Source organism: Streptomyces sp. NPDC002463 (assembly GCF_042889835.1).
Taxonomy (GTDB): Bacteria; Actinomycetota; Actinomycetes; order Streptomycetales; family Streptomycetaceae; genus Streptomyces; species Streptomyces nymphaeiformis.
In genome coordinates, this window is sequence record NZ_JBIARL010000024.1 from 1 (window position 1) to 57,671 (window position 57,671).

At 72.3% G+C, this 57,671-nt stretch carries 42 protein-coding genes and 2 pseudogenes (1 of these 44 running past the window's edge); 23 read left to right on the top strand and 21 right to left on the bottom strand.

The window, feature by feature from the left end; all coding sequences use genetic code 11:
- From ACFYX3_RS34860 to ACFYX3_RS34870, 3 genes are all read left to right on the top strand, one after another.
- Window positions 1–5,425: amino acid adenylation domain-containing protein (locus tag ACFYX3_RS34860; RefSeq protein ID WP_389022349.1), on the top strand; the 5,425-nt coding region annotated here is incomplete at its 5' end.
- A gap of 170 nt (window positions 5,426–5,595) precedes the next feature.
- The gene (locus tag ACFYX3_RS34865) at window positions 5,596–6,711 is read left to right on the top strand and encodes an NAD(P)/FAD-dependent oxidoreductase (RefSeq protein WP_359513932.1); all 1,116 of its coding nucleotides are present in this window, start codon (window positions 5,596–5,598) and stop codon (window positions 6,709–6,711) included.
- Window positions 6,708–7,142 (top strand): hypothetical protein, encoded by a 435-nt coding sequence (locus ACFYX3_RS34870; protein WP_389022354.1) that lies wholly within the window; start codon window positions 6,708–6,710, stop codon window positions 7,140–7,142. The genes ACFYX3_RS34865 and ACFYX3_RS34870 overlap by 4 nt, the downstream gene beginning before the upstream one ends.
- A gap of 96 nt (window positions 7,143–7,238) precedes the next feature.
- Here ACFYX3_RS34870 and ACFYX3_RS34875 read toward each other — a convergent pair whose 3' ends face one another.
- The 4 genes from ACFYX3_RS34875 to ACFYX3_RS34890 form a co-directional block, all read right to left on the bottom strand.
- Window positions 7,239–8,882 (bottom strand): long-chain fatty acid--CoA ligase, encoded by a 1,644-nt coding sequence (locus tag ACFYX3_RS34875; protein ID WP_389022357.1) that lies wholly within the window; start codon window positions 8,880–8,882, stop codon window positions 7,239–7,241.
- Between the two features lie 38 nt (window positions 8,883–8,920).
- A complete protein-coding gene (locus tag ACFYX3_RS34880) occupies window positions 8,921–9,469 on the bottom strand; it encodes a hypothetical protein (protein WP_389022360.1) in 549 nt (182 codons plus the stop codon).
- Window positions 9,470–9,680: 211 nt separating this feature from the next.
- On the bottom strand, window positions 9,681–10,226 hold the full coding sequence (locus tag ACFYX3_RS34885) for a hypothetical protein (RefSeq protein ID WP_389022363.1): 546 nt from the start codon (window positions 10,224–10,226) through the stop codon (window positions 9,681–9,683).
- 144 nt (window positions 10,227–10,370) lie between these two features.
- The gene (locus ACFYX3_RS34890) at window positions 10,371–11,150 is read right to left on the bottom strand and encodes a class I SAM-dependent methyltransferase (RefSeq protein WP_389022366.1); all 780 of its coding nucleotides are present in this window, start codon (window positions 11,148–11,150) and stop codon (window positions 10,371–10,373) included.
- A 160-nt stretch (window positions 11,151–11,310) separates the two neighbouring features.
- On the opposite strand from ACFYX3_RS34890, the gene ACFYX3_RS34895 reads away from it, so the two are divergent.
- From ACFYX3_RS34895 to ACFYX3_RS34905, 3 genes are read left to right on the top strand one after another with little or no spacing between them, the layout of a single operon-like run.
- The gene (locus ACFYX3_RS34895) at window positions 11,311–11,940 is read left to right on the top strand and encodes a TetR/AcrR family transcriptional regulator (protein ID WP_389022368.1); all 630 of its coding nucleotides are present in this window, start codon (window positions 11,311–11,313) and stop codon (window positions 11,938–11,940) included.
- Window positions 11,937–12,500, top strand: a complete 564-nt coding sequence (locus ACFYX3_RS34900) for a DUF1707 domain-containing protein (RefSeq protein WP_116162608.1) — start codon at window positions 11,937–11,939, stop codon at window positions 12,498–12,500. The genes ACFYX3_RS34895 and ACFYX3_RS34900 overlap by 4 nt, the downstream gene beginning before the upstream one ends.
- A 54-nt stretch (window positions 12,501–12,554) precedes the next feature.
- Window positions 12,555–13,421 (top strand): GNAT family N-acetyltransferase, encoded by an 867-nt coding sequence (locus ACFYX3_RS34905; RefSeq protein WP_389022371.1) that lies wholly within the window; start codon window positions 12,555–12,557, stop codon window positions 13,419–13,421.
- A 13-nt stretch (window positions 13,422–13,434) separates the two neighbouring features.
- Here ACFYX3_RS34905 and ACFYX3_RS34910 read toward each other — a convergent pair whose 3' ends face one another.
- Entirely contained in the window at window positions 13,435–14,769 is a 1,335-nt protein-coding gene (locus ACFYX3_RS34910; RefSeq protein ID WP_389022374.1) for a PLP-dependent aminotransferase family protein, read from the bottom strand.
- A 116-nt stretch (window positions 14,770–14,885) separates the two neighbouring features.
- Between ACFYX3_RS34910 and ACFYX3_RS34915 the strand changes: the two genes are divergently transcribed.
- Window positions 14,886–15,647, top strand: a complete 762-nt coding sequence (locus ACFYX3_RS34915; RefSeq protein WP_389022377.1) for an enoyl-CoA hydratase-related protein — start codon at window positions 14,886–14,888, stop codon at window positions 15,645–15,647.
- 6 nt (window positions 15,648–15,653) lie between these two features.
- Here ACFYX3_RS34915 and ACFYX3_RS34920 read toward each other — a convergent pair whose 3' ends face one another.
- The 4 genes from ACFYX3_RS34920 to ACFYX3_RS34935 all read right to left on the bottom strand — a co-directional run bounded on the left by ACFYX3_RS34920 (window position 15,654) and on the right by ACFYX3_RS34935 (window position 20,508).
- Window positions 15,654–17,105, bottom strand: coding sequence for a carboxylesterase/lipase family protein (locus tag ACFYX3_RS34920; RefSeq protein ID WP_389022380.1), 1,452 nt, complete (start codon window positions 17,103–17,105; stop codon window positions 15,654–15,656).
- Complete coding sequence (locus tag ACFYX3_RS34925) at window positions 17,102–18,127, bottom strand: alpha/beta fold hydrolase (RefSeq protein WP_389022383.1); 1,026 nt, start codon at window positions 18,125–18,127, stop codon at window positions 17,102–17,104. Before ACFYX3_RS34925 ends, ACFYX3_RS34920 begins: the two co-directional genes overlap by 4 nt.
- A gap of 26 nt (window positions 18,128–18,153) precedes the next feature.
- Entirely contained in the window at window positions 18,154–19,452 is a 1,299-nt protein-coding gene (locus tag ACFYX3_RS34930; RefSeq protein WP_389022386.1) for an esterase/lipase family protein, read from the bottom strand.
- Between the two features lie 144 nt (window positions 19,453–19,596).
- Window positions 19,597–20,508 (bottom strand): TetR/AcrR family transcriptional regulator, encoded by a 912-nt coding sequence (locus ACFYX3_RS34935; protein WP_389022389.1) that lies wholly within the window; start codon window positions 20,506–20,508, stop codon window positions 19,597–19,599.
- Between the two features lie 189 nt (window positions 20,509–20,697).
- Between ACFYX3_RS34935 and ACFYX3_RS34940 the strand changes: the two genes are divergently transcribed.
- The 5 genes from ACFYX3_RS34940 to ACFYX3_RS34960 are packed head-to-tail and all read left to right on the top strand — an operon-like array spanning window position 20,698 to window position 28,709.
- Complete coding sequence (locus ACFYX3_RS34940) at window positions 20,698–23,340, top strand: glycosyltransferase (RefSeq protein ID WP_389022392.1); 2,643 nt, start codon at window positions 20,698–20,700, stop codon at window positions 23,338–23,340.
- Window positions 23,337–25,010 carry an ArnT family glycosyltransferase gene (locus ACFYX3_RS34945; protein ID WP_389022397.1) on the top strand — a complete coding sequence of 558 codons (1,674 nt, stop codon included), beginning with the start codon at window positions 23,337–23,339 and terminating at the stop codon, window positions 25,008–25,010. Before ACFYX3_RS34940 ends, ACFYX3_RS34945 begins: the two co-directional genes overlap by 4 nt.
- Window positions 25,007–26,410, top strand: a complete 1,404-nt coding sequence (locus tag ACFYX3_RS34950; RefSeq protein WP_389022400.1) for an alkaline phosphatase family protein — start codon at window positions 25,007–25,009, stop codon at window positions 26,408–26,410. Before ACFYX3_RS34945 ends, ACFYX3_RS34950 begins: the two co-directional genes overlap by 4 nt.
- Complete coding sequence (locus ACFYX3_RS34955) at window positions 26,407–27,561, top strand: hypothetical protein (protein ID WP_389022403.1); 1,155 nt, start codon at window positions 26,407–26,409, stop codon at window positions 27,559–27,561. Before ACFYX3_RS34950 ends, ACFYX3_RS34955 begins: the two co-directional genes overlap by 4 nt.
- Window positions 27,558–28,709, top strand: coding sequence for an endo-1,3-alpha-glucanase family glycosylhydrolase (locus ACFYX3_RS34960; RefSeq protein ID WP_389022406.1), 1,152 nt, complete (start codon window positions 27,558–27,560; stop codon window positions 28,707–28,709). Before ACFYX3_RS34955 ends, ACFYX3_RS34960 begins: the two co-directional genes overlap by 4 nt.
- A 7-nt stretch (window positions 28,710–28,716) precedes the next feature.
- Here ACFYX3_RS34960 and ACFYX3_RS34965 read toward each other — a convergent pair whose 3' ends face one another.
- Window positions 28,717–30,501 (bottom strand): fibronectin type III domain-containing protein, encoded by a 1,785-nt coding sequence (locus ACFYX3_RS34965; protein WP_389022409.1) that lies wholly within the window; start codon window positions 30,499–30,501, stop codon window positions 28,717–28,719.
- A 300-nt stretch (window positions 30,502–30,801) separates the two neighbouring features.
- Here ACFYX3_RS34965 and ACFYX3_RS34970 point away from each other — a divergent pair, with 300 nt between their 5' ends.
- From ACFYX3_RS34970 to ACFYX3_RS34990, 5 genes and pseudogenes are all read left to right on the top strand, one after another.
- Window positions 30,802–31,956 carry a cytochrome D1 domain-containing protein gene (locus tag ACFYX3_RS34970; protein WP_389022412.1) on the top strand — a complete coding sequence of 385 codons (1,155 nt, stop codon included), beginning with the start codon at window positions 30,802–30,804 and terminating at the stop codon, window positions 31,954–31,956.
- A gap of 341 nt (window positions 31,957–32,297) precedes the next feature.
- Window positions 32,298–33,029, top strand: a pseudogene (locus tag ACFYX3_RS34975) (alkaline phosphatase family protein); the annotation flags it as partial.
- A gap of 35 nt (window positions 33,030–33,064) precedes the next feature.
- Window positions 33,065–33,304, top strand: a pseudogene (locus tag ACFYX3_RS34980) (thymidine kinase); the annotation flags it as partial.
- Between the two features lie 192 nt (window positions 33,305–33,496).
- On the top strand, window positions 33,497–33,724 hold the full coding sequence (locus ACFYX3_RS34985; RefSeq protein WP_389022415.1) for a hypothetical protein: 228 nt from the start codon (window positions 33,497–33,499) through the stop codon (window positions 33,722–33,724).
- Window positions 33,725–33,847: 123 nt separating this feature from the next.
- Window positions 33,848–34,636, top strand: a complete 789-nt coding sequence (locus ACFYX3_RS34990; RefSeq protein WP_389022418.1) for a helix-turn-helix transcriptional regulator — start codon at window positions 33,848–33,850, stop codon at window positions 34,634–34,636.
- Window positions 34,637–34,674: 38 nt separating this feature from the next.
- Here ACFYX3_RS34990 and ACFYX3_RS34995 read toward each other — a convergent pair whose 3' ends face one another.
- On the bottom strand, window positions 34,675–35,661 hold the full coding sequence (locus ACFYX3_RS34995) for a helix-turn-helix transcriptional regulator (RefSeq protein WP_389022421.1): 987 nt from the start codon (window positions 35,659–35,661) through the stop codon (window positions 34,675–34,677).
- Window positions 35,662–36,018: 357 nt separating this feature from the next.
- Between ACFYX3_RS34995 and ACFYX3_RS35000 the strand changes: the two genes are divergently transcribed.
- Entirely contained in the window at window positions 36,019–36,804 is a 786-nt protein-coding gene (locus ACFYX3_RS35000; protein WP_389022425.1) for a BTAD domain-containing putative transcriptional regulator, read from the top strand.
- Between the two features lie 80 nt (window positions 36,805–36,884).
- Window positions 36,885–37,346 carry a hypothetical protein gene (locus ACFYX3_RS35005; RefSeq protein WP_389022428.1) on the top strand — a complete coding sequence of 154 codons (462 nt, stop codon included), beginning with the start codon at window positions 36,885–36,887 and terminating at the stop codon, window positions 37,344–37,346.
- A 28-nt stretch (window positions 37,347–37,374) separates the two neighbouring features.
- Here ACFYX3_RS35005 and ACFYX3_RS35010 read toward each other — a convergent pair whose 3' ends face one another.
- From ACFYX3_RS35010 to ACFYX3_RS35055, 10 genes are all read right to left on the bottom strand, one after another.
- Window positions 37,375–38,331, bottom strand: a complete 957-nt coding sequence (locus ACFYX3_RS35010) for an LLM class flavin-dependent oxidoreductase (RefSeq protein WP_389022431.1) — start codon at window positions 38,329–38,331, stop codon at window positions 37,375–37,377.
- A gap of 47 nt (window positions 38,332–38,378) precedes the next feature.
- Window positions 38,379–41,207, bottom strand: coding sequence for a type 2 lanthipeptide synthetase LanM (lanM, locus tag ACFYX3_RS35015; protein ID WP_389022434.1), 2,829 nt, complete (start codon window positions 41,205–41,207; stop codon window positions 38,379–38,381).
- Window positions 41,204–43,369 (bottom strand): peptidase domain-containing ABC transporter, encoded by a 2,166-nt coding sequence (locus ACFYX3_RS35020; protein ID WP_389022437.1) that lies wholly within the window; start codon window positions 43,367–43,369, stop codon window positions 41,204–41,206. The genes lanM and ACFYX3_RS35020 overlap by 4 nt, the downstream gene beginning before the upstream one ends.
- Before the next feature lie 234 nt (window positions 43,370–43,603).
- Window positions 43,604–43,765 (bottom strand): class II lanthipeptide, LchA2/BrtA2 family, encoded by a 162-nt coding sequence (locus ACFYX3_RS35025; protein WP_369142740.1) that lies wholly within the window; start codon window positions 43,763–43,765, stop codon window positions 43,604–43,606.
- Window positions 43,766–43,992: 227 nt separating this feature from the next.
- Window positions 43,993–44,730, bottom strand: coding sequence for an ABC transporter permease subunit (locus tag ACFYX3_RS35030; protein WP_389022441.1), 738 nt, complete (start codon window positions 44,728–44,730; stop codon window positions 43,993–43,995).
- A complete protein-coding gene (locus ACFYX3_RS35035; protein ID WP_389022443.1) occupies window positions 44,730–45,644 on the bottom strand; it encodes an ABC transporter ATP-binding protein in 915 nt (304 codons plus the stop codon). Before ACFYX3_RS35035 ends, ACFYX3_RS35030 begins: the two co-directional genes overlap by 1 nt.
- A gap of 55 nt (window positions 45,645–45,699) precedes the next feature.
- On the bottom strand, window positions 45,700–47,841 hold the full coding sequence (locus ACFYX3_RS35040; RefSeq protein ID WP_389022447.1) for a peptidase domain-containing ABC transporter: 2,142 nt from the start codon (window positions 47,839–47,841) through the stop codon (window positions 45,700–45,702).
- Complete coding sequence (locus ACFYX3_RS35045; protein WP_389022450.1) at window positions 47,841–50,780, bottom strand: type 2 lanthipeptide synthetase LanM family protein; 2,940 nt, start codon at window positions 50,778–50,780, stop codon at window positions 47,841–47,843. Before ACFYX3_RS35045 ends, ACFYX3_RS35040 begins: the two co-directional genes overlap by 1 nt.
- A gap of 102 nt (window positions 50,781–50,882) precedes the next feature.
- Window positions 50,883–51,053, bottom strand: coding sequence for a plantaricin C family lantibiotic (locus ACFYX3_RS35050; RefSeq protein WP_382657864.1), 171 nt, complete (start codon window positions 51,051–51,053; stop codon window positions 50,883–50,885).
- 1,033 nt (window positions 51,054–52,086) lie between these two features.
- Window positions 52,087–55,926, bottom strand: coding sequence for a Pls/PosA family non-ribosomal peptide synthetase (locus ACFYX3_RS35055; protein ID WP_389022454.1), 3,840 nt, complete (start codon window positions 55,924–55,926; stop codon window positions 52,087–52,089).
- A gap of 955 nt (window positions 55,927–56,881) precedes the next feature.
- Here ACFYX3_RS35055 and ACFYX3_RS35060 point away from each other — a divergent pair.
- The 4 genes from ACFYX3_RS35060 to ACFYX3_RS35075 all read left to right on the top strand — a co-directional run.
- Window positions 56,882–57,145 carry a helix-turn-helix domain-containing protein gene (locus tag ACFYX3_RS35060; RefSeq protein WP_389022457.1) on the top strand — a complete coding sequence of 88 codons (264 nt, stop codon included), beginning with the start codon at window positions 56,882–56,884 and terminating at the stop codon, window positions 57,143–57,145.
- A 6-nt stretch (window positions 57,146–57,151) separates the two neighbouring features.
- Window positions 57,152–57,316, top strand: coding sequence for a winged helix-turn-helix domain-containing protein (locus ACFYX3_RS35065; protein WP_389022618.1), 165 nt, complete (start codon window positions 57,152–57,154; stop codon window positions 57,314–57,316).
- Between the two features lie 83 nt (window positions 57,317–57,399).
- Window positions 57,400–57,621 (top strand): hypothetical protein, encoded by a 222-nt coding sequence (locus ACFYX3_RS35070; protein ID WP_389022460.1) that lies wholly within the window; start codon window positions 57,400–57,402, stop codon window positions 57,619–57,621.
- 23 nt (window positions 57,622–57,644) lie between these two features.
- On the top strand, window positions 57,645–57,671 hold the start of the coding sequence (locus tag ACFYX3_RS35075) for a hypothetical protein (protein WP_389022463.1). Its footprint extends 159 nt past the window's final position; the window shows 27 of its 186 coding nt (coding positions 1–27); the start codon lies at window positions 57,645–57,647; its stop codon lies off the right edge, out of view.

Consider the following 57,671-nt stretch of genomic DNA (forward strand, 5'->3'; position numbering starts at 1 on the left):
GGCCTGGTCCCACGGCGTCTCCGTCGACTGGACCGCGCTCCTCTCCGCGTACGACGCCCACGGCGTCGAGCTGCCCTCGTACCCCTTCCAGCGCCGGCACTACTGGCTCCTCAACGAGCCCGCCGCCGTCGCCCCGCGCAGCGAGCCGCGGCCGTCGGAGCAGGCCGCCGCGCAGGGAGACCTGCTGGGCGTGCGGCTGCCGTCGTCGCCGCTCGCCCAGGCGCAGTTCGCCCCGCGTCTCGACGCGGTGGCGCACCCCTGCCTCGGTGACTTCGTGGTCGGCGGGCGGCCGGTGGTCAGTGCCGGTGTGCTCGTGGAATCGCTGGTCGAGGCGGTCACCGAACTCGCCGGGCCGGGGCCCGTGTCCGTCGAGGACCTGGACCTCCCCGTCGACCTGGTCCTCGAACCGGTCGGCATCGACCCGACGTCGGCCGGTGCCGAGCGCGCCGCGCAGCTCGTCGTGGACGGGGACCTGTTCCGCTACTACGCCCAGGACCCGTCCGGCGGCTGGCAGCTGCACGCGCAGGGCCGGGCCGCGTCCGGTGCGCAGGCCGCTCCCACGGTGGCGTTCGCGTCGGTGGGTTCGGGCCGCGAGCTGACGGGCGACGAGCTGTACCGGCTGCTGTGGCAGCGCGCGCTGTACCTGGGTTCCGCGGCCCGCTGGGTGGAGCGGATCCGGCTCGGCCGGGGCGAGGCCACCGCGGAGATCCGTTCCGCCCAGCCCGGCGAGGCGGAGCGCTACGTGATCCACCCGGGTCTCGTCGACGCCATGTTCCAGACGGCGCTCGCCTGCTTCCCGCTGGACGGTCCGGCCCTCGTGCCGGCCGGTCTCGACCGCTTCGTGCACTACGACCGCGGCGGAGTCCAGGACGGGCTCCGATGCCACGCCGAACTGTTCGACGACGGCACCCGGGCGCGGATCCGGCTCGTCACCGCGCAGGGCCGGCTGGTCGCCGAGGCCTGCGGCGTGCGGTTCGTCCCGGCCCTGAACCGGCCCGCGGCGGAGCCCTCGGCCGTCCGGGCGCCGGTGGCCGAGCGGGTGTCCCCGGCGGTGTCCGAGCCGCAGCGGCGGGCGACGGCCCCGGCTCCGGCCGTGGCGGAAGCCGCGGTGGAAACCGTGGTCGACGCTCCGGAGGTGGCGCCCGACGCGGTGCGCGCCCTCGTGACGCGGACCGTCGCCCAGGCGCTCGGCACCGTGGCGGCCCGGCTCGACGCCGGGCAGTCGCTGCAGGCGCTCGGGCTCGACTCGCTGATCGCGATGAAGATCCGGACGTCGCTGAACAAGGAGTTCGACGTCCTGCTGCCGATGACGGCGTTCCTGAACGGTCGCAGCACCGAGGACCTCGCCGGGGACGTGCTCGACGCCCTCGGCGCCGGAGAGGACGTCCCCGGCCCGGGAACCGAGGCGGAGGCGCCGCGGTCCGACGCCGAGGCCGCTGCCGTCGCCGCGTCCGGCGACGACGACGCCGAGCGCTACGAGCCGTTCGGCCTGACCGACCTCCAGCAGGCGTACCTCGTCGGCCGCGGTGAGGCCTTCGAACTCGGCAACACCTCCACCTACTTCCAGATCGAGATCGACCTGGAGAAGGTGGACCTGGACCGGCTCGGCGCGTCCTTCCGGGCGATGATCGAGCGTCACGACCAGTTGCGGGCCGTCTTCACCCCCGAGGGCGAGCAGCGGGTCCAGCGCGAGGTCCCGGCCTATGTGATCCGCGAGACGGACGTCTCCGGCCTGGCCCCGGAGGAGCGCGAGGCCGCGCTGACCGCCGTCCACGAGGAGATGCGGCACCAGGTCTTCGACACCGCCCGCTGGCCGCTGTTCGACGTGCGGGTGACCCGGATCGACGACACGGTGATCCGGCTGCACGCAGGCTTCGACGCCCTGATCATCGACGGCTTCAGCACCTCGATCCTGTTCAAGGAGTGGGCCGCGCACTACCGCGGTGAGACGCTGCCCGAGCTGGAGTTGCGCTACCGGGACTACGTGCGGCAGGCCCGTGAGCTGGAGGGCGGTCCCGAGTACGACCGGGCGCTCGCCTACTGGCGGGACCGGCTCGACACGCTGCCGCCGGCGCCTCAGCTGCCGCTGGCCGTGGCTCCGTCGAGCCTGGACCGGCCGGTGTTCAACCACCGTGGCGCGACGATCCCGAAGGACGAGTGGGCCCGCTTCAAGGAGCACGCTGCGGCGGCCGGGGTCAGTCCCTCCGCGGCGCTGTGCACCGCGTACGCGCAGGTGATCGCGGAGTGGAGCGCCACGCCCGACTTCTCGCTGAACCTGCTGTACTTCAACCGGCTGCCGCTGCACCCGCAGGTCGGTGACGTCATCGGCAACTTCTCCACGACCCTGATGCTGGAGATCCGCGACTCGGCCGAGGACACGTTCACCACCCGGGCGAACGAGGTGCAGGCCCGGCTGTGGAGCGACATGGAGCACAGCCAGGTCAGCGGTGTGCAGGTGCTCCGGGAGCTGAACCGGGCGCGTGGCGCCTCGGTGCGGGCCGCCGCGCCGGTCGTCTTCACGAGCCTGGTGAACTTCGCGGGCCAGCAGGACACGGAGCAGCGCGGGGTCGTGCAGTACCTCGCCGGGATCGGTGAGAACGGCCGGCAGGTGAGCAGCTCGGTCCGCACGCCGCAGGTGTGGCTGGACCACCAGGCGGTCGAGGAGGCCGGTGAGCTCGTCCTGAACTGGGACGTGATCGAGGAGCTGTTCCCGGCGGGCTGCGTGGACGCCATGTTCGCCGCGTACCAGCGGATGCTGCACGAGCTGTGCCGCGACCCGGAGGCCTGGCAGCGGCCGAGGCCGGCGCTCGTGCCGGCGGCCGACCTGGCCGTACGGGCCGGGGCCAACGACACCGACGGGCCCGTGCCCGACGGGCTGCTGCACGAGGCGGTGCTCGAGCAGGCCGAGGCCACGCCCGACGCGCCCGCCGTCATCTCGCAGGCGCTGACCCTGACGTACGCGGACCTCGACCGCAGGTCGAACCAGGTGGGGCACGCGCTGCGCGCCCAGGGGGCCGGTCCCGGCGACCTGGTGGCGATCGTGATGGACAAGGGCTGGGAGCAGGTCGTCGCGGCGCTCGGCATCCTGCGGGCCGGGGCGGCGTACGTCCCGATCGACGCCCGGGTGCCCGTCGAGCGGCTGCACGTACTCCTCGAGAGCGCGGGCATCGGCCACGTCGTCACCCAGCCGTGGGTGGAGGACACGGCGGACTGGCCGGAGGGTGTGGCCAGGACCGTGGTGCGGGCCGGTGACGAGGGCGACGACCGTCCGCTCGGCGAGTCCGGCGCCAAGCCGGGTGACCTCGCGTACGTGATCTTCACCTCGGGCTCCACGGGGCTTCCCAAGGGCGTGATGATCGAGCACGGCGCGGCCCTGAACACGGTGGTCGACGTCAACGAGCGCTACGGCGTCACGGCGGCGGACCGGGCCCTCGGGCTCTCCGCGATGCACTTCGACCTGTCGGTCTACGACGTGTTCGGACTGCTGTCGGTGGGCGGCGCCCTGGTGCTGCCCGAGCCTGCGGCGCACCGCGAGCCCGCCCGCTGGGCGGAGCTCGTCACCGAGCACGGCGTGACCGTCTGGAACAGCGTTCCCGCGCTGATGGAGATGTTCACCGAGCACGCCCTCTCCAACGGGCTCACCGGGCTGCCGGTGCGGCTCGTCATGATGAGCGGCGACTGGATCCCGGTGTCCCTGCCGGGACGGATCCGGCTGCTGCTGCCGGAGGCGGAGCAGTGGAGCCTGGGCGGCGCCACGGAGGCGTCGATCTGGTCGATCCTGCACCCCATCGGTGACGTCCCGGACGACTGCGTGAGCATCCCGTACGGCAAGGCGATGCGTAACCAGCGCTTCCATGTGCTCGACGGCTCGATGCGGCCCTGCCCCGTGTGGGTGCCGGGCGACCTGTACATCGCCGGGGTCGGTCTGGCCCGCGGCTACCTGAACGACGAGGCCAAGACCCGCGCCGCGTTCCTGCACCACCCGGTCACCGGCGAGCGTCTCTACCGCACCGGCGACATGGGGCGCTTCCTGCCGGACGGCACCATCGAGTTCCTCGGCCGGCTCGACTCCCAGGTCAAGATCCAGGGCTACCGGATCGAGCTCGGCGAGGTCGAGGCCGCGCTCACCCAGTGCGAGGGCGTGCGGTCCGCCGCGGTCGTCGCGGCGGGCGAGCAGCACGGCCCGAAGCGGCTGATCGCGTACGTCGTCCTCGACGAGGGCCGCGACGACACCGAGCAGCAGATCACCGAGGCCCTGCGCCAGGTGGTCCCTTCGCACCTGGTGCCGCAGCGGGTCCTCGTCCTGGACGAACTGCCGCTGAGCGACAACGGCAAGGTCAACCGGGCGGCCCTGCCCGCGCCCGACGAGATCGCGGCGGAAGGCGCCGGATTCGTCGCTCCCCGCGACGAGGTGGAGCGCCGGCTCGCCGAGATCTGGGCGGAGTTCTTCGGCGTCGGCGAGATCGGGGTGACCGCGAGCTTCTTCGACCTCGGCGGCGACTCGCTCCTCGCGGTGCGCCTCATGGCCAGGATCGCCCGCGGTCTGGGCCGCAGCCTGCCGCTGTCCACGCTCTTCGCCCGGCCGACCATCGAGCTGCTCGCGCAGGCGGTCCGGGAGGCCGGCAGCGGCGAGGAGGGCCGCAAGGCGCTGGTGCCGGTGCGCACGGGCGGTTCGCGGACTCCCCTGGTGTTCGTGCATCCGGTCGGCGGTGACGTGCTCTGCTACGCGGAGCTCGCCGAACTCCTCGGCGACGACCAGCCGTTCTACGCGCTCCAGCTGCCGGACACGGAGCTGACCAGCGTCGAGGCCATGGCCGCCCACTACACGGCGGCGGTCCGCGAGGCGCTGCCGGAGGGTCCGTACCGGCTCGGCGGCTGGTCGATGGGCGGCATCATCGCCCTGGAGATGGCGGCCCAGCTCACCGCTGCGGGTGCCGAGGTGGAGCTGCTCACGGTGATCGACCTGATGGTCGAGCCCGGCCCTGCCGAGGGGGCTCCCGTCTCGGACGAGACGCTGCTGTCCTGGTTCGCCCGGGATCTGGCGGGTCTCGCCGGTGTGGAGTGGGCACTGCCGCCGGAGGCCTTCGACGGCCGCCCGCCGGTGGAGGTGCTGCACGCCGAGGCGCGGGCCGCGGGGGCGCTGTCCGAGGACATCGACCTCGACACGCTGAGCGGCATCGCCGGCCGGTTCCGGAACAACTACCGGGCCCTGCTGCGCCACACGCCCAGCGGCTTCGCCGGCCGGGTGGTGTCGCTGCGGGCCGCGGACGGCGGTGCGACGGTCGAGACGGCGAACCGCTGGATGCGGTACTTCCCCGGTGACGCGACCCTCGTCGACGTACCCGGCGACCACTACACCGTGATGCGCGGCGAGCGGCTGCGCGTCCTGGCCGGTGAGCTGCGCCGGGCCCTCGGCGCCCGCTGATCCGGTCCGGCCGGGCCGCCGCGCAGGCGGCCCGGCCGGTCCACCCCGGACCGGCCCCGCCCGGTCCGGTCGATCCACCCCGGTCCGGTCCCGCCCCGGTCCGGTCGTTCACCCCGGACCCGGTCCCGCGGTTCCGCGGGCTCCAGGTCCAAGAAGTGAGGACATTCGGTATGCGAATAGATCAGGCCGACCCGGCGAGGCGGCCGGCGAGCACGCTGCCGGCCGAGGTGCCGGTCGCCGTCATCGGGGCGGGCCAGTCCGGGCTCGCCGCCGCGTACTACCTGCGGCAGGCCGGGATCGGCTGTGTGCTGCTCGACGCGGGCAGCGAGGTCGGCGAGACCTGGCAGCGCCGCTGGGAGTCGCTGAAGCTGTTCACGTCGGCGCAGTTCTCCGGGCTGCCCGGGCTGCCCTTCCCCGCCGCCGGCGCGCACTACCCCGGCAAGGACGAGGTCGTGGCGTATCTGCGGGAGTACGCCGAGCGGTTCGAGCTCCCCGTGCTCACCGACCACCGGGTGCTGTCGCTGCGCCGGGACGGCGACGGCTATCTGCTGAGCACCGCGCACGGCGACTGCCGGGCCGGGCAGGTCGTGATCGCGACCGGAGCGTTCGGCAGGGCGCGGGTCCCGGACTTCGCCGCCGCGCTGAGCCCGGACGTGCCCACCCTGCACACCAGCGAGTACCAGGGCGCCGGCCAGGTGCCGCCTGGCACCGTGGTCGTCGTCGGCGACGGCAACTCCGGACGGCAGATCGCCGCGGAGCTGTCGGAGACCCACAGCGTGGTGCTCAGCTGCAGCGAGGCCGTCTCGCCTCCGCTGCCGCAGACCGTCGTCGGCCGGGACATGTTCTGGTGGATGAGCGTCCTCGGCGTGATGAGCCTGCCGGTGAACATGCAGGCGCCCGACCCGATCGTCGGCGACCGGGTGCCCGAGCTCGTCGCGGCGGGCCGGATGCGCACCGTGGGCCGGATCACCGGGGCCGACGGCGCCGAGCTGCTGGTCGCGGACGGCGAGCGGGTCAAGCCGTCCGCGGTGATCTGGGCGACCGGCTACCGCACCGACTGGAGCTGGCTCGACCCGGAGATGCTCGACGAGGACGGGCAGCCCCGGCACACCGAGGGCACGGGGGTGCTGCCCGGCAGCCACTACCTGGGCCTCTACCGGATGCGTACCCGCGGCTCGGCGCTGATCGGCTTCGTCGGCCGGGACGCCGAGCGCGCCGCGGCCGCGATCACCGCCGCCGCGCACACCACGACCGCTGCTCCCACGGCAGAAGGCGAGCCGTCATGACCACCGTCACCACGACCGAACTCGACGTGCTCGGCGCGCTGTTGGCGTTCGACTTCATCGGGTTCGCACAGAAGTCCGCCGCTCTCGACCCGGCCGGCCCGGAGTACGGGCGGGGGGTCGGCGCGGCCTTCGGGATCGCGGCCCGCCGCCGCTTCCCGCAGGGCGCGACGGAGGGGGAGATCGGCGCGTACGTCGCGGAGTTCCTCGGGTCCCTGGAGGCGGGCGCGGAGGACTTCGACGCGGCGGCCCTGGAGTGTCTGATCGCCGACGGCCTGGCCGGGGAGTCGGCGCCGGGCGGTGCGGTGCCGGATCCCGAGCGGACGATGCAGGCCCGGCTCGTCCTGGCACTGCGGTTCGTACGGGAGCTGGGCCTCGGCCCCGACCAGCAGCGGGAGCTGCTTGCCGAGGCGGAGGGCCGGCCGGCGGCCTGAGACGCACGAGGCACGCGGGGGCGGCCCACGCACGGGCCGCCCCCGACCGGCGGAAGAGGCGGCGCCCCGGATCGTCCGGGGCGCCGCCCTTTTCACTCACGCACGGTCGGCCTCGGGCACCCAGACGTCGAGCGCCCCGTCCCCGTACTGCGCCCGCACCGCCCGCTTGTCGTACTTGCCGACGCTGGTCTTGGGCACCGCGTCGACGAAGGACCACCGTTCGGGTATCCACCAGCGCGCCACGCGCCCGGTCAGGAACTCCCTGAGCTCGTCCCCGCCGACCCCGGCGCCCGGCACCAACGACACGCAGGCCAGGGGGCGTTCCTCCCAGCGGGGGTCGGGCACGCCGACGACGACGGCTTCGAGCACGGCCGGGTGCTCGATGATCGCGTTCTCGAGCTCGATGGTGGAGATCCACTCCCCGCCGCTCTTGATGCCGTCCTTGAGCCGGTCGCTGACGACCACCCAGCCGCCCGGTTCGATGACGCCCAGGTCGCCGGTGCGCAGCCAGCCGTCGTGGAACTTCTCGGCGGAGTCCTCGGTGTTGAAGTACGAGCCGGTGACCCAGGGGCCGCGCAGCTCCAGTTCGCCCACCGACCGGCCGTCCCAGGGCTGTTCGGTGCCGTCCTCGGCGATCAGCCGGACCTGGACGAAGGGCATCACGCGGCCGCTCTTCGCGAGCCAGTCGAGCTCCTCCTCGTCGGGGGTGCCGTGCGGGGGGACGGCGAAGGTGGCGAGGGGGCTGGTCTCGGTCAGTCCCCAGCCCTGCTTGAGCCGGACCCCGTAGCGTTCGTGGAGCTGCTTGAGCAGGGCGCGCGGCGGGGTCGCGCCGCCGCAGCCGGCGAGGCGTACGGCGCCGAGGTCCAGCGGGTGCTGCTCGCCGTGGTGGACCAGGGCGTTCCAGATGGTGCAGATCGCCGCGACGGCGGTGGGCCGCTCCTCGTTGATGATCCGGGCGAGGTCCGGGGTGTGCAGCTGCCGGCCGTTCATGATCAGGTCGGAGCCGGCCAGCCAGGCGGCGTACGGCCAGCCCCAGGCGTTGGCGTGGAACATGGGCACGATCGGCAGGACGCGGTCGCCGTCGTGCATCGCGAAGCCGGCGCCGGCCGAGACGCCGAGCGTGTGGAGGGTGATGGAGCGGTGGCTGTAGGCCACGCCCTTGGGGTTGCCGGTGGTGCCGGTGGTGTAGCAGAGCGCCGCCGCTTCCCGTTCGTCCAGGTCGGGCCAGTCGTAGCCGGGAGTCTCGGCGGCGAGCAGCTCGTCCCAGCGGTGTACGGCGATGTGCGCGGGCAGTTCCACCTGCGGCGCGTCCCCGATGACGACGACGTGACGTACGCCGCCCAGCCGGTCCTGCAGGGGTGTCAGCATGTCCAGGAGGGTCGCGTCGACGAGGATGACGGCGTCCTCGGCGTGCTCGACGATGTAGCCCAACTGGTCCTGGTGCAGGCGCAGGTTGAGGGTGTGGAGCACCGCGCCCATGCTCGGGACGGCGAGGTACGCCACCAGGTGTTCGGGGGTGTTCCAGGCCAGCGTGGCCACCCGCTCGCCGAGTCGGACGCCGAGCCGGGCGAGCGCGGAGGCGAGCTGCTCGGCCTGGCGGGCGATGTCGGCGAAGGTCTGTAAGGACCGTGCGGTCGGCCCGTCGGCACATCGGACCACCCGGCTGTCCCCGTACACGCGTTGTCCGTGCGCGAGGATGTCGCGAACCAGCAGCTCGCGGTCCTGCATCGTGCTCTTCATGGTGCGGCCCCTTGCGAGTGCGCGATCGGATGGCGGGATCAGCCGAGGTACTGGATCTCTCCCAGCAGGGAGCTGCTGACGTGATCGTGGTCGAGCAGGTTGACGCGGGCGTTCATCTTGCCGCTGCCGGCCGCGAACTCGTAGTTGCCCGTGCCGCCGATGATCTTGAAGGTGCCGGTGGGGTAGACCATGGTGTCCGAGGTCAGCGGCGCGGTGAGCGCGTAGCTGATGTTGAGGCGGTCGCCGTTGGGCTGGGTCATCGTCGCCGTCCCCTTGATGTCGTACTTGCCGGGGATCGTCGCGGTGCACACCACCTCCGTCTGCGCCCAGGTGGCGGTGGTGACGGGTCTGCCGGTGGAGGTCCCCGTCCCGGTCACGTTGTACCCGTTGCAGCCCACGGTGTCGGGGTGCGGGGTCGCGACCACCGCGAAGTTGCTGGTGATCTCGACGCTGGGCAGGTAGGCCACGATGGCCGAAGGGCTGGTTTCGGCCGCGAAGGTGACGCCGGCCGTGCCACCGGTGATCAGTAGGGTTCCGGCCACCACGCCCGCTATGCGCGCAGACCAGTGACGCGTGATTCTTGCCATGTTCTCTCCCCCGAACTTGTGGGCTCTTGCCCAACTGCGCCCTTTTGAAGGGCTGTTGGGGACAGCTTCCCCGATCGAGGAGTCTTCCGTCGAGACGTTCGACACGTGCGTCGCGCACGGAAAAGCGGAGCCGGCCACGTCGATGACGAAGCCGGCTCCGCGACGGCGGCCGACGGCGGCGAGCCGCCTTCCGCCACTGGGTGACCCCAGGTCAGATCTGCCAGCGGAAGCCCATGGAGCCGGACAGGTTGGCGGTGACGTGAGCCTTGTCGAGCAGGTTGACGGTGGCGTTCATGTTGCCGCTGCCGACCGCCTCGTCGAAGGCGCCGTCCCCGCCGGTGATCGTGAACTTCCCGGTCGGGTAGACCATGGTGTCCGAGGTCAGCGGCGCGTTGAGGTGGTAGGTGAAGTAGAGGTGGGAGCCGTCGGTCTGGGTGATCGTCACCTTGCCGTTGATGTCCCACTGCCCGGCGACGGTCGCGGTGCAGGCGTCCTCCGTCTGCGACCAGGTGGCGGTGCCGTTGATCCGGTTGCCGGTGATGGTCCCCGACCCGACCACCTTGTAGCCGTTACAGCCCACGGTGTCCGGGTGCGTCGTCGTGGTGACGCCGTACTTGCCGACGGCGTCGAACGGGCTCGGGCCGGGAGGCGGCGTCACGGCGGCGTTCGAGACGCCGGTCGTGCCACCGACGACCAGGGCCGCTCCGGCCACCACGCCCGCTATGCGCGCCGACCAACGACGAGTCAGTGTTGCCATGTCTTCCCCCGCACTTGTCAGTTTGTGATGAACTCAGGCCACTTTTAAGCCTGTTGCCGATCAGTTTCCATGATCGAAGGCCGTTCCGTCGAGCCATTCAGGCCATCGGTTTTCACCGATCGCCACCCGGCCCCCACGGATGCTTCACAGTCGGACGACGCGCAGCACACCGGTCTGCATCGGGAGGGTGAACTCCCCGTCGGCGGTCTCCGGCCGACCCGCGAGGAACGCCCCGATACGGCCGAGCAGGGCCTCCCGCTCGGACTCCGGCATGACGAGCACCCCGGCCCGCGTCGCGAGCGTGGCCGCGAGCGATGCGGCGGTACGGCGCTGCCCGTGCGGGAACGCCCGCTGCTCCGGCGAGCCGAAGCACGCGGCCCCGCCGCCCTCGGGAAGGTGCATGTCCGTCGTCGCGGCGCGCCAGGCGGCGGGGGTGTCACGCGGACCGATGGCCGCGCTCCCGCTGATCCGCGCGAGCCCGGCGACCCAGTCGACCGCGTCGTCCATGACGTTCCACAGGCCGGCCAGAACACCCTGGGGCGCGAGGACCCTGGCGATCTCGGGGCCCGCGACGGCCATGTCGAACCAGTGCATGGCGTTGCCGGCCACCACGGCGTCCACCGACCCGTCCGGCAGCGGGATCGCCTCCGCGCTGCCCTGCAGGGCCTGCACGTCCGGCAGCGCGCGGCGCAGCTCGGCCAGCATCGCCGGGTCGGGCTCGACCGCGACGACCTCGGCGCCCCTCGCGGCGAGCGCGGCGGTGAGCTTGCCGGTTCCGGCGCCGAGGTCGAGGACCCGCGTGCCGGGCGCGGACGCGAGCGCCCAGTCCACCGCGGCCCCCGCGTAGTCCGGACGGTGCTCGGCGTAGGCGACGGCAGCCGCACCGAACGAGGAGGCGTGACGTAAACGTTCGTTCTGATCCATGGCGGCGACGTTAACGGCCCGCTCGGCGATTCGACCACCCTTTCGCCCCGGCGCTTCGCCGCAGGTCATGTGGGCGCGACTCGGGGCGAGTTGACCGAGGCCGGGCTTGTTGTCAGAGTGGACGACAAGATATTGTCCACTCTGACAACAGTGGAGGGCCATGCCTGCCGCACGACGCCGGCGCACCCCGGACGAGGCACGCACCGAGATCCTCGACGCCGCCACCGAGCTCATCGCCCGGCACGGCCCGGACGGTGTGGGACTGCGCCGGGTCGCCGAGGCGGTCGGGGTGACCCATGGGCTCGTCACCCACTACTTCGGGACCTACCGTGCCCTGGTTCGGGCGGTCCTGGAGCGCGAGAACGAACGCAAGCGGGAGCTCGTACGCGCGCGGATGCGGGCCGACGGCAGCGTGCCGTACGCGACCGGCATGACCGAGGTGCTCTTCGAGATCCTCGCCGACGAGCGGTACGTCCGGCTGTGGACCTGGTCCCAGCTCCACGGCTTGGCCGACGGAGCCGCCCCCGACTCCCCCACGAACCTCTCCCGCCTCGTCGACGTGATCGAGGAGGGCGTCCGCTCGGTGCTCCCCCCGCCCGAGGGCCCCGACCGGTCGCGGATCGAGCAGCTCGTCCTGCTGGCCATGTCCGGCGCGTACGGCTATGCCCTCGGCCGCCGCTACTGGCTCGCCGACCTCGGCCACGACCCCGACCGGCCCGAGCACGACACCGCCTATCGCACCGCCCTGTCCTCTGTCCTCGCCGCCTACATCGGAGGAGCGACCCCATGACCGCGCACGACCTGGACATCCTCGCCTCGGACCGCGAGCGTTCCGACGCCGAGGAGCGGCTGCGGGCCGCCGTCGAGACCGGCCGGCTGCCGCTGGCCGAGCTGGCGACGCGGCTCGACGAGGTGCACGCCTCCCGGACCCGGGGCGACCTGGAGGAGGCCTGCCGGGGCCTGCCGAGGCCCGGCCCGCGCGACGCGCTCGTGGTGGACCGGCGCCCGACCTCGGGCGGCTTCGTCGCGGGCGTCTTCGGCGGCTTCGAGCGGAAGGGCGCGTGGGTCGTGCCGCCCCGCATGACGGTCTGGTCGATGTGGGGCGGCGGCAAGATCGACCTCACCGAGGCCCGCTTCAGCGAGCAGGACACCGAGATCCGCGCCGTCGCCCTGTGGGGCGGCACCAGGATCGTCGTCCCGGAGGACATCGAGGTCGAGGTGAAGGGCTTCGGGCTCTTCGGCGTCTTCGACAAGCGCGCCGCGAAACGGATCGGGAAGCCGGGCACGCCCCGCGTCGTGATCAAGGGCCTCGCGCTGTTCGGAGCAGTCGTCACCCGCACCAGGAAGTGACACCGCCCCGGAAACCGGGTGCGGACCGCCGCTGCCGTGGTGTGTCATCGGCGTATGACGATCGCGCTCGGCACACCGGGAACCGACGGCCTCGACAGCGCCGTGGTCGCGCTGCGGGAGTGGCAGTACGAGGGGGCGCCGGCGCAGCTGCACCCCGGCGACCTCGGCTGGTACTGGCGGGCGGGCGCGGAAGCGACCGCACAGGCGGTCAGGACGTGGAGCCGGGACGGGCGGATCCTCGCCGTCGGGCTGCTCGACGGCCCCGGGCTGCTGCGGGTGACGCTCGCGCCGGACGCCCGGCGCGACGAGGAACTGGCCCGGCGCCTGGTCGAGGACGCGACCGAGCCGGAACGCGGGGTACTGCCCCCGGGAAGGGCGAACGTCGAGGCGCCGGCGGACGCGCTCGTCCAGGACCTCCTTGCCGAGGCCGGCTGGGACCTCGACGAGCCCTGGACACCGCTCCGGCGCGACCTCACCGCACCCGTGGAGGACCCCGGCGTACGGATCGAGGTGGTCGGCCCGGAGCGGGCGCACGTGCTCGCCGCCGTGCACCGGTCGGCGTTCGACGGGTCGCGGTTCACGGACGAGCGCTGGCACGCGATGGCGGCCGGAGCGCCGTACGCCGACGCCCGCGGTCTGCTCGCGTACGACGAGCGGGGCGAGGCGGTGGCGGCCGTGACGGTGTGGTCGGCCGGCCCGGGCAGGCCCGGCCTGCTCGAACCGATGGGCGTCCACCGGGACCACCGCCGCCGGGGCCACGGAAGGGCGATCAGCGTCGCCGCCGCGGCCGCACTGCGGGAACTGGGCGCGTCGAGCGCCCTCGTCTGCACCCCGAGCTCCAACACGGCCGCCGTCACGGCCTACGCGTCGGCCGGCTTCCGGCCGCGCCCCGAGGTCCGGGACCGCTGCCGGGCCGCCTGAGAGAGCCCGCGTATCACGGCGGGATCGCCTCGATCGTCGTCCTGAGGCGGTGCAGCGCGCCGCGGAGTTCGTCCGGGGGCGGTGTGGCCAGCGCGAGCCGGAGGGCCCGGGGGCGGTGGGGGCCGGTGGCGAAGGCGTCCGCGGTGGACACGAGGATCCCCTCCTCCGCGAGCGCCGCCGCCACGTGGTCGGGCCGCTGATGCGGCTCCAGACCGAGCCAGACGGTGTACGAGGCCGGGTGGGCCGTCACGTCCATGCCGGCGAGCGCGGCGCGGGCGATGTCCTGCCGGGCGGCCGCGTCCTCGCGGCGGGCCCGCTCCAGACGCGTCACCGTGCCGTCGGCCAGCCAGCCGGTGGCGAGCGCGGTGACGAGCCCCGGCGCTCCCCAGGCCGCCGCGCGAAGACTCCGGGTGACCCCCTCCACCAGGCCGCCGGGCAGCACGGCGAAGCCGAAGCGCAGTCCGGGAGCCGCGTTCTTCGACAACCCGGCCACGTAACAGGTGCGTTCGGGCGCGAGGGTGCGCAGCGGCGGGGGTGGTGACGGTTCGAGGAACGCGTACGTGCCGTCCTCGACGATCAGGCAGTCCCGCGACCGGGCGACGGCGACGAGCCGCTCGCGCCGCTCCCTGTCGAGCACCCAGCCGAGCGGGTTGTGCACGGTGGGCATCGTGTACACCGCGCGGACGGGCCGGTCGCGGCAGAGCCGGTCGAGGGCGTCGAGGTCGGGGCCCGTCGCGGTGACCGGGACGGGGGCGAGTTCGAGGCCGAGCGCGGAGGCGAGGAGCTTGATGCCCGGGTAGCTGAGCGCGTCGACGGCGAGGACGTCGCCGGGCCGGGTGAGCGCGCGCAGCACGACGTCGATCGCCTGCTGGGTCCCGCCGGTCAGCAGGACGTCCTGGGGCGCGGTGTCGATGTCCCGCTCCAGGAGGTACGTGGCCACGACGGCCCGGTCGCGCCGGCGGCCGCCCGGCGGGTGCTGGTACAGCAGTGCCTCGGCGTCCCCGGTCGCCGCAAGGGCGCTCAGGGCCTCCCGCAGCAGGTCCGTCTGCCCCGGGGCCAGGGGCTGGTTGAACGACAGGTCCGCCACCCGGGGCACCGGCAGCGCGCGCGACGGTTCGAGCCCGTCGTAGCCGGACCGCTCGCGGACGTAGGTCCCGCGGCCCGGCTCGCCCACGACCAGGCCCATGGCGGCGAGTTCGGCGTAGACCCGGGTGGCGGTGGCCAGCGCTATCCGCCGCTCGCGGGCGAGCTCCCGGTGGGTCGGGAGCCGGTCGCCCGCCGGGATCGCGCCGGAGCGGATCGCCGCGGCGAACTCGTCGACGACGGCTTTGTAGGAGGGCGGTCGCATGCGGCACCTGCGTCGGACGGGACGGACTTGTATCCAGGACAATAGATGGATCGTCCCGAAACGGGACTCCTAGCCTCGGTGCGACCGTCCGCACCAGGCGAATCGGAGGACCCGGCATGACTGTCCGCAGCGAGCGGGACGAGCACGTCGTCACGATCACCATCGACAGGGAACCCAAGCTCAACGCTCTCGACTACCCGACCATCGACGCGCTCCTCATCGAACTGGACCGCGTCGACGCCGACGACCGCGTCCGGGCCGTCGTGCTGACCGGCGCCGGACGCAGGGCGTTCAGCGCCGGCGCGGACATCCCGTCCCTGGCGGGCAGCATCGCGGGCGGGCCCGAACGCGCGCTGCGGGAGTTCGTCCGCAGGGGGCACACGCTCACCCGGCGCATCGAGGAGTTCCCCAAGCCGGTGATCGTGGCGGTCAACGGCCTCGCGTACGGGGGTGGTTGCGAGATCAGCGAGGCCGCGCCGCTCGCGATCGCCGCCGAGCACGCGACCTTCGCGAAGCCCGAGATCTCCCTCGGGTTCCCGCCGCCCTTCGGGGGTTCCCAGCGGCTGCCGCGCCACGTCGGCCGCAAGCGCGGCCTGGAGATGATCCTGACGGGCGATCCGGTCCCGGCCGCCCGGGCCGCCGAGATCGGCCTCGTCAACTCCGTCGTGCCCGCCGGTGAACTCCTCGACGCCGCACGGGACCTGGCCTCCCGCATCACCCGGCACGCGCCGACGGCCGTGGCGGCCTGCCTGCGGGCGGTCACCCGGGGCATCAACCTGCCGATCGACGAGGGACTCGCCGTCGAGGCGGCCTGCTTCGCCGCCACCGTGCCCACGGAGGGCGTACGGACGGGACTGCGGCGCTTCCTGGACCGCTAGGTCCTGTCAGCGCACGCCCTCCCACAGCAGCCGTTCCCGCGCGCGGGGGTCGTCGACCGGGGCGGACTCACCCGTGAAGGTCATCGTCGTACGGCTCGTCCTGTCGTACTCCTTCCAGCCGGGGTTGCCCGTCTTGGCGAAGGAGACCCACGCTCCGTGCACCGCGTCCGCGAGGGCCTGCGGCGGGTCGGCGCCGAGCAGGGGTCCGTACGACGGGTCCTCCAGGCGGTCGAAGACGAAGGGGAGTTCGAGCGCGTGGCAGGCGCCGAGGTCGCCGTCGAACTGCGGCGAGCGCCAGGCGAATTCGTAGAGGTACGAGCCCGGTACGGACTCGGCGAGGCGGATGGCGGGGATCCGGTAGAACCAGTCGGTGGCGACCGCGTCGAGGAGTTCGCCCGGCGTGGCGTCCGGGCGGGCGGCCCGGTAGACGGCGAGCGCCTCGTCCGGGTCGAGGCCGTAGGCCGCGGTCATGGCGCGGAGCGAGGACTCCGGGAAGACGTGGAGGCGCCGCGTCGGCACCAGGAACAGGCGGTACTCCTCGCGGTTGCTGCCGATCAGGAGGTCGACGCCGCAGCCCGGGCCCGGGAGGGCGAGGCCCGGCAGGACCGGTTCGAAGGGCATCATGTTGAGCACGGCCTCGCCCCATCGCGCCGGGTCCGGGTCGGCGCCCACCTCCGCACGCAACTCGGCCTGAGCCGGGAGGAGTTCTTGGAGTGGCACGGCCTCGAAGGCCTCGGGGGTCGGTTCGATCCCCAGTTTCTCCGCCAGGCGGGCCGCGATCAGCCGGGCCGACGCCGGGCGGAGGAAGTGGTGGCAGGCTCCGCTCTGCAGGATCGCCCGGTGGAACAGACCGCGGGCCGCTTCGTCGGTCAGCAGGGCGCCGATGCCCATGGCGCCCGCCGACTCGCCGAAGACGGTGATCCGGTCCGGGGCGCCGCCGAAGGAGGCGATGTTGTCCCGGACCCAGCGGAGCGCGGCGATCTGGTCGAGCAGGCCCCGGTTGTCGGGGCGGCCCGGGAGGTGCAGGAAACCGTCCGCTCCCAGGCGGTAGTTGAGCGTGACGCAGACGACGCCGTCCCGGGCGAAGGCGGCCCCGTCGTAGCCGGACGCGGAGCCCGAGCCGTTGCTGAAGGCCCCGCCGTGCAGCCACACCATCACGGGCAGGCCGGCGCCCGGCTCGGGGGCCGGGGTCCAGACGCCGAGGTTCAGGCAGTCCTCCCCCGGGATCGCGTTCTCCGGGATGAGGGCGTCGAAGGGCGGGGCGTAGGGGGCGTGCGGTGCCGTCGGCCCGTGAGCCGTGGCGTCGCGCACGCCCGTCCAGGGCTCGGGCGGGGCGGGCTCCCGCAACCGCCGTACGCCGAAGGGCGGAGCGGCGTACGGGATGCCGAGGAACGAGGTCACTCCGTCGGGGGAGGTCCGGCCGCGGACCTCCCCCTGCCGGGTGCGGCACACCGTCATGCCGACAGGACCTCCAGGAGCGCCTTGCCGAACTCCTCGGGCCGTTCGAGGTGGACGGCGTGCCCGGCGTCGGCCACGGCGACCTCCCGCACCGTGCCGCCGGCCGCGGCGTAGCGGTCGAGGACGTGGCGGGTCTGCGCCAGCATCGGCTGCGCCGGGGTGCCGTCCCAGCCGGGAACGGCGCCGATCGCGCCCAGGTGCGCGAGGTCGAACATCGAGGTGTCCGAGACGATGACGTCGTCCTCGCCCCGGATCCAGAGGACCGGCGGCTTGGGGTCGATCAGGTGCAGGTCGTCGACGCGGAAGTGGGTCGGGGCCATGCAGTTGAGGACGCCGCGGGTGCCGGGCGCGATGCCGGGCCAGGCGGTCGACGTCGTGCTGTCGCCCGGGTAGTGGTCGTCGCCGAGGCTCGTGGCGAGCATGGACTCGACGTAGGCGTCCTCGTGCTCGGTGCGGAACGGCGGCTTGACGTAGCAGGTCGTCAGGACGGTGCGCGGGGAGGCCGGGGAGTCCTGGCCGCGGTCGCCCTCGGCGAGCAGCCGGACGAAGTCCGGATTGGCCGTGCCGCCGCCGGAGCCCGCCCCGTCGGCGGAGTTGAGCGTGCCGTCCACGCCGTGGGTGCCGCCGAAGCCGTACGGGGAGACGGGGCTGACCAGGGTCAGGGAGCGCACCGCGGCCGGGTGGTCGCGCAGGTACTGCATGACGACGCCGCCGCCCATGGACCAGCCGACCAGGTGGGCCCGTTCGATGCCGAGGGTCGTGAGCAGCTCGTGGAGGTCGTCGGCGTAGTCCCGCAGGCCGCGTGTGGCGTCGACGGGCAGCGGGTCGGTGCCGCCGAAGCCGCGCAGGTCGACGGCGAGGGGGCGGTACGGGGCGGGGATCGCGGCCAGGGTGGTGTGCCAGAACGCGGAGGAGGAGACGTTGCCGTGGACGAGGACGACGGGTTCCCCCTCGGTCCTGGCCTCGGTGATCTGCTGGGTGAGCCGGCCGGTGGCGACACGGCGGGTGTGGAGCGTGGTCATGTACGGGAATCCTGTCCTCTGGTCCGTCAGGAGAGCCAGGTCGCGACCTGGGCGGAGGCCGCGCTGTTCCAGCCCAGTTCCAGGTGGTTGGCGGTCGCGATGGTGGCCGTGCCGCCGACGGTGGGGATGCCGGTGGTGTCGAGCGCGCTGGAGATGAAGACGACTCCGTCGCTGGGTCCGCGGTTCTCGTTGAAGATGCCGAGGACGTCCGCGGATCCGCCGGCGAGCAGGTAGGTGGTGACGGAGGCGGGGACACCGGCGCTGTGCAGCGGGCCGATGAGCGATCCGGCGTCGATGGCGGCCTGGATGCCGGCGCCCGCGGTGTAGAAGCCCTGGCCTCCGTAGTACGTCGTGTACCAGTCCTGGGCGGCGCCGTCGACTCCGTACACGCCGTCCCAGCGGGCGAGCATCTGGCGCTGGCCGGGGTAGTTGTCCTGACCGCCGGCCGGGGTCATGGAGAACTCGGGGTGCGCGGTGTAGAGGCCGTAGCAGGTCATGTGGGAGTGCGGGGAGGGTGCGTTGATCTTGCCGCCGCACTCCGGCCAGATGGAGAAGTCGTGGGCCCAGCCGTGGGCGTACGGGTAGTCGTAGCCGCCGTTGGGGCCGCCGAGGGTGATGAGGCGGCGGACGTCGCCGGCGTACGGGCGCCCCCAGGCGGGCTTCAGGGAGGAGACGTACGCGCGGGTCGACATCTGGCCCTTGCTCCAGCCGACGAGGTCGACCTTGTCGACGCCGAGCTTCGCCTTGATGACGGCGATCGCGTCGCCGACGATCTGCGCCTGCATGAGGTTGTCGCCCTGCTTGTGCGCGAAACCGACGGCGAAGACGCGGTGGCCGCGCCCGGCGAGGTACTGCATGAGTCCGGTGGACGGGCAGGACGCGGCGCCGCAGCCGTAGCCGCCCGATTCGCCGGGGTTGGCCCAGGCGCGGTCCGCGGTGTCGTTCGCCCCGTGCACGAGGAGGACGGGTGTGGTGCGGCTGCCGGTGTTCCAGCCGGGGGCCGAGTACAGCAGGAACCGGGCGGAGGAGGGCCGGGAGACGCCGCCGAAGTACGTGACCCGCTTGCCGTCCTGGTCACCGCGGCCGTCCGCCGGGTAGCCCTCGGTGCGGAAGCCGCTGGTCGTGTCGAGGTAGCGCTCGACCTTCTCCCAGCCGTTGGTGACGGTGCCGGCTCCGTAGCCCGCCTCCAGGGTGAGGTACGGGGGCGGCGTGGCGGCGGTCGCGGGCGGCGCCGTCAGGGCGGCCGCGAGGACCCCCACCACCGCGAGGATCCGGGCTGCGCGCCGTCGCCACGGGCTCCCCGGGCTCCGTCTGTCGTCGGCCATGCTCCGGCCTCCCCCGCTCGTGCGCCCTCGGCGCGTCCTCCCGGTGCCCGTCCTGGCACCGGGAGCTGCACACGTTAGGCGGGCGGGAGGTCAGCGGGGCATGTGGTCACGCCATACAAAGCGAGAGGTGCGTATGAGGGGCACCTACACGGCATCGGGCCGGAGCTTGTCGCCGTCGGCCCCGGGCGTCGGGCCGTTGCCGTGTGCGGGGCCCTCCGTCCGGCCCGCCGCATGAACCGACGCCTGGTCCGCCGACTGGTCCGTCGACTGGTCCGTCGTCCGGTCTGCCGACCGGCTCGCCGCACGCGCCGCGTGCGCCGCCAGGATGCCGTCGAGCAGCGCGTCGAGGCCGTCCGTGAGCTCCTGGTAGCCGCCCTTCTCGGCCATGGCGGGCGCGGTCTCCCGCAGCCGGGGGAGCTCGCGGGCCGGCATCAGGTGCAGGCCCAGGCGGAACGCGGGATCGGGCTCGTCGGGGTTCTCGACCATGGCCCGCAGGTCGCTGAAGATGTAGCCGAGCACCCATCCGGTGACCGCCCGGTAAGCGGTGACCACGCCCTGTTCGTCGAGCCCGGCGCGGTCGAGGAGGGTCAGGACGCGCTCGTGGGCCTGGAGGACGGCGAGGGGGCGGCGGGCCAGCGGGACGGCGAGCAGCCGGGTGGCGAGCAGGGGCACGACGTGCGGGTGGGCGAGGGCGATCCGGTACAGGGCGCAGGCGCCGCGGAGGAGCTCGGCGCGCCATTCGGGCAGGTCGGCGGCCTTGCCGAGGGGGGCGGGCTCCTCGCGGGCGAGGTCCTCGTACAGCTCGGTGTAGAGCTGCTCGACGAGACCGTCCAGGAGCGCGTCCTTGCTGGGGGCGTAGCGGTACAGGGCCATCGCCTCGACGTCGAGCTCGGCGGCGACCCGTCGCATGCTCAGGGCGGACAGGCCCTCGTGGTCCACCAGGGCGAGGGCGGCGGCGAGCACCCGTTCGCGGCTCAGCCGGCGCCGGCCGCGGCGGCGCTCCGTGGCGTGGCCGATGTCCACCTTCCTGCGGTCCGGCTGGGTACTGCTGACCATGGCACGCCTCCGGGCTCGGCGTCGCACTTGCGACTGCTCCCGACTATATCCGAATGATCCCTAACCCATACGTTTACCATGTAAGTGGACATTCATTGACAGGTGGGACACCTCGGAGCAATATGTATGTTTAAAACGTAGACGTACGGCGACAGCACAGCTGCCGGTCCCCCGCTGGAGGCCGCTGACATGGACGGCAACCGCATTCCCCGCACCGAGTGCTCCGAGCTCAACGGCCCGCGCACACTCGTCCGGCCCCGTCTGACCCTCGTCATCCCGACGCGCAACGAGCGTGAATCCGTACCGCTGCTGCTGCGCGCCCTGGAACCGGCCTTCGACGGTCTGCCCGTCGAGATCCTGTTCGTCGACGACAGCGACGACGACACGCCGGAGACGGCCGCACGGCACGCGCGGGACTGCCGGATGCCGGTCCGCATGCTCCACCGGGAGAAGGACGCCCGGGAGGGCGGCCTCGCGGGAGCCGTCCTCGCGGGCGCGCGCCACGCCCGGGGCGAATGGGCCCTGGTCATGGACGCCGACCTCCAGCACCCGCCGGAGGCGGCCGCCGCGCTCGCCCGCACCGCCCTGGGCCACAACGTCGACATCGTCGTCGGCACGCGCTACGCGGGATCCGGTTCGACGGGTGACGGGCTCGACGGGCCGATCCGCCGGCTCGTCTCCCGCGGCAGCACCCTCGTCACCAAGGCGGTCTTCCCGCACCGGCTCGCCGGCGTCAGCGACCCCATGAGCGGGCTCTTCGCCTTCCGTACCGCCGCGATCGACCTGGACCGGCTCAGCCCCCTCGGCTTCAAGGTCCTCCTCGAACTGCTCGTGAGACACCCAGGCGCCCGCGTGGCCGAGGTCTCCTACCGCTTCGCACCCCGCGCGGCCGGCACCTCCAAGGCCTCGCTGCGCGAAGGGCTACGGTTCCTGCGGCATCTGGCCCGGCTGCGCCGGCCCGGCGCCACGGGGCGCGCCGAGTCAGGCCGCCACGCCGGACCGGGCCGCCCCGGCATGAGCGCCACCGCCCGGTTCCTGGCCTTCGGGCTCATCGGCGTCAGCGGCATCGCCGTCAACACCGCGGCGCTGTGGTTCTTCCACACCGTCGCCGGCATCCAGCACCTCGTCAGTGCCACGCTCGCCACCCAGGTGTCGTCCCTGTGGAACTTCGCCCTCCTGGAGACGCTCGTCTACCACGGCGGCCGGGGCGGCGGCCGACGCGCGGTCCTCATGCGCGGCCTCGCCTTCCTCGCGCTGAACAACCTGCTGCTGCTCGGCCGGCTGCCCTTCCTGGAGTGGCTGCTCCACACCGGCATGGGTCTGCTCACCGCCAACGTCCTCAGCCTCGTCGCCCTCTTCGTGGCCCGGTTCCTCTTCAGCGACCTGGTCATCTACCGGGGTCCCCGTGACCACGGAGCCCGCCGCGACCCCGTGCGCGTGCTCGTCGCCCCCGGCTCCGTCCCTCCCGGAACCCCGAAGCCCGCCGCCCCCACGCAGGCCGCCGCTCAGGCACCCACGCAGGCCCCCGCCCCGGAGCCCAAGTCCTCCGCCGGCCACCCCAAGCGCCCCCGGTACCTCACCTACCGGTACGACATCGCCGGCACCGTCACCATCGGCTCCCAGATCCGCCTGCCCGAGCTGGAGTTCTTCCGCGCCCAGTGGGTGCCGCCGGACGCCTGCGACATCACCGTCCGGGTCGGCGACGTCGGCCGCCGGTTCCCCCGCCACCGCGCGGTCATGACCGAGATCCCCGGCCGCGGCGCACCGCAGCCCACCACCGTGCAGTACGAGGAGCAGCTCGGCCGCCTCGGCGCCAACTTCCGCGTCGACATCGGCGACCCCGTCGCCGTCCTCGTCAGCCCCTTCCTGGCCCGCTCCCCGCACGTCGTCTACACCAACGTCCTGGAGGCGCTGCTCCGCTTCGTGCTCGTCGCCCGCGGCCGGATGCTCCTGCACTCCGCCTGCGTCGAGCTGGGCGGCACCGGCGTGATGCTCTCCGCGCTGACCGACACCGGGAAGACGTCCACCGTCCTGCGGCTGCTCAGCGAGCACGACGGACGGTTCCTGTCCGACGACATGACCGTCGTCGACGCCCACGGCAACGCCCTGTGCTTCCCGAAGCCGCTCACCATCAGCGCGCACACCCTGCACGCCGTGCGCTCCGACGACCTGACCCCGCACGAGTGGCACCGGCTGCAGCGGCAGAGCCGCCTGCACTCCAAGGAAGGCCGTTCCTTCGCCTTCACCCTGGCCCGCCACAACCTGCCCATCATGAGCATCAACGCCGTCACGCAGATCCTCGTGCCCCCGCCGAAGTACGCCGTCGACCGGCTCGTGTCCTGCCGGCTGAGCAGCGCCGTCAAGGTGACCGAGCTGTTCGTCATCGAACGCGGCGCGCCCCGGCTGAGCGACCTCGGCCACGAGGACACCGTCAGCCGGCTGCTCGTCAACACCGAGGACGCGTACGGCTTCCCGCCCTTCCGGTACTTCGCCCCCGCCATCACCGTCGCCGGGCTCGACCACGCCCAGCTGCGCAGCCGCGAGCGGGAGGTCCTGACCGGCTTCCTCTCCGGCGTGCGTTCCCGTGTCCTGGCCTCCGACCGCTTCGGCTGGGCCGACGAGATACCCCGGCTGCTCGCCGCGGACCGGCCGGCGACCAACGGCCGCCCGGTTCCCGCGGCCGACGGGCACCCGTGGCCGCACTGGGAGCCGGAGACACCGGAGAGCGCGCCGCCCCTGCCGATACGCTCCGGCGTCCTGCCCCCGTACCCCGTCCTCCGGTCCGACTCCGGCGCGTCCCGTGAGAACGACGCCGGCGGGAGGACGCCATGATCCGTCCCGTGTCCTCCCCCTCGGACGCGGCGGCCACCGACCCCGGCGCGCGGCTCACCGGCGGCAGCCCGCCGACGGCGGCCGGGGCCTCGGCCCGTCAGGACCCCCGTGACGACCGCCGGCGCCGCGCCGCCCACTGGGCCGTGCGCAGCGCCCTGCCGCTCACGGCCATCCTCGCCCTGGCCACGTTCCTGCGGTTCTGGCAGCTCACCGAGACCGGCTTCAACAGCGACGAGGCCGTCTACACCGGCACCGCCGCCTCCCTCGCCGGCGACCCGGCCATGCAGGCGGTCTTCCCCGTCTTCCGCGCCCACCCCGTGCTGTTCACCGGCTTCCTGTCGCTGTTCCTGCGCGGCGGCACCGACGACTTCACCGCGCGCGCCGTCGCCGCCGCCGTCGGCGTCGTGACCGTCGCCGTCACGTACCTCCTCGCCCGGAGGCTGTACGGCCGCACGGCGGGGCTCGCCGCGGCGCTGCTGCTCGCCGTCATGCCGTACCACGTGGTGGTGACCCGTCAGGTGCTGCTCGACGGGCTGATGACGCTGTGCGCCACGGTCGCGCTGTACTGCGTCGTCCGGTACGTGCAGAGCGGCCTCGACGGACTGCCCTGGCTGCTCGCCGCCGCGGGGGCGCTGGGCGCCGCGACGCTCTCCAAGGAGACGGCGCTTGTCCTGGTCTGCGGCCTGTACGTCTTCTTCGTGCTCTGCCGCTCGGTGCGGATGCGGCTGCGGCACGCGCTGCTCGCCACGGGCGTCCTCGCCCTCGTCGTCGCCGCCTTCCCGCTCGCGGTGTCACTGGCGGGGCACCGCACCACGGGACAGAACTACCTGCAGTGGCAGCTGTTCCGGCGCGCCAACCACTCGATGGGGTTCTACGCGGCCACCGTGCCGCAGGCCGTCGGCTGGGTCACGCTCGCGGCCGCCGTGGCCGGCCTCGTCCTGCTGCGGCGTCGCAACGGCTGGCGCGAGGGTCTGCTGCTGTGCTGGATCGCGGCGCCGGTGCTGTTCTTCACCCTGTGGCCCGTGAAGGGGTTCCCGTATCTGCTGGCGATCACTCCGCCGCTCGCGGTGCTGGCGGGCCGCTCGCTGAGCGCCCTCGCCGAACTCCGGCCGCGGTCCGGCCGGCTGCGGTGGGGCAGGAAGCTGCGGCCCCGCACCCTGGCCGCCGCCGGCGCCGTCGTCGTCGCCCTCGCCGTCGCGGCCTCCCTCGCCGTCTCCTCGGCGAACCGCATCACCGCCGCCCCGAACGGCAGGTTCCTCGCCGGTTCCGGCGGTCTGCCGGGCGGCCGCGAGGCCGGCCAGTGGGTGCGCGAGCACGTGCCCTCCGGGGCACAGCTGCTCGCCGCCGGCCCCTCGACCGCCAACGTGCTCCAGTTCTACGGGGGCAAGCCCGTCTCGGCGCTCTCGGTGAGCGTCAACCGGCTCCACCGCAACCCCTCGTACACGCCGGTGCCCAACCCCGACCGTGCGCTGCGGGACGGCGAGTTCCAGTACCTCGTCTGGGACTCGTACACCTCCCACCGCGCCCCCTTCTACGGCGAGAAGATCCGGCAGCTGGTGGAGAAGTACCACGGCACCGCCGTCTACACCTCCGCCCTCAAGGTCCCCGCGTCGTCCGCCGACCCGACGCCCACTCCGGCCTTCGTCATCTACCAGGTGCGTGTGTCATGAAGTCGCCGACCGTCCGTCTGCTGGCAGCGCTGGCCGGCGCGGCGCTGCTGCTCGGCCCCACCTCGGCAGCGGCCGCCACCGACCCCGACCCGGCCGCCGGCACCGCCGCCGAGCAACACCGCGCGACCACTCCGATCCAGCACTTCATCTACCTGATGCAGGGCCCCCGCACCTTCGACAACTACTTCGGCACGTACCCCGGGGCCGACGGGATCCCCGCCGGCACCTGCCAGCCGCGCGTCGCCGGCGGCCCCGCCTCGGACTGCGTGAAACCGTACGCCCTGCACGACCGGGCGCCCGCGCCGCTCTCCCCGAGCCGGAGCATCATCACCGCGCAGATCAACGGCGGGCGCATGGACGGCTTCGTGTCCGCGTACACCACGCAGGGCCGGGACGGCACGCCCGCCATGGGCCACTACGACGCCCGGGACCTGCCGTTCTCCTGGGCCGCCGCCCAGCGCTACGTGCTCTTCGACCGGTTCTTCTCGTCCGTCCCGTACGGCACCGCCGCCGAACGCTCCTACTGGGTCTCGGGGTCCGCCCCCGCGGCCGCGGCCGACGGCCCCACCATCTTCGACCGGCTCCAGCAGGCTGGCGTCAGCTGGAAGTTCTACGTCGAGGACTACCGGCCCACCGAGAACTTCCGGGCGCCCGGCGCCACCCAGCAGGTGCGCGTCCCGCTGCTCGGGCACGCCCGCTTCGTCGACGACCCCGCCCTCGCCTCGCACATCGTGGACCTGGACCAGTACTACCGCGACCTCGACAGCGGCACCCTGCCGTCGGTGGCCTACATCGCGGGCACCGGCTCCTCCGAGACCTCCGCGCGGTCCGTCGCGCCCGGCCAGAAGCTCATCCGCTCGCTGACCACCCAGCTCGCCCTCAGCCGGTACTGGGACAGCTCGGCCCTGCTGTGGAGCTACGACGGCTCCGGCGGCTGGTACGACCACGTGGCCCCGCCGGCCGCCGCCGACGGCCCGCGCGGTCTGCGCGTACCGGCCGTCCTGGTCAGCCCCTACGCGCCGGCCGGGCGCGTCGACCACCAGGTGCTCGACTCGTCGTCGGCGCTGCGGTTCATCGAGGACAACTGGAACCTGCGGCCGCTCGGCGGGCGCGACACCTCCGCCACCGGTCTGGCCGCCGCCTTCGACTTCTCCGCCGCTCCGCGGCCCCCCGAAGTCCTCGCCGTCCCCCCCGCGCGGCCCGCCGTACGGCCGGTGAACGCGACGCCCGTGTACGGGATCTACGGCGGGGCGCTCGGCGCGGCCGCGCTGATCGTCGCCGGCACCGCCGTGCTCGCCGCCCGCAGGCGCTCCGCCGCGACGACGGCCGCCACGGGACCCGCCGAGCCGGCCGCCACGCCGGAGGAGCCGTCCAGGACGCCGGAAGGGAGCACGCCGTGAACCGCCGTAGCGCCCGCCGGCACCTCGTCTCCCTCCTCGCCTTGCTCGCCGCCCTGCTGCTCGCCGCCGCCGGGCCCGCCGTGCACGGACACGCCACCGCCGGGACCACCCGCCCGTACGCCGGCGCCCCGCCCGTGACCGTCACCTTCCGCACCGTCCCGGCCGTTCCCGGGGTCCGGCTGGAGTTCGCCGGCACCACCCTCGTCACGGGCGCGGACGGCACCGCCTCGTACACCGGTCCCCACACCGTGGCCCCCCAGTCGCTGCGGCTGCTCGACACCTCCGTCGACACTCCGGACGCCCGCTACCGCTTCACCCGCTGGGCCGGCCAGCGCGATCCCGGCCAGACGTTCCGCACCCGGGTCGACGGGCTGCCGCTGCGCGCCGACTACACCATCACGGCCGGGTTCACCGCCCAGTACCCCGTGACGGTCTCGTTCGCCGACCAGCACGGCACGCCCCTCGACCCGTCCCTGGTCTCCTCGGTGAAGGTCAGGGGCTCCGACGCCCGCACCTCCGACCTGTCCGTCACCGGCACCACGTGGCTGAACGGCATCGTGCCCGTCTTCCGCGACAGCCGCCTGACGCCCGTCCCGGTCGACTACACCCTGCGGAGCCTCGTCTACGACGGCGCCGAGATCGCCGACGCCGGGCGGCAGGGCTTCCGGCCCGGACCCGACCGGCACCTGACGCTCACCGGCAACTTCCACGACCTGACCGTCACCGCCCACGACGCGCTGTTCGGCTACGCCACCGGCCAGAAGGCCACCGTCACCGGCCCCGGGGGGAAGACCTACGCCGTGTCGCTCGGGTCGGACCACACCGCCGTCCTGACCCACCTGCCGCGCGGCCCGTACACCGTCGACGTCGACGCGTCCGGTGGAGCCACCAGCCAGCGCGCGATCCAGCTGTCCCAGAACGTCACCGCCGACGTGACGGTGGTCGGCCTGGCCGACATGCTCGTCCTCGGCGGCGCCGCCCTGCTGCTCGTCGGGCTGCCGATCGCGATCCGGATGGGTCTCCGGCGCCGGGCCCGCCGCACCGCCGCGGACCCGGTGCCCGACACCGGGACGACGGAAGAGGACGTGCCACCGCGGCGACCGGAGCCGTCGGGGAGTTCCGGGAGCCCGCCCGGGGCGGCGACCGGATGAGGCTGTTCTGGGCGCTCCTCGCCGCGCTCGCGCTCTGCCTGCCGGGCGCGGCCGCCCCCGGCCCCCCGCCCGCCACCCCCGCGGGCGACCCGTCCGCTCCGCCGCTCCTCGCGTACTACTACCAGTGGTTCAGCGCCGGTTCCTGGCAGCGGGCCAAGACCGACCTTCCGCTCGCGGGCCCGTACTCCAGCGACGACACGCAGGTGATCGACCGCCAGATCGCCGAGGCCCAGTCCGCGGGGATCGACGGGTTCGTCGTCGGGTGGAAGCAGGGCACCGTGAACGACCGGCGGCTGCGCAAGCTCGTCGACGCCGCCGAGGCCAGGCACTTCAAGCTCGCCATGATCTACCAGAGCCTGGACTTCTACCGCCGCCCGCTGCCCGTCGCGCAGGTCGCCGCCGACTTCAGGTACTTCCGCGACCACTTCGCCGACAGCCCGGCCATGCTGCGCGTCGGCGGCCGCCCGCTGACCGTCTGGAGCGGCACCTGGCAGTACTCCCACGACGACGTCGCCCGCGTCACCTCCGCCGTCCGCGGCGACCTGAGGGTCCTGGCCAGCGAGAAGAACGTCGACGGCTACCGCCGGATCGCCGACGTCACCGACGGCGACGCCTACTACTGGTCCTCGGCCGACCCGGAGGCCACCCCCGGCTACGCCGCCAAACTCGTGGCCATGGGCCGGGCGGTGCACGCCGACCACAAGATCTGGCTGGCTCCCTGCGCGCCCGGCTTCGACGCGCGGCTCGTCGGGGGCACCAAGCCCGTCCCGCGCCGGGACGGTGCGACCCTGACCGCCGAGTACGACGCGGCACTCCGCTCCGCGCCCGACGCGATCGGCCTGATCAGCTGGAACGAGTTCTCCGAGAACACCTACGTCGAGCCCTCCCGCGCCTACGGGGACCGCTACCTCCAGGTGCTGCGCGACCTGCGGGGCGTCCGGGCGACCGCCGTGTCCCGGACCGACCCCGGCGGGTCCGGGGACGTCCCCCACCGGTCCGCCGCCGGGGCCGACCCCTCGCGCGCCTACTGGGCGTTCGCCGGTCTGGCCGCGCCCATGCTGCTGATCACCCCGCTCGCGGTGCGCCGGCTGCGTGCCACGCGGAAGAGCGGGCCCGCCCCCGCCGAGGGGCGGGAGACGGGCCCTTGAGGAGCGGTCAGCAGGTCACCGGAGTGGTCGTCCCGGCGGTGTTCCCGGCCAGATCGCGCGCCCTGACCTCGTAGCTGTACGAGGCCGGGCAGACGGCCGTCTTGTCGCTGAAGGTGAGCACCTCCCGCGGGACGGTCGCCATGTACGTCCCGTTGCGGTAGATGTCGTACGTCGCGAGCTGCCGGTCGTCGGTGGACGCGCCCCACGTCAGCTTCATGGTGGTGGAGGCGGGGCGGGTCACCGTCAGCGGGGACGGAGCCGACGGCGCGGTGCCGTCGGCGGAGAAGTCGTAGGTCTGGGCGTCGAACTGGTTGCCGAGGGAATCCGTCGGCGTGACCGTCAGCGTCGAGCCGTTGACCGAGACCAGCAGGAAGTGGTGCACTTTGGCGTCGCCCGCGGGAATCGGCGTCGAGGTGGGGCAGCGCTTGCCGACGTTGGAGCTGTACGACCAGCCGAGGGCGTACGCGTCCGTCGGGTCGCAGCCGTGGCCGCCGACCGAGCTGAGCTTGGCGCCGCCGCCGCCGGTGACGTAGCTCGGCACACCGCCGGGAGGGGCGACGTTGCGCTGGTAGATGTGGGCGTGGCCGTTGAAGACCAGGTTCACGCCGTTGTCGTGGAGCAGCTGCTCCAGGGTGTCGGTGCTGCCCGGGTTGTTCTTCAGGTACTCGTCGTCCGGCTCGGTCGGGTCGTCGGAGCGCAGCGGGAAGTGGAAGGCGGCCACCTTGACGCCGCCCGGGTGCGCGGCCAGGTCCTGCTGGAGCCATTGGTACTCGGCCGAGGTGGTCGCCCAGTGGGCGGCGGCGTCCATCTGGTAGGTGGCGCAGTGGTCGGTGCCCTCGCAGTTGTTCCCGTCGGCGGTGCCGGTGTTGCTGTCGCTCCAGGACGCGTCGAGCACGTAGAACCGGACGCCGCCGCTGGTGAAGGCGTAGTACGTCGTCGGGTAGCTCGCCGGGGTGCTGCCGAAGAAGGACGGGTAGCTGACCTGGGAGTAGACACCGTCGGAGGCCGCGGTGACGGCGGGCTCCGGCCAGGTCGGCAGGAGGGTGGTGGTGCGGCCGTGGTTGCCGTTGAGGGCGAACATCGGGATCTTCTGGCCCGGCGCGGCGTAGTACTCGGGCGCGAAGACCCCGCTGATGTTGACGCCGGACTGCTGGAGGTCGCCGTAGTTGGTCTGGCTGCCGCTGGGGTACGCCACGTCGCCGGTGGACAGCGTGAAGCGGGCGCCGCTGGCGGCCAGCCGGGACAGCACGTTGGCCTGGTCCTGGTTGAGGGCGCCGCTGTTGACGCCGTTGCTGGTGGTGTCGCCCCAGTCGCCGAGCACGGCGAACGTGAAGGGCGTGGTCGAGCCTTCCGGCACCATCGTGCTGAACTCGGGCGAGGGGTTGGTGCCGAGCAGGTCGATGGGCGTGGCGTCGCCGGTGTAGACCCGGTAGCAGTACGGGGTGTCGGGGCTGAGGTTCGGCACGGTCACCGAGTTGGTGTACCGGGTGAGGCCGTTGACGGTGATGGTGGTGCCGAGCACGGTGGACGTGACCGAGTTGGCCGTGCAGTTGCCGAGCGGGCCGTACTTCACGGTCTGCCGGCTGCGCGTGGTGGTCGCCCACGTCACGCGGACGGAGGTGGGCGTCAGGTCCGTCAGGTAGGGGGCCCGGGTGAGGACCGGCGAGGCGCCGGGCAGGTCGGCATGGGCGGCTGTGGGCACGCCGAGGGCCGCCGACAGTGCGCCGAGCGCCACGGCGGCGCCGGCGAGATGGAGGCCGCGGCGTCTTCCGCCGGATGCGAGCACAGGCATGTCACGGGTCCTTTCAGCCTCCGCTGCGGCCGGTCGAGTGCGTCGGCCAGGAGACGGGGGGACGGAGGCACCCTCGGGAACGTAGGCGCGGCCGGGGGCCGGGACGGTCCGGCGCGGCCGGACCGCGCCCTCCCGGCCGCCGCATTCACTCGACCGGGGGCCCGTGGCGTCGGCCGGTCGGGCGACAAGGCGTGTCCTTCGGTCTCGCCTCCCGCCCGGTACGGGAAGAAGGGGACACACCCATGCGCTCCCGCACCCGTGCCGGGGGTCGCCCGATCGCCGCCCCCTTGGAGGCCCCCCGTGCCGGCACGCGACTCTCACGAAGCCACCCGACGCCGGTCCGCCGGTCGGCTGCGCGTGGCCCTGGCCGCCGCGGCCGTCGCCGCTTCGACGGCCGTCGTGCCCGTGACGCCCGCGGCGGCGACGCCGCCGCCGCACGACGACGGGCCGGCGGCCGACCGCGCCTACGTGGCCAACGCGACGGCCAGGACCCTGTCGTTCCTCGACACCGACGACCGGACGGTCACGCACACGGTGAGCGTGCCGTCCGGCGCGGCCGACGTGGCCGTCTCCCGGCAGCGGCACCGCGCCTACGTGACCGGCGGCAGCGGCTCGCACACCGTCAGCGTCATCGACACCGTGCGGGCCAGGGTGGTCCGTACGATCCGGGTCGGCGACCGGCCCGAGGGGGTCGCGGTCAGCCGCGACGGCCGGCGCGCCTATGTCACCAACGCGGACTCCGGCACCGTCTCGGTCATCGACACCCACCGGGACCGGGTCGTGCGCACGCTGCGGGTCGGCGCCTTCCCCAAGGGCGTGGCGGTCTCCCCGGACGGGCGCCGCGTCTACGTCGCCAACCTGCTGTCCGGCAGCGTGTCGGTGATCGACGCCTTCCCCGGCCGGGTCGCGGCGACCGTGCCGCTGGGCTCCGGTTCCGCCCCCTACGGCACCCGTACCGCCGCCTACGACGTGGCCGTCAGCCCGGACGGCAGCCTGGCGTACGTGAGCACGGGCAACGGCACCGACTTCGTGTCCGTCCTCGACACCCGTGCGGCCACCGTCCTCGACGCAGTGCCGGTCGAGGAGGGCGCGGAGTCGCTGGCCGTGGCGCCCGACGGCACGTCGGTGTACGTGACCTCCGGCTTCGGCAACGACCGGGTGTCGGTCATCGACACCGAGGTCGGCGAGGTGGCGCGCACCTTCCGCGTTCCGGGCGGTTCGGAGGGTCTCGCGCTCGGCTACGAGGGGCAGCAGCTGTACGTCGCCACGGGGCTCGGCTCGCAGTCCACGGTGTTCGTCGACACCGAGACCGACCGGGTCATGGGCACGACGACGGTCGGTGCGGGACCGATGAGCGTGGCCGTCGAGTCCGAGCCGGAGCCGGTGGCTCCGCTGGCCGCCACCAGGCACCGCGTCCACTGGAAGACGGCGGGGAAGGAGACCGGCAAGCGCTGACGGGACGCGTCGGGGCCATGGCGGCCGCGCGCATGCTGCCGCACCCGACTGCGGTGTCCGACCACATACGCGGCTGACCAGTGCCTTCCTACGGTGTGGCGACACCGAAACGTCCCCGCACATGCTATGAAGACGAGCCGGTACGCGTCGCCGGAGGCCAACTACTAGCCCGCCAGATGGTCACTCGCAGCAACTGAATCTCCCGGCGCCGACCGCCATCCGCCGGCCGTCGGTCTGACCGCGGCACACCTCGCGCGGCATGCGTGCGACAGGCGGAACGCGTGGTGCCCCGAGCCGGCCGGGGCACCACGCCCTCGCGCTCATGTCAGATGGCTTCGAGCACCGACTCGAACTCCAGCGGCAGGTGCAACTCGGCCTCCATGGTGAAGACGGCGTCCACGAGCAAGCGCAACCGTTCGAGAGCGTCCGGCACGGGGCGCTACCCCGGCACGCATGGGCTGCCCTGCTGCACCGTGCGCAACCCCGAGACCGGCGAGCTGATGGACCAGCTGCGCTGGAAGCCGTGGACCCCGCCGTCTTCCAGTTCGCGCACGACGCAGGGATCCACACCGCCCAGGTGTCCTCCCCGATCTTCGAGCAGACCCCGCTCACCAAGGTCACGCTCAGTGGCGGAACGTTTCACGGGCGACTCTCCGGCGAGGAGCGCATGACTCCGACGCCTGGCGCGGCCGGCTGATGTTCGTCGACCGGCTCGTGCAGCGGCTCGCCGAGCAGCTGCCGCCCCGCTCGGCCCTGTACGTCACGGCCGACCACGGCATGGTCGACATCCCCTTCGACGAGCAGCACCGCATCGACTTCGACGAGGACCGGGAGCTGCGCGCGGGCGTCGCCCTCCTCGGCGGCGAGGGCCGCGCCCGGCACGTCTACGCCGTGCCCGGCACCGAGGTCGACGAGCGGGTGTACGGCCGGATCGGCGACGTCGTCGCCGCGGCCCACGACGACGTGGCGATCACCGCCTCCGTCAACGAGCCCAACGAGTCCGCGATGGTCGGCATGCACGGGTCCATGACCCCGCGGAGCAGCTCGTCCCGCTGCTCGAAGTCCGCTCCTGACCCCGCGCCGGACACCCTCCCCTCCCACGACCTGAATCGAGCAGCTCCAGGTCGAGGCCCTGTGCTGGTGCGGCGCCCGTGCCACGCACAACGCCCGTACGGTGGGCGGCGAGATGGTCGTCGAGGGCGAGCAGGTCGTCGTCGGCGACGTGAACCGTCCGGCGGAGGAGATCGGTTACGAGGTCCTCCGCCGCCATCACCGCAAGCGGATGACGTCGGCCTCCTCACAGGCCGGCGCCCTTTCCCCGGACGTCCTCCCGGTCAACCACACCTGACGGCTCCAAGGCGCTTTTGTCCACGAGCCGGGCCCGCCGGCGGTGGCAGGATCGTGCACGGTGCGGAGGCAGGAGCATGCCAACGGGGAGTCCTGTGGAGGAGGGGGTTCGCTGCGATGCTTCTGATGTGGTCGGGGATCTCGTCCCGGGCACCTCTGAGGAACGGCGCCGGGGCGCCGGGAGGGAAGAACCATGACGCGTACCGCCACCAGCAAGGCCGCCCGAGGGATCGCGGCGGCGATGCTGACCGCGCTGGCGACGACAGGGGCGTTCACCGCCCTCGCAGGGAGCGTCACACCGGCGGGTGGTGACGCCGTCGCAGTGGCGGGCGGTGACGCCGTCGTAGTGCCGGGCGGCTGTCTCGACCCCCTGAACGCGTGCTGGGTCAACGGCTGGCAGGAGAAGAAGCCGGGCACCTGATCCTGTGCGGCGAGCCCGCCACGGGGGTGGGTCCAGCGGTCCGGGTGCCGAGCACGACGCGCGGCCCACCGCCTTTCCAGTACCTCGTCACCGACCGACCGTGGAGCACCACCGATGCACCGCATGCAGATCCTGGGAATCACCCCTGCGGAGGAGCAGACGTACCGCCACCTGTTGAGGCATCCCGGCAGCGGCGTCGCCGAGATCGTTGCCGCGCCTTGGCACCCGTCCGGGGCCGGTGCGGCTGCCGTGGGGCGGCTGAAGGCTCTGGGCGCCGTGGTCGAGAGCGACGGAGCGCTGTGGCCGGAGGAGCCGAAGGCGGTGGTGGGCCTGCTGGCCGAGCGGCTGCTGGCCGAGCTGCACACCATCACCCGCAGCCTTGCCCAGGTCTACACGGTGGTGCGCTCCCTGGAGGACGAGGCAGCCGCCGCCGGCCGGCCCGAGGAGGGTGACACGCCTCCGCAGGACAGCCGGCTGGTGGAGCGGATCACCGATCCCGCCGCGTTGCGGGCGAGGGTGGAGGCCCTCGCCCTGAGTACCCGCTCCGAGGTGCTGGCGGGTGGGCTCTGCGAGGAGGTCGACCGCCGGGTCCTACGGCTGACCTTGCCGCTGGGCCTGCGGATGCTGGGGCGCGGCGTCACCGTGCGGCTCCTGGTGCGGCAGTCCATGCTTGCCGACCCGGTGGTCGTCGCCCACCTGCGCCGACTGGCCGACGCGGGCGCTCGGGTGCGGGTGCTGTCCTCCTCGGACAGCCCGATGGCGGTGTGCGACGGCGGGACCGCGCTGGTGCCGGTCGAGCCCTCGGACATCGCCAAGGGCGCGTTCGTCACGGCTGAACCCGGCATGGTGAGCACGGTCGTCAACCACTTCGAGCGGCTTTGGGCGGACGCCCGGGAATTCGGGGACGGCTGACGGCCGGGTCACGCCCCGGCTGTCAGACCCACCGACTGTCAGACCCACCCTCGTTCTCGGGCCAGCAACGCCGCATGGGCGCGGTTCTCCGCACCGAGGAGCCGCATCAGCTCCGATATGTGGCGGCGGTAGGTACGCAGTGCGGTGCCCACCTGGCGGGCGCCGGTCTCGTCCTTGCCGACCGTGCACATCGCCCGCAGCACCTGTACTTGCAGATCGGTCAGTTCGGGATCGCTCGACGAGTCGTCCCCCTGCCCGACCAGGTCGGTGAACTCCTCGGCCCCCGCCCACAGACGCTCGAAATTGTTGACGACGGTGGTGACGATCCCCTCCTCGCTCGAACAGAGGGCGCCCTTGGAGGTGTTCTTCGGGTCCACCGGCACCAGCGTGGTGTGGTGGTCGTACACGATCATCAGCTCGCTCAGGTCCTCGACCACCCGGATCCGGGCCCCGGCGGCGGTCAGTTCCTGGAGGTAGGCCCGCGTGGTGTCGTCCGCCACCGCGGAGGCGCGGACCAGGTTGCGCAGGACGACGCCACGGCGCAGGCAGCGCAGGTCGAGAGGGCGGGAGTGCTTGATGTTCTCCAGGGTGAGCGCGTCGTAGGGCTCGGAGGCCAGAACCTCCACACGAGCGAAGAACGCCAGTTCGTCCAGACGTTCGCGGATGGCCGATAACCCCATCAGCCTTTCCACCGGGGCGTGTTCGGAGTTCGGGCCCTGGTCGCGCGCGTCACGCGCCAGGGAATCCACGATGGGTTTCAGGTCGGACAGCGTGCGGATGGTGCTGTAGAACTCCTCCAGGCGCTGCTGGGCCAGCCGGTTGACCACCAGGTCCGGCTTGTGCGGCCACGCCTTGCCGTCGTCCTCGCGGATGACGTGCAGTTCCCGCAGCCGACGCACCGCTGCTTCCAAGCAGAGGGGTTCCTGTCTCAACAGGACGTGCACTTCATCGAGTTCGACGCCGGGGTTGCGCAGCAGGTGCCGGTAGAGCTCCTCTTCCGCCGCAGTGAGACCAAGGACCGCCATGTGGTGCACGAGCAAGAGGCACTCCCGTGGGAGAGGACGTCGGGAAGGATCCGGCCGGCGCTTACTGCAGGAATTGTAGAAGGGAGGTGCCCGAAGGGTAAAGGTTTCCCCAGGAGCCCCTGGTGACTCAGCAGTAGGATCTCCGGTGCAGAAGCAATCAGGCCGGATCCTGCATCGGGTTGGCCGTATCTGGCCAACAGGCCTTGTTCCTCACCGCCTTGAGCGCTGCCATATTCGGTCGTGAGGGAGGTGTGGTGCTGACCACACGGCGCGAGGGGGACACGATGCCGCCGGCGGCCCCTGCGGCCCGGGGCCGGTACCTGCCTCGGCACTTCACACGAGAGGTGGCAGAGCCAGATGCTTTTCCGACTGCTGGGGCCTGTGAGGATCGCGGGCGGTGCCGAGACGCAGTCGGCAGCCCGCCGCGCGCTGCTCACCGCGCTGCTCCTGCGCCGGGGACAGTTCGTCGGCATGGGCGAGCTGACCGAGCTGTTGTGGGACGACCCGCCGAGCTCGGCGGTGGCCAACATCAGGAGCCACCTCACCGGACTCCGCCGCGGCCTGGACTCCGCGCTGCCGGGACTGAGCAAGCGGCTGACCACCAGCCGCGGCGCGGAGACCGGGTACGCCCTCAGCGTCGACGCGGACGAACTCGATCTGTCCTGCTTCCTGAAACTCGCCCGGAAGGGCAAGGAACTGCTCGCCGCGGGCGACCACCGGGCCGCGGTCAGCCACCTGGACGAGGCCCTCGCCCTCTGGCGCGGCCCGTTCGGCCAACGGCTTCCGGCCACCCGGTGGTTCCACGCGCATACCGTGGGCCTCAGCAACACCCGCTTCGAGGCCTGCCAGGACTTCTTCACCGCCTGCCTGCTGACCCACCGGACCGAGATGCTGTCGTACCGCATCGAGACCGTGCTGGCCGAGGCACCCTACCGGCAGCGGCTGTGGCAGTTGCTCGCCGCCACCTACTGCGCGCAGGGCGACGTGGCCGGCGCGCTGGGCGTGATCGAGCGATGTCGGACCGTCTTCGCCGATGAACTGGGCCTGGACGTCCCTCCCGGCGTCGAGGCCATCCGGGCCGCCGCGCTCACCTGGGACACGGAGCAGGCGCACCGCCTGGTGGCCGAGATGGCGCGCCAGTGACGGCGGGCGTCCGGTCGGCCGGGGCTCGGGTCCGACGGCGGCTTCGGTCGCTCGCGGTAGGGGAACTGGTCAACGTCCCGTTGCAGACGGCCGTCTGGTTCGGCATGGTCGGCGTGCCGACGACGGCCGCCAACCTCTTCGGGTTCGCACTGGTCACGCTGCTCCTGCTGGAGGGCGCCGCGTACTGGACGGTCAAGCTCCGTGCCCTGTCCGCCGGCAGCGGCGCTCCGCTACCCGGGGCGGCGGTGTTCGCCGCCGCTCGGGTGGTCAACCTGGTGCTGCTCGGGCTCGGCCTGCCGCTCACCGTTCTCGCGGTGGCCGACGCCCCCGGGACCGGAAGCATCCCAGGCCTGCTCTTCACGCTCTTCGCCGTCCTGGAGCACGTCAACTATTTCCATACCCAGCTGATGTACGACACTCCCGAGGACCGGCGCAGCCGCCGCAGGAACGGGCGGCGCCGGGCACATCTGGCCCGCGACCTGGAGCGGGCCCGGAAGCTCGGGACCGGGCAACCATCCGCCGACGAGGTCGGTCGCTCCTGACGTCTCGGTCGCACCGTGACCGGCCCGGTCACGGTGCGGCCTTCAGAATCTCGTAGAGGTCGGACGCGGCGGCCCGGGGTCCGTGCACCGCGCCGACCCCGGTGGCGTTGAGGACCACCTCGTCCACGCCGAGCGCCCGGTAGGCGTCCAGCCTCTGGTGGATCTCCTCGGCCGTCCCGTAGAGGAAGATCCCGCCGTCCACCAGGGCTCGGACGTCGTCGGGCCCGCCGTCGCCGGTGATCCGGATCCCGGCCCGCCGTAGGACGGCCTGGTAGTGGGGGAACTGGATGTGCCCCCCGCAGGTCGCCCGCAGCAGTTTCGCCATGTCCCGGTCGGGGCCCGCCAGTGCCACCGGAACATAGGCGGTGACCTTGACCGGCTGCTCCGGACGCCGCTCCTTCGCGCTCCGCAGAGCCGGGATCAGGAACTCCTCGAGGTACGCCGCCGAGGCCATCCAGGTGATGGCCACATCGGCGAGTTCTCCCGCGAGTTCGGCCATCCGCTCCCGCAGGACGCCGAGGCCCAGCGACACCTCCGGCTTGTGGAACGGCATGAGCTGCGCCTTGGCGGAGAAGATCTCCCCCTCGCGGTCGCTGATCCCGCCGTCCAGCAGGTCCCGGACGATGGTGACGTACTCCCGGCAGGCGGTGAGCTGACTGGGGTAGGGCCGTCCCATGGCGCAGGTCTGCGCGGCGAGCGAGCCCGGACCGTAGCCGGCCACCACCTCGTGCCCGGTGGCCAGCGCCACGGACCGGGCCTCGATCGCCGCGTTGTACGGCGAGCGGTAGGGCATCAGCGACACCCCGAACCCGGCGGGCACCCTGACTCCGGAGCCGGCCAACCAGCTCACGATCTGATGGCTGTCCAGAACGAGACCCTGGCCCTGCCACAGTCGGGCCGCGCCACCCCATTTGACGAGATTGGCGAAGGGGATCACCTGCTCGGGGCGGGTGGCGTTGACGGGGAGGAGGATCGAGTGCCGCATCCCGGCAGCCCTTTCGACGAGTGATGGAGCGGATGACAGGCGGATGGTCAGCTCCGGGAAGGCGCGGACAGTTCCAGCGGAAGGCGCAGACCGGCCGGGTCTGCGCCGCTGAGCAGGGCATCGACCATCAGGTCGGTGTCACCCACGCCGGCCCAGCCGAGCATGTAGCCGATCAGTGAGGTCCGGCCGGCCGCGCCGGTGAAGTAGCCGTCCTCGCGGATCCGGCCGAGGACCTCGGTCTGATGGGCGGCGGCCCGCTCGAACAGGTCCGCGCGCCCCAGGGTGCGGCCCGCGCCGATCAGGCACTGGACGACGCCGCTGCTGCCGTGGCAGACGGAGAGGTCCACCGCGCGGCCGGGCGCCAGGGCGGTCGCCCGTCCGACCAGATCGGCCAGCCGGGACTCGGTCAGCCAGTCCTCCCGGCCCGCCGCGGCGAGGATCTCCGAGCCGGCAAGGAGGAGGCCGGCAGCGCCCTTGCACCAGCCGTGCTCCACCGGGACGCCGTCCCGCTCCCAGCGGCCGACCAGCCAGTCCGCCGCCTCCTTGGCGGTGCGCTCCACTCCCAGTACGGATCCGGTCCGGGCAGCCGCCCAGCGCAGTCCCAGTTCGCCGTGGGCCAGGTCCGACCAGTGGGCGTCCCGCTCCCTGCCCAGGTGGGACAGGGTCAGGTCGGTGAGCCGCTCGACCGTCGCGGCGTCGGCGGGGAAGGAGGAGCCGTCGCGGCGGAGACGGTCGAGCAGGACCATCAGCAGCCCGGCCGGGCCGTTGGAGAGGTCGGTCTCCAGCTCGTCTTCCGCCGCGCGGTCCTGGAGGGCCTGGAGCAGGCCGGTCATCCGGGCGGACGCGGTCTCCGGGTCCTCGGGGCGGACCAGCAGAAGCGAGGCGGCCCCCGTGAACACCGACTCGGGGCGCTGCAGCAGCGCCTCGCCGTACTCGGCGAGCAGGGTGGTGAGCCCCCGGTCGGCGCTGCCGGCCGGACCGGCCAGGCTCTCGTCGCGGGCGGCGGCGCGGTTGAGGAAGGAGACCACGCCGGCCGAGTCGTGGAAGGAGACGAAGTTGCCCGGGGTGATGGTGGAGGCGTCGCGGTCCGGGCCGATGCCGCCGACCCAGCCGCACTCCTCCTGCCCGCCGGGACCGGTGACCGGCACCCGCACCTCGGCGATCCGGCCGGCGATCGCCCGCCACCAGACGCCGGGACGGGCCCCGGCCAGCAGGTGCCCCCCGAAGACCCCGGAGGCCGAGAGCCCGCCGGGCGCGTCCTCGCCGCACAGCTCGCCGAAGCACTCCTCAAGGAGGAAGTGGTGGTAGGCGTCGGTGCGGGCCGCGTTGTGGGCGACGCCGCGCCGGGCGAAGTCCAGCGCGGTCGCCGAATACACCCCGGGGGTCGACCCGTTGACCGTGCCGAGCGCGTCGGAGTCGCCCCGGGTGACGAAGTACGGCACGTTGCCGTGGCGCAGCGAGGCGCGTTCCGCATCCGCCGCGAAGCGCTCCGCCTCCGGGGACAGGTAGTCCTGGTGCATCTTCAGGAGTCCGAACAGCCGCTCGGCCTCCTTGGGGTCCACCAGGTACTTCGGGTGGGTGGAGGCGTCGATGAAGCGGCCGTAGATCATGGTGGAGCGCAGCAGCAGCCGCGCCGGCACCTCGGGATGGGCCTCCAGGACGCGGGTGACGGCGCCGTCCCGCAGGGCCGTCAGGGCTGCACGACAGCCGGCCAGGATGGCGTCGAACCACTCGGTGGCGACCAGGTGCTCCTCGCCCAGCCGGGCCACGTTGGCACCCTGCCGGTAGCTGAAGGGCTCCCGAGACACCGAGATGGCGTCCGTTCCCGGGTCGCGGATCACGGCGCTGGTCATGGACGACGGCTGGTCGCCCGCCACCCCGACGCCCGCCATGATGAAGTCGACCGGCGAGGTCGGGTTCACCATCGGCACCAGCATGGTGGAGGCGACGGACAGCTTGGTGTGGTTCATCAGCACGTCGGGGAGCGAGTCGTCGCCCACCCCGGCGTCCGGCCGGAGCATGGTCTCGGTGTCGATGACGCACGGGTGCTCGCCGCAGGCCAGCAGGTTCTCGTCGTGCAGGTCGGTGGCGCCGATGGCGCCGAACAGCACCGCCAGCGCGCCGATCCGGTAGAAGTAGCGGTCGGGCTGGTCCGCCTGCTCCATGGCGGCCGGCACGGTGAACTCCTGCCAGCCGTGCGTGCCCACGGTGAACGACCGGGGGACGCAGCGGGACAGCGAGTGCTCCAGGTACGGGCCGACCGCCCGGTAGAGGTCGCGGACGAAGTCGTCCGCGGTGAGCGGCCGCGGCTTGAACACCAGCCGGGTTCCGTTGGCCAGATGGAGAATGTGTACCTGACGGTTGTCGTTGTGCAGGTCGGAGCCGCTGGGCGAGATCGCGGACAGCAGCCGGCCGTCGCCGCCCGGCTCGCCGAGCAGTCCGGCCTCCGCCAGCAGCGGGTGGTCGTCGGCGAAGGCGGTGAGGAACTCTCGGTAGGCGTCCAGGGAGTGCGACAGCATCGCGGTCAGCCGCACCCGCAGCACCGGGTACTTCTCCAGCAGGGCGTCCGGGACGCCGGGCTCCTCCAGACGGGCCGTGAAGCGGCGCAGGGCGGTGTCGCCGTCGGACTCCATCGGCAGGCCCAGCTGCTCGCGGAAGGCATGGAACTCGCCGATGAGCATCCGGTAGGCCTGCGTCTCCACCGTTTTCAGCAGCGCCTCGTGGGCCTGGTCCAGCACGCTGTCGCGGCGGTCCGGGGCGGCGGCCCGCAGCAGCGGCTCTCGCAGCTCCTTCTCGACCGCGGACCGGGGAACCACATGGGAGTAGAAGGGGAGGAAGGCTCCGATGGCCACCGTGCTCTCGTTGCTCTCGTTCATGCCCCGGCACCCCCCACCAGCAGTTCGGCCGTCGGGCCGGCCTCCTCGGCTGTCGCCGCGTACAGATCCCGGTACACGCTGCCTCCGTCCATGAGTTCTGAATGTGTTCCTTGCTCGACGATCCGCCCCTGGTCGAACACATAGATGAGGTCGGCGGACTCGATCGTCGACAGACGGTGCGCGATGACGATCTGGGTGGCGCCGATTCCCTCGATCAGCCGGGTCACCCGGCGTTCGTTGACCGTGTCCAGGGAGGCGGTGGCCTCGTCCATGACGAGGATGGACGGCCGCTGCAGCAGGGTGCGCACGATCGCCAGCCGCTGCCGCTGCCCCCCGGAGAAGTTGGAGCCCATCTCGGCGACCAGGGTCTGCAGACCCATCGGCAGGTCGTCGAGGAAGTCCAGGATGCCGGCCTCGCGGCAGAACTCCCGGACGGTCTCCTCGGGGATGTCCTGACCCAGGGTGAGGTTCTCCAGGATCGACCGGTTGTGCAGGTGGACCTCCTGCGGGATGTAGCCGATCACCCGGCGCAGGGAGTCACGGTCGTACTCGGCGGCGTCCCGGCCGCCGAAGCGGACCGAGCCGGAGGTGGGTTCGTGCAGGCCGCAGACGATCCGGGCCAGGGTGCTCTTGCCCGACCCGGAGACGCCCACCAGGGCGACGCGGGCGCCGGCCGGGATGTCCATGGTGACGTCGCGGACCACCGGTTCGCTGTGCCGGGTGTAGCGGAAGGACACCTGGTCCAGCTGGACCGAGGCGGACTCCGGTTCCTTGCGGTCGCCGCCCGGGCCCTCGGGTTCGGTGCGGGTGATGTCGCTCAGACGGGACATGTAGCGGCTGGTCTCGGTGAACTCCGCGTACGCCTGGAACACCGAGGTGGAGATCGCGAAGTAGGTGGCGGCGACGGTCTGCACCGCGATCGCCCCGCCGATGCTGATGGTTCCCCGGCCGACGAAGTAGAGGCTGGCGAGCAGCAGCAGCAGCGGCCCGAACATCTGGATGGTGGCCGCCACACCGGTCACCCGGCCCTGCTGCAGCCGCATCCGCGCTTTCATCGCGTCGAGGGAGGCGGCGTAGGTCTCGCGCCAGGTGTCCAGGTACTCGTCGGCGTAGCCCCCCATCTTGATGGTCGGGATGGAGACGATGGCGTCCAGCTGCAGCGACTGGCTCCTGCCCAGGTGGGTGATCTCCATGTCGACCGCCTCAAGCACCCGCAGTCGGGTGGCGGCCAGATAGCCGGCGTTGGCCAGCACCAGGGCGAGCGCCATCAGTCCGAGCCGCCATTCCACGTACAGCAGGTAGCTGCTGACGCAGACCATGGTGCCGACGTCCAGCACGCCCTGGGCGACCCGGGAGGAGAGCATGTCGCGGACGGCGTTGACGCTGCCGAGCCGGAAGAGCAGCTCGCCGGGCTGACGGGTGGTGAAGAACCGGTACGGCAGCGACAGCAGCCGGCTGAACGCGTGGTCCATCAGATGCCGTCCGAGCACCGACACCAGCGAGGACAGCAGCAGGATCCTCAGGAGATGCAGCAGGTAGTAGCCGACCGCGGCACCGGCCACCATGCCGATGACCCACAGATGGTCGCCGAGCTCCCTCCAGCCGGAGAACCGGTCCACGGACCACTCGGTGAGCAGCGGGATCCCCAGCACCGCGGCGTAGGCGGCCAGCGACAGCACGCCGACACCGGCCATCCGGCGCCCCGCGCCCTCGGGCAGCAGGGGCATCGTCCGCCAGTCGGCGAAAGGCCGGCGGCGCAGCCGGCGGAACGCGGGCCCGGGCTCGGCGGTGACGACCACGCCGCTGAAGTGCTGGGCGAGTTCGTCCGAGGTCACCCGGCGGCGGCCGACGGACGGGTCCATGACGACGGCCTGATCGCCGTCGAAGCTCTCCAGGACCACGAAGTGGTGATCGTCCCAGAAAAGGATCACGGGCGAGTCGAACCGGGTGAGCGCGGCGACGCTCTTGGCGCTCAGCAGTCGGCTCCGCATGCCGCGGGACTCCAGGAACCGCGCGAGCTGCCGGGCGCTCAGGCCGTCCCGTCCCGCGTCCATGTCCTCGCGGACCTCGGAGATGCCTTCGTCCCGCCCGTAGTAGCGGAGCACGGCCACGCAGCAGCACAGACCGCACTCGGTCTGGGCGACCTGGGTGACGGCCGGCACGCGTCGCGCGGTCCGACGTGATTCCGGGCGAGCGCCCATGGCTACCGCACCTCCGGGTTGTGGGACTTCGGGCAGGAAGAGGGGTTTGCGTCGACGGGACGTCGGACGGAGCGGGAGACCGGGAAGCCCGGTGCGGGCCGTCGGACCTCGGTCCGGCCCTCCCCCACCCCGTCCGTCGTGACCGACGCGGCGGTCCGGTTCAGCGGGCCGCGCGTATCAGAGCCGTCAAGGGCTTCAGCACTGGCTGGTGCACTTGGTGGTCGGGCAGGCGACGGCGGACACCAGGGTGACGATGGCGCAGCTCCAGGTGGTACCGCCGTACACGTCCGCCTCGCCCATCTCGACGAGCTCGAACTCGTCGTAGCCGCCGAGGACGTCAGCCTGCGTCTTCTCCATGGTCTTCTCCTTTTCGCATTTCTCCGGAAACACGCCCGGAACTCGCCTGGCGAATACCGAACGCACACCCTCCGTGTTCGGAGGACGCCTCCCAGTCTGTCCGCCCATAATTCGCCGAACGCATAGACCCGACGCCCCCGTACGCACACACTGAAATACACCGGAAAATGCATGGGCCCCCACGCATTCGCGTGGGGGCCCATCCGTGGGAACTGTGCGCAAACCCGTCAGACATCCCGCCGCACAGTCACCCAATGCCCAAGTCCCACCGACCCGACCGCCCACACGGCGAGCACACCCAACCCGGACCACGCCCCCAGCACCTCGTCGCCCCCTGAGCCGCGCAGCACCATCCCCCCCGCCACATCCGGCAGGAACCGTGCCACCTCCCCGACCCCCGGTATGTTGCTCAGGATCGTGGAGAGCATGAAGAACAGCGGAAGCAGAATGGACAGCGCCGCCGCCCCCGACCGCAGCAGCGTCGCCACCCCCATGGAGAACGCCACCAGCAGCACCGTATAGAGCACCGCCCCCGCCACATGCCCCGCCGTGGCGAGTCCCGTCGGCGCCCGGTGCTCCCCGATACCGCTCTGCACGATCAGGAAGGCCGGCACCACGCCCACCACCGCCAGCACCCCGCTGACCAGGCTGACCAGGCTGACCTTGGCGTAGTAGAACCGGGCCCGGTCGGGGACGGCCAGCAGACTGCTCCTGATCGACCCCGACGCGTACTCGCCCGTCACCGCGAGAATCCCCATGATCACCAGAACGATCATCCCGAGCGGTACGGCCGACAGGCCGAGCCCGACCGGGTCGAACCCCGGCGCCGTCAGCTGCCTTTCGCCGGGAACCATCCCGTAGACGAAGGCCAGTCCGATCATCAGGACGAGATAAACCGCCGGGGACCATTTCGGAGACCGCAGCGTCGTCAATTTGACCCATTCCGCGGCCACGGCATGCTTCATCAGAACCCTCCCATCGAAGCCCGGTATTCAGCGTGTTCCTGGGTCAGCTTCATAAACGCCTCCTCCAGCGAACCGGCGGAAGCGGTCAGCTCGAAAACGGCAATATTCTCCGCGCTCGCGACAAGCCCGACCTTCTCCACGGACGCCCCGCTCACCGCCAGCGTCGCGTCGTCCTGCCGCACGGACTCGATGCCCTGCTCCCCCAGTGCCCGCCGCATCCCCTCCGGATCGGCCACCCGGGCCAACACGGTCCTGTCCGAGTGCGCGGCGACGAACGCGTCCACGGGGGTGTCCGCGAGCAGCCGGCCCCGGGCGACCACCACCAGGTGGTCGGCGGTCACCGCCATCTCGTTCATCAGATGGGAGGAGACCAGCACCGTCCGCCCCTCCGCGGCCAGCCCCCGCATCAGCTCCCGGATCCACCGGACACCCTCGGGGTCGAGCCCGTTGACCGGCTCGTCGAACAGCAGCACCTCGGGGTCGCCGAGCAGCGCCGCCGCGACGCCGAGCCGCTGCCCCATGCCGAGGGAGTAGCCGCGCACCCTCTGCCGGGCCACCGCGAGCAGGCCGACCCGGTCCAGGACCTCGTCGGCCCGGGTGGCGGGCAGGCCGTGGGAGGCGGCCAGCACCCGCAGGTGGTTCCGGGCGCTGCGGCCGGGGTGCACGGCCCTGGTGTCGAGCAGCGCTCCCACACGGGTCAGCGGGCGCGCCAGGCTCCGGTAGGGGACGCCGAAGACGGTGGCCCGGCCCGCGGTGGGCTCGTCCAGACCGAGGATCATGCGCAGGGTGGTGGACTTGCCTGCGCCGTTGGGGCCGAGGAATCCGGTGACCTTCCCCGGGGTCACGGAGAACGACAGACCGTCCACGGCGACCTTCGCGCCGTACCGTTTGGTGAGGTTCTCGACCTCGATCATCACAGCACCTCTCGTCCTTGAACAGTCGTGACCGGACGGCCATGCCCACCGGCCCTCATACGGCCCCCGCCACCGGCTCCGCGTACAGCCCCGCGTACACCCCGCCCAGGGCCAGCAACTCCTCGTGCGTCCCCCGCTCCACGATCCGGCCGCGGTCCAGTACGTGGATCAGGTCCGCGTCCTGGATCGTCGCCAGCCGGTGCGCGATGACGATCTGCGTGGCGCCGGTCTCCGCGATGATCCGGGAGACCCGCCGCTCGTTGGCGGTGTCCAGCGAGGCGGTCGCCTCGTCCAGGACGATGACCCGCGGCCGCTGCAACAGCGTCCGCACGATGGCCAGCCGCTGCCGCTGCCCGCCGGAGAAGTTGGAACCCATCTCGGACACCAGGGTCCGCAGCCCCATCGGCAGTTCCTCGACGAAGTCGAGGATCCCCACGGCCGCGCAGTACTCCCGGACGGTGGCCTCGTCGATGTCCTGGCCCAGGGTCAGGTTCTCGAGGATGGTCCGGTTGTGCAGGTGCACCTCCTGCGGGACGTACCCGATCTGCCCGCGCAGGAAGTCGGTCCGGTAGGCGCTCATGGGGTGGCCGCAGAACTCCACCGCCCCTCCGGTCGGCTGGTGGAGCCCGCAGACGACGCGCCCGACGGTGGACTTTCCAGAACCCGACGCGCCGACGAACGCCACCTTCGCGCCGGCCGGGATCTCCAGCGACACGTCCTCCAGCACCGGCCTGCTGTGCCGGGTGTAGCGGAACGACACCTCCCGCAGCCGTATCGAGGTGTCGTGGAGTTCCGTGAGGGGCCCGCCCTCCGGCTCGCTCTCGTGCGCCGTGATGTCGCTCAGCCGGCTCACGTAGCGGGAGGTCTCCGTGATCTCCGTCAGCATCTGGAAGACGGACGTGCTCAAGGCGAAGAAGGTGCCCGCCACGGCCTGCACGGCGATGGCCGATCCGATGGTCACCGTCCCCCGCGACACGAAGTGCAGGCCGGCGAGCAGCAGCGCCAGCGGGCCGAACATCTGCGTGGTGGCGGCGATTCCGGAGATCCAGCCCTGCTGGATCCGCATCCGGGTGCGCATCGCGTCCAGCGAGGCGCCGTAGGTCGCCTCCCATTCGTCGGCGAACCGGCCGGCGTAGCCGCCCATCTTGATGGTGGGGACGGACACGATGGCGTCGAGCTGCGTGGACTGGGAGCGGGAGAGCAGCGCGAGCTCGGTGTCCGTCACCTCTTTCACCCGGTGCCGGCTCAGCCACAGGAAGCCGGCGTTCAGCAGGAACAGCGCGAGCGCCAGAAAGCCGATGCGCCACTCGGTGACGAACAGGTAGACGCCGATGCAGGCCAGCGTCCCCACGTCCAGGACACCCTGGGCGATCCGCGAGGAGAGCAGGTCCCGGACGCTGTTGACGGTGTTCAGGCGGAACAGCAGCTCGCCGGGCTGCCGGGTGGCGAAGAACTTGTACGGCAGGGAGAGCAGTCTCCTGAAGACATGGCTCATCAGGTGATGGCCCGTCACGGCGATCAGTCCCGCCAGCGCGGCGGTGCGCAGCATCCACAGCAGCAGGTAGCCGATCGCGGCCGCCGCCACCGCCCCCGCGATCAGCCCCGTCTGGGACAGGTCGCTCCAGGCGTCGTCCCGGTCGACGGCCCATTTGGTCAGCGCCGGTATGCCCAGCACCGCCGCGTAGGAGCCCAGCGACAGCAGGGCGACCAGGGCGATCCGGCGGCCCGCCCGGGCCGGGACCAGCGGCAGCGACCGCCAGTGCCGGAAGGCGGGGAGGGACTGCCGGATGAAGTCCGGGCCGGGGGAGGCCGCGATCACCACCTGGGAGAAGCCGGCCTCCAGCTCGTCGCGGGTGAGGCGCTTGCGGCCCACGGCCGGGTCCATCACCCAGGCCGTCGTGCCGTCGAAGCGCTCCAGGACCAGGAAGTGGTGGTCCTCCCAGAAGAGGATCACCGGCTCGGTGAAGCCCCGCAGGGCCTCCACGCTCCGGGCCCGGAACGCCTTGACCTCCATGCCCCTCGAGCGCAGGAAGTCCGCGAGCTGCTTGGCACCGAGTCCGTCCCGGCCGGCTTCCAGGTCCTCCCGCACGGTCCGGAAGTCCTCGGTGCGGCCGTGGTACCCCAGCACCGCGACGCAGCAGCACAGCCCGCACTCCGTCTGGGTGACCTGGGTGACGGAGGGAACCCGGTGGCCCATCAGAGGGCTCCGTGCCAGATCGGCGACACCCGGTGCCGCGCGTCGTCGAGGCGGCCGAGCAGGTGCAGCAGCACACCCGAGGAGCCCACCATGGCGCTGTCGGTGTGCGCGTAGCGGGAGCCGGTGTCGGCGAGCTTCTCCGCGACCACGTCAGGTCCCAGCCGGCGCGCCTCGACGGCGGCGGCCCGCTCCGACAGCTCCTGGTCGTCGCCGGCGATCCGGCGGACCACGTCGATGTTGCCGAGGTCGCCGTGGCACCAGGTGAGGTTACGTCCGAACCCCTGCCGGAAGGTGTTGTCGAGGGCCGCCTCCAGGCGCTCGGCGGCCCGTTCGTCCGCTGTCCGGGCGGTCACGGCGGACAGCGCCATGGCGATGCCGGCGGCGCCGTGGCACCAGCCGGTCGAGAACCGGCCCGGGAAGGCGGAGTTGGTGGACCAGTTCCGCTCCTGGGGCACGTAGAAGGACTCCAGGCGGTCCGTCAGGACGCCGATGGCGGCGTCGACACGGTGTCCGGGGTGGTCGGGCAGCGTGGCGAGGGCGTGCAGGACTCCCGCGACGCCGTGCGCGAAGCCCGACTGCTCCCACCAGGATCCCGACGGTTCCTCCACATGGCCCAGCAGCCGGCCGGTGAGCCCGTCCAGGGCGTCGAGGCTGTGGTCGCCGCCGATCGAGGCGACCATCGTGGCGATGCCGGAGATCCCGGAGATCACCTCCGGGGTGTTCTCGGGGCCGAGCTGCTCCACGACCAGCGGCACGGCGTCCTGTGCCGCCTTGACCCAGCCCGGCTCCCGCAGGATTCGCCCGGCCTCGCACAGGGCGAACAGCAGGCCGGTGGTTCCGGTGTAGGCGCCGGCACCGCTCTGCCGGATGCTGCGCAGCTCGTAGACGCCGTCGGTGAGGATGCCGGCGCTGCGCTCGAAGACCTGGCGTGCCACCCGCTCGTAGCGTTCGTCGCCGAAGTGGGCCGCGGCCGCGGCCAGGGCCAGCGCGGGGCCGGTGCGTCCGGTGTACAGGTCGTACCCCAGCACGCCGGAGGGCCAGGGCCGGGCGGCCTGCGCGGAGGCCAGCGGGCCGATCCAGGTGGCGGGGAGATGACCGTACTGGTCGGGGAGGCTGCCCGCGGTCAGGGCGTCGGCCAGCGACCGGGCGAGCCGCTCCAGGCCGGTGCGCTCTCCGGTGGAGGCCCGGCCGTTCCAGGCGGTCCCGCCGGAGAGGTGGTTGTCGGGGAAGCGGGAGCAGAAGGCCGAGTGGAGCAGCCGTAGCTGCCGCCTCACCGCCTGCTCGTCGAGCGCCGCGGCCTTGGCCAGCGCCCGGGAGAGCGGGGTGCGGTCGAGCCGGACGCCGGTGTCCTCGCCGTCGCAGTCGTGGACGGTGGTACCGGTGGCGGGCACGGTGAAGTAGGGGACGTCGCGTTCGGCCATCTGCCGCAGTTCCGAGCCGACCAGCCTGCGGTCGGAGAACCGGGAGGGGATGGCGATCCTGTGCAGCAGGGCCTGGGCGAGCGCCGGGTCGGCCATCGCGGCGGCGGAGGCTGCCATCCGCAGGATCTGCGCGTACTGCGACGTCGGGTTGTGGATGTAGCGGAGGCGCATGGCCGGAGCGAGCTCCTCCAGCAGGGTGGTCCACCAGGAGGGCCGGCGCATCACCGCCTCGCAGACCTGCCGGAACCCGTCGGCCATCTGTCCGGCGAGCCCGTGGATCTCCTGTTCGGTGCTCTCCCGGACCACGGTGGAGCGCTGCTCGGACGGGCGGGCCTGGAGGTGCACCCGGATCCGGTCGGTGAAGGGGTGCTCGAAGACCATGGTCTTGAAGGGGGAGACGCCCTGGTTGTCCCCGCCGAGGAAACCGAGGTCGACGTAGCCGGAGTCCTCGTTCTTGCCGGCCAGGACCAACGGGAGGATCCCGATGCCGTAGACGCTGCGGCCGATCTCGTCGTACGCGTTGCCCTCGGCCTCCGGGGTGGGGCCGGTGTGCACCCGGGAGGGGTGCAGCAGCGTCTCGAGGTCGATGGCCACCGGGCCCCGGCGGGTGGGCAGGATGTTCTCGAAGTGCATGTCCCGCGCGTCCAGCAGGTAGAACACGGCGGCCAACTGGCCGCAGGCCCGCATGAACGGCACGCTGAATCCGCCGATGTCCTGCTGTTCGACGTACTCGACGTACCCGTACCCGTCGCACACCAGGGTGCGGGCGGCGGGCAGTGCGCAGCCGGCCTCCGCGTTGACGCGCTCGACGACGGTCCCGAAGGCCGCCTCGCAGGAGACGTCCCGAGGCTTGTAGACCAGGCGGGCCCCCGAGGCGAACGTCAGGATGCTCACCGCCCTGCCGTGGGCGTGCGAGTCGCCGTCGGCCCCGCCGATGGACAGCAGCGGGTCGCCGGGGGCGATGCCGGAGAACCGGGACACCTCGTCCCGGTCGGCGTGGAGGCGCCGGACCAGTTCGCGCGCGGCCTCGCGGGCGTTGCGCACCACATGGCCGGCCGCGGAGCGGAGCACCGGGAACGGCTCCAGGGCGTCTCTCCACGCCCGGGTGACGAAGTCCTGGTAGCGCTCGTGCGGGGTCGCCCCCCGCAGCAGCCCGTCGGTGGAGGCCTTGTTGACCGCGGCGACCAATGTACGGGTCGCCACGTCGCGGAGCCGGGCCTCGGCCCGGCCGAGTACCTGGAGCGTGAAGGCGTCCAGGTCGGCTACGGCCTCCGTGAGGTCCTCGGGGAGCAGCCTGCCTGCAGCCGGCAGTGCCAGCTGCCGGATCACGCGCTGGAACGGATACTCCTCCGGCTCCAGCGACCAGGCGAGCGCGGCCGGCGAGGAGGCCTCTGGAGCGACGTCGGACGGAGCCGAGAGCTTGACGTGGACGGCGGGCGCGAAAACGCCGAGGGGTTCGATGGTTTCGCGGATTTCGACGCTGTCGAGTTCCGGGTAAAGCTTCGCGGGCGAGATCAATGCTCCGGCTCCCTGCGCGGAAGATGATAGATTTCCACGTTGCGCCGGGGGCGGGGAGCATGAGCCGCTCCCCGCCCCCGGTCAGTGCTCAGCCCTTCGGGCTCAGCTGCAGTTGGGCTGGCACTCCTTGGTCAGCGTGCACCAGCCGCCCTTGTTGCCGAGGAAGTCGGACAGCGAGAACGTGTTGGTCGAGCACGCGCCGTAGGCGACGCCGTCGAAGTCCTGCTCCGCGATCTCCTCGATGAGCGAGATGTCACCGTCGAAGTTGTTCATGTGAATTCACATCCAATCCGACCGCATATATCCAATGGGCCATTCTGCGGAAACCTACGACCCATGGCTTGTCGCCCGGCTGAGCGACGAGGGAAAGCTATGCGCGTCGATAGCCAGTCCACAACCCGTCGGTTGCCCGGCGGGTCGCAGAAATTCGTTTCCGGCGATGCCGCGCGAGCCCTCGAAGATGCCGTTGACCTGTGGCTTTGATGCCATCTGGCCGAATCCTGCCAGGGTGCTGGCAACTTGGTGCAGTTCATTTCCCGGCGGATTCGTGCGCGGTCGTATGCGCGACCGGATGCACTGGATATGCGCGGCGAATAGGAGCCTGAATGCGATCGGCCAATTTCCGCTCGCGGTACTTTCGTGGCCGTAGATCATCTCCGTGACACGGCCGGCCGGTCCGCACCCGGCAGGAAAAACCGCAACCAGAGCCGCTGTCCATTCCGCGGGCTCCTGTGGCCGAGGTCCGGCGCGCGGGCCCACCGGAGACTCCAGGACGGCCGCGCCGCTCGCCGGGAGTCCGCGAGCTGCCCGCCCCCGGAGGCCGCTCCTGGCCGCCGAGGACGCGAGGACCGTATTGCCGGCGGTTGCCCCAGGCGCTCGTGGCCCGGCCCCGTCCCCGGGCGGTGCACACCGCTGGAGAGCCACCCGGCAAGACGCGCACCGCCCTGCGAAGAACTGCGCGGCGTGGAGGGCGCGCTGAGCGCGATGGCAGAGCTCGAAGCGGACCTGACCGGTTCCGGGACCGCGCGGAAGAGCAGGCCCTCGTCCGCGGACGCATCGACGCTCACCTCGGTCAACTCGCCGACGGCACCGGAGAAAGCTGCCTCGACCAACGACGCGCCGCTGTGGCTGTCGCCGAGCGCCGGGTCGCCAACCTTGAAGCGGAACATCCAGTGCACCGCTGCCACCAGCGGAAACGGCAGATGGCGCGGCGCGATCCAGCACCGATCCAGCACGGTGACGGGTTGCCCCGTACGTCAGCCCCTGGCCCCGTTGCGGAACGTCGCGTAGACCTCTCGGATCCCGGTCAAGAACTCGCCGGCGTGCTCGGAACGATCGGGTTCCCCAACCACCGGGTCCTGGCCGGTACTCGCTCCCCGCGCATCACCAGGGACGCGGGCCCCACCACCGTGCCGGCCGCCAGCAAGGCACCGGGCAACGCGATGGAGTGCGGCCCCAGCGTGGCTCCCCCGTCCAGTCGGATCTGGTCCAGCTGCAGCACCCGGTCGTGGAAGAGGTGCGTCTGCACCACGCAACCGCGGTTGACCGAGGCTCCATCCCCGATGCGGACCAGGTCGGTCTCGGGCAGCCAGTGGGTCTCGCACCACACGCCGCGGCCGATCCGGGCGCCGAGCGAGCGCAGCCACAGGTTGAGGAACGGGGTACCGAGCAGCAGCCGGCCGAGCCAGGGTATGGCCAGTTCCTCGACAAAGGTGTCATAGAGCTCGTTCCGCCAGACGAAGGAACTCCACAGTGGGTGGCGGCCTGTCCTGAACCGCCCCACCACAAGCCATTTCGCCGCAGTGGTGGCCAGACAGGCGAGTACGCCCGCGCACAGCACCACCACTCCCGCCAGGGCCGCGGCCACCAGCAGCCCGTAGCGTACGGCGAGCACCTGGAGTGCTACTGCGGCCAGGCTGCCGATGAAGGCCGTACCCATGATCGGTACGAGCCTGCACGCCTCCACGGCTGCCCGGGCGAGCACCAGTCTCCGCGGCGGCGCCCAGGTCCGTCCGGGATCCCCCTTCTCCCGTACCCGGGGCAAGGAGAAGCCTGGTCTGCCCAGCCAGGACGATCCGGGTTCGGCATGCGCGGGGACATCTGAGAGCACCCCGACCAGGGCGTCTTGGGGAAGCTCCCGGCCCGGTCTCACGATCCCGGAGTTGCCGACGAAAGCACGCCGCCCGACGCAGGAGAAGTCCAGCCGGAGCCAGCCGCCACGCAGTTCGAACGGTGCCACCAGGGTGTCATCGGCAAGGAACGCCTGGTCGCCTACCCGCATCAGTGCCGGCAGCCCCATCACGGTGGAAACCTCCGCCCGCCGCCCGACCCTGGCCCCGAGCAGTCGCAGCCACAACGGAGTCAGCAGGCCCGCGTAGAAAGGGAAGAGCGAGGTCCGGGCCATACCCATGAGCCGTGAGACCAACCAGGCGCACCAGGTGACCCTGCCACACGTGGGATGGTACCCGGGAGTCAGAACTCGGCCCGCGATCCGCACCAGCACCACGGTCAGCGTCGCATAGCAGCCCATCGCCGGCAGGACGAGCAGCGGGGTCAGCAGCAACAGGTCGAGCGTTATGGCGCCGAGGCCGTGTTCGTCGCCCACGAGACGGTTCAGGAGCAGCAGCGCCGGCAGGGAGGCCGCCAGTGGCAGCAACCCCAGGGCCGACAAGGCCGCACTGTAGGCCAGTTCCCAGCGCCGTGAGCGTCGCCGGACCGGCTGCGGCCACCCGTGGCCCGCGCGCGGAGCACCGGATATCCGCCGTGCCGGTGAGCCGTACCACCGCTCGTCCGCAGGCACTTCGCCCTCTACACAGCTGCCGGGTGCGACATCCGCTCCGCTGCCCACCTTGGCACCGGGCATCAGCACGCTGCGGGCGCCCACTCGGGCGCCGTCCCCGATCTCGACCCGGCCCAGACGGAGCACGTCGCCGTCCAGCCACCAGCCGGCCGCGTCCGCCTCGGGCTCCAGAACACATCCGGAGCCGAAACGGGCCATCCCGGTCACCGGCGGCATGGCGTGCAGATCCACGCTCTGCCCCACCGCGCAGCCCAACGCCTTGGCGTAGCGGGCAGCCCAGTGAGTGCCGAGCAGTGAGGTCATACCGAGTACGGTCCCCATTCGTTCAGCCGCCCACAGCCGCAGGTGCACCGAGCCGCCACGGGGGTGCGTACCGGGTCGGAACCCGGCGGTGAGCAATCGGCCGACGGCCGCCCCGATCACGACGCGGCCGGGGGCGCTGTACAGAGCCAGCCAGCCCGCAGCGATCAGCCACCATGAGCCCTGTGGGGTCCAGGACCGCGGACCGAGGAGATTGTCCAGCGCGGCCAGTACGACCAGCAGCCGTATCCCGACCACAGCGCACAGCACGGTCACCACCACGAGCTGCACCGCACCGGTCCAGCGGGGAGTGGGCAGGATCGTGCGCCCGAGCTCGCCGCCGCCCCCCAGTTCATCCAGCCGTGCGGCGAGGTCCGACAGCCGGGGACACAGGTAGACATCGGTGACGGAAACCCCGGGGACGCGTTCGCGCAGTGTCGACACCAGCTGCGCGGCGGACAGGCTGGTACCGCCGAGAGCGAAGAACTCGCTCTCCTCCTCGGGGCGGATTCCGAGCAGGCCCTCCCAGAGGTCGGCCAGCCAACCTGCGGTGCCGGTCGGCCCTGGGTCCGCCCCCGGGGTGGTAGCTGTCGGCGTGGCATGCTGCCCAAGCAGCGGCCAGGGGAGGGCGTCACGGTCGACCTTGCCGGACGTGCGGGTGGGAAGACCGTCGACGACAGTCAGCAGGGGCACCAGCGGCCGGGGCAGCCGGGCGAGCAGCAGGCCCCTGGCGGCAGCGGTATCGAAGTACTGGCGGCCTTCCCCCTGCAGGACCAGGTATCCGACCAGGATCTGGCCGCCCGCCCGGGTGGCGCGTACGGCGGCCGCGGCGGCACGTACCCCGGGCAGCGACTGGAGCGCGGCATCGATCTCGCCGAGTTCCACACGGCGGCCGGACAGCTTCACCTGCTCGTCCGCCCTCCCCACGTACACCAGTCCCAGAGGATCGGCGCGAACCAGGTCGCCGCTGCGATAGGCGCGGAGGCTGCGCAGAAAAGGGTGCGGCCGGAACTTCTCGGCGTCCTTGGCAGGGTCCAGGTAACGGGCCGTCCCGACCCCGCCGATCACCAGCTCTCCGATCTCGCCCCAGGCCACGGGCTGGTTGTCCGGGCCCACGACGGCCAGTTCGCAGCCCGCCAACGGTGCGCCGATGCGCACGGGCTGACCGGGGACCAGCCGGGCGGCACAGACCACCACGGTGGTCTCCGTGGGACCGTAGGTGTTCCACAGCTCGCGCTGCGGAGCGGCGAGCCGGTCGACCAGGTCGGCGGGGCACGCCTCTCCGCCCAGGACGAGCAGCCGCACTCCCGTGAGGCACTCGACCGGCCACAGGGCGGCCAGGGTCGGAACAGTGGAGACCACGGTGACACCGCGCTCCAACAGCCACGGCCCCAGATCGGCACCGGCTCTGACCAGCGAGTACGGCGCCGGAATCAGACAGGCACCGTGGCGCCATGCGAGCCACATCTCCTCGCAGGAGGCATCGAAGGCGACGGACAGCCCGGCCAGCACCCGGTCCCCCGGCCCCAGCGGTCGGTGCCGGAGGAACAACTGTGCCTCCGCGTCCACAAAGGCAGCAGCCGAGCGGTGGGTCACGGCCACGCCCTTGGGGCGGCCTGAGGTGCCGGAGGTGAAAATGACCCAGGCGTCGTCGGCCGGCCGCGGCTGACCCGCCTGGCCGTACGGCACACGGCCGGGGACCAGACGGACGGTCCCGCTTTCGCCGATGACGGCGCAGACCTCCGCGTCGGCCCAGACGACCGCGGCACGCCGGTCCGGGTCCTCAGCGTCCACAGGGACATAGGACGCGCCCGCGCGGAGCACCGAGAGCACGGCGGTGTAGAGGTCCACGGTTCCGGACGGCACCTGGACTCCGACCCGGTCCCCCACGCCGACACCGAGCACAGCGAGGTCACGTGCCAGCAGGCCGGCCCGGTCCCACAGCTCGCGATAGCTGAGGACCACGCCGTCGGCGTCGAGCGCGGGTGCGTCGGGGTACCCCCGTACGGACGCCTCCAGGATGTCGAGCAGGGTACGCGGGGGCATGGCCGGTGCGGCGGCCCAGACCGCGCCCAGCCAGTTCCGCCGGCGCTCCCGGGAGCCCTCCTCGCCGTACCTGTTGGCAGGTTGAGATGGCCGTCCGCCTGGGCCGGGCCGCGGATGTTCCCGGTGAGTCCGACCCGGCTCCTGGGGCGACTCGGTCATCCAGATTCCTTACGGCGGGGGCTCGACGCGCTCCATGAACACACACGGCGGGCGTGGGAAGGATGCGGGGCTCACGGGCGGAAAGGGCCAGGGGAGGCGCTGCACCGAGCGGGACGGCCCCAGCCGCGCGGGCACTGCGGCGCCACAGTCTCTCTCAGCTCCAACGGCCCCATATGAACACACGCCTTTCGGGCCCGCATCCTGTGCACGCGGAGATGGCGGGGGCGTGTCCCGGCGGGCCGTGTAACCGGGGATGCCCCTCAGCCCACGCGCGTCCTGGGCAGGTGCATCGTTTGCTTCACGCCCAGCGAGTCTCCGTGGGTCACGGACCCACCGGTCCGGCCGGCCCTCTCGTGCAGCTCCTGCCAGGGGCTTGAGCCTGCGGCCAGGCGCATCGTCACCGTTTCGCTGTGGTGATCGGGCATGGGTCGAGCACCTGGGCTGCCTCGATGGGGCGCGGCACCTCAGAACCATCCGACTTCGATCCAGCGCGGTACGGATTCCGAGGGACGACACCGTCCAGCGCATCGGAGCCGCTTCTCCTTGGAACTCCTAACGAAGTGCGAGGTTCTTGAGTCGCCGCCGGCAGATGATGCCGCAGGCGAGATCGAGGAAGGCTTCGTGGATGTCGTCGCGGATCTCCCAGCGGATGCGTAACCGGCGGAACCAGTGCAGCAGCGCGGAGCTCTGCTCGACGACCCACCAGCGGACATCCAGCCCCGAGCCGTGTATCGCTGCCGCGCCACGCGATGACGGGGGTGATTCCGACCGCCCGGACCTGCTTGCGGTACTTGTCGTGGTCGTGGCCGCGCTGCGGGTCGGCGAGCGGTCCGTGGAGCGGTGGCGCCTCCGGTGTCACGAGCGCGGCGAAGCGGGAGCCCTGTCGAAGGGTTCGCCTGGGCGGCCGAAGCTCAGCGGCACGCAGATCGCCAGGCTGGAACGGGAGCTGGAACGCGGGCCGCCGGCCCACGGCTGGGCCGACCGGCGCTGGACACCGGCCCGGATCAAGACGCTGATCGGCCGACTGTTCCACGTGAGCTGCACGGTGAAGGGCACCTGACAGCTGCTGAAGCGGCACGGCTGGTCCTGGCAGCAGCCCGCCCGGCGGGCGATCGAGCGCGACGACCAGGCGGTCGAGGTCTGGAAGAAGGAGACCTGGCCGCGGGTAAGAGCACCGCGGCGGCGTGCGACGGCCGGATCGTCTTCGAGGACGAAGCCGGCCGGTCGATGACGCCGCCGCGCGCGAGGAGCCGGGGACGCAGGGGCCGCACGCCGGTGGTCCGGGTCCGTGGGCGGGGCTCGGGCCGGGTGTCCATGGCCGGGCCGACCTGCTACAAGCCGGGAAAGCGGTCCCGGATGTTCTCCTCGGTCCACGAGCACCGGGGCCGCAAGGGCGAGCCGAAGGGTATCGGCCGGCGCGACCTGCGGGTCAGGGCACACATCCAGCTCGGCGGCCCGATCGTGCTCGTGTGGGACAACCCGCGCATGCACCTGGTCGAACCGATGCGCCGGTTCATCGACGACCATGCGGACTGACCCACCGTATTCCAACTTCCAAGTTGCTCAACGGACTTGAACCACCAGGA

Excerpts from the sequence above, each read along its gene's own strand:
- ACFYX3_RS34865 (WP_359513932.1), top strand. The coding sequence starts at position 5,596 with ATGCGAATAGATCAGGCCGACCCGGCGAGGCGGCCGGCGAGCACGCTG.
- ACFYX3_RS34870 (WP_389022354.1), top strand. The coding sequence starts at position 6,708 with ATGACCACCGTCACCACGACCGAACTCGACGTGCTCGGCGCGCTGTTG.
- ACFYX3_RS34875 (WP_389022357.1), bottom strand. The coding sequence starts at position 8,882 with ATGAAGAGCACGATGCAGGACCGCGAGCTGCTGGTTCGCGACATCCTC.
- ACFYX3_RS34880 (WP_389022360.1), bottom strand. The coding sequence starts at position 9,469 with ATGGCAAGAATCACGCGTCACTGGTCTGCGCGCATAGCGGGCGTGGTG.
- ACFYX3_RS34885 (WP_389022363.1), bottom strand. The coding sequence starts at position 10,226 with ATGGCAACACTGACTCGTCGTTGGTCGGCGCGCATAGCGGGCGTGGTG.
- ACFYX3_RS34890 (WP_389022366.1), bottom strand. The coding sequence starts at position 11,150 with ATGGATCAGAACGAACGTTTACGTCACGCCTCCTCGTTCGGTGCGGCT.
- ACFYX3_RS34895 (WP_389022368.1), top strand. The coding sequence starts at position 11,311 with ATGCCTGCCGCACGACGCCGGCGCACCCCGGACGAGGCACGCACCGAG.
- ACFYX3_RS34900 (WP_116162608.1), top strand. The coding sequence starts at position 11,937 with ATGACCGCGCACGACCTGGACATCCTCGCCTCGGACCGCGAGCGTTCC.
- ACFYX3_RS34905 (WP_389022371.1), top strand. The coding sequence starts at position 12,555 with ATGACGATCGCGCTCGGCACACCGGGAACCGACGGCCTCGACAGCGCC.
- ACFYX3_RS34910 (WP_389022374.1), bottom strand. The coding sequence starts at position 14,769 with ATGCGACCGCCCTCCTACAAAGCCGTCGTCGACGAGTTCGCCGCGGCG.
- ACFYX3_RS34915 (WP_389022377.1), top strand. The coding sequence starts at position 14,886 with ATGACTGTCCGCAGCGAGCGGGACGAGCACGTCGTCACGATCACCATC.
- ACFYX3_RS34920 (WP_389022380.1), bottom strand. The coding sequence starts at position 17,105 with ATGACGGTGTGCCGCACCCGGCAGGGGGAGGTCCGCGGCCGGACCTCC.
- ACFYX3_RS34925 (WP_389022383.1), bottom strand. The coding sequence starts at position 18,127 with ATGACCACGCTCCACACCCGCCGTGTCGCCACCGGCCGGCTCACCCAG.
- ACFYX3_RS34930 (WP_389022386.1), bottom strand. The coding sequence starts at position 19,452 with ATGGCCGACGACAGACGGAGCCCGGGGAGCCCGTGGCGACGGCGCGCA.
- ACFYX3_RS34935 (WP_389022389.1), bottom strand. The coding sequence starts at position 20,508 with ATGGTCAGCAGTACCCAGCCGGACCGCAGGAAGGTGGACATCGGCCAC.
- ACFYX3_RS34940 (WP_389022392.1), top strand. The coding sequence starts at position 20,698 with ATGGACGGCAACCGCATTCCCCGCACCGAGTGCTCCGAGCTCAACGGC.
- ACFYX3_RS34945 (WP_389022397.1), top strand. The coding sequence starts at position 23,337 with ATGATCCGTCCCGTGTCCTCCCCCTCGGACGCGGCGGCCACCGACCCC.
- ACFYX3_RS34950 (WP_389022400.1), top strand. The coding sequence starts at position 25,007 with ATGAAGTCGCCGACCGTCCGTCTGCTGGCAGCGCTGGCCGGCGCGGCG.
- ACFYX3_RS34960 (WP_389022406.1), top strand. The coding sequence starts at position 27,558 with ATGAGGCTGTTCTGGGCGCTCCTCGCCGCGCTCGCGCTCTGCCTGCCG.
- ACFYX3_RS34965 (WP_389022409.1), bottom strand. The coding sequence starts at position 30,501 with ATGCCTGTGCTCGCATCCGGCGGAAGACGCCGCGGCCTCCATCTCGCC.
- ACFYX3_RS34985 (WP_389022415.1), top strand. The coding sequence starts at position 33,497 with ATGACGCGTACCGCCACCAGCAAGGCCGCCCGAGGGATCGCGGCGGCG.
- ACFYX3_RS34990 (WP_389022418.1), top strand. The coding sequence starts at position 33,848 with ATGCAGATCCTGGGAATCACCCCTGCGGAGGAGCAGACGTACCGCCAC.
- ACFYX3_RS34995 (WP_389022421.1), bottom strand. The coding sequence starts at position 35,661 with ATGGCGGTCCTTGGTCTCACTGCGGCGGAAGAGGAGCTCTACCGGCAC.
- ACFYX3_RS35000 (WP_389022425.1), top strand. The coding sequence starts at position 36,019 with ATGCTTTTCCGACTGCTGGGGCCTGTGAGGATCGCGGGCGGTGCCGAG.
- ACFYX3_RS35010 (WP_389022431.1), bottom strand. The coding sequence starts at position 38,331 with ATGCGGCACTCGATCCTCCTCCCCGTCAACGCCACCCGCCCCGAGCAG.
- lanM (WP_389022434.1), bottom strand. The coding sequence starts at position 41,207 with ATGAACGAGAGCAACGAGAGCACGGTGGCCATCGGAGCCTTCCTCCCC.
- ACFYX3_RS35025 (WP_369142740.1), bottom strand. The coding sequence starts at position 43,765 with ATGGAGAAGACGCAGGCTGACGTCCTCGGCGGCTACGACGAGTTCGAG.
- ACFYX3_RS35030 (WP_389022441.1), bottom strand. The coding sequence starts at position 44,730 with ATGAAGCATGCCGTGGCCGCGGAATGGGTCAAATTGACGACGCTGCGG.
- ACFYX3_RS35035 (WP_389022443.1), bottom strand. The coding sequence starts at position 45,644 with ATGATCGAGGTCGAGAACCTCACCAAACGGTACGGCGCGAAGGTCGCC.
- ACFYX3_RS35040 (WP_389022447.1), bottom strand. The coding sequence starts at position 47,841 with ATGGGCCACCGGGTTCCCTCCGTCACCCAGGTCACCCAGACGGAGTGC.
- ACFYX3_RS35050 (WP_382657864.1), bottom strand. The coding sequence starts at position 51,053 with ATGAACAACTTCGACGGTGACATCTCGCTCATCGAGGAGATCGCGGAG.
- ACFYX3_RS35055 (WP_389022454.1), bottom strand. The coding sequence starts at position 55,926 with ATGCCCCCGCGTACCCTGCTCGACATCCTGGAGGCGTCCGTACGGGGG.
- ACFYX3_RS35070 (WP_389022460.1), top strand. The coding sequence starts at position 57,400 with ATGGCCGGGCCGACCTGCTACAAGCCGGGAAAGCGGTCCCGGATGTTC.